Annotated in this window: 54 protein-coding genes and 2 pseudogenes (2 of these 56 running past the window's edge); 17 read left to right on the plus strand and 39 right to left on the minus strand. The window is 52.8% G+C overall.

Annotation, left to right across the window (positions count from 1 at the left end; all coding sequences use genetic code 11):
* The 5 genes from HC248_RS16730 to HC248_RS16750 all read right to left on the minus strand — a co-directional run.
* Positions 1-142, minus strand: the 5' portion of a protein-coding gene (locus HC248_RS16730) for a hypothetical protein (protein WP_168923462.1). 254 nt of this gene lie to the left of the window's left edge; 142 of the gene's 396 nt are visible here — the first part of the coding sequence; the start codon lies at positions 140-142; the stop codon falls past the left edge of the window.
* The gene (locus tag HC248_RS16735; protein WP_168923463.1) at positions 139-1,137 is read right to left on the minus strand and encodes a PulJ/GspJ family protein; all 999 of its coding nucleotides are present in this window, start codon (positions 1,135-1,137) and stop codon (positions 139-141) included. The genes HC248_RS16730 and HC248_RS16735 overlap by 4 nt, the downstream gene beginning before the upstream one ends.
* Positions 1,134-1,529 (minus strand): type II secretion system protein, encoded by a 396-nt coding sequence (locus tag HC248_RS16740; RefSeq protein ID WP_168923464.1) that lies wholly within the window; start codon positions 1,527-1,529, stop codon positions 1,134-1,136. Before HC248_RS16740 ends, HC248_RS16735 begins: the two co-directional genes overlap by 4 nt.
* Positions 1,522-2,004: a pilus assembly FimT family protein gene (locus tag HC248_RS16745; protein ID WP_168923470.1), complete on the minus strand. Its 483-nt coding sequence runs from the start codon at positions 2,002-2,004 to the stop codon at positions 1,522-1,524. Before HC248_RS16745 ends, HC248_RS16740 begins: the two co-directional genes overlap by 8 nt.
* 76 nt (positions 2,005-2,080) lie before the next feature.
* Positions 2,081-2,479, minus strand: coding sequence for a type II secretion system protein (locus HC248_RS16750; protein WP_168923471.1), 399 nt, complete (start codon positions 2,477-2,479; stop codon positions 2,081-2,083).
* Between the two features lie 801 nt (positions 2,480-3,280).
* Here HC248_RS16750 and HC248_RS18035 point away from each other — a divergent pair.
* Both HC248_RS18035 and HC248_RS18040 read left to right on the plus strand, forming a co-directional pair.
* Positions 3,281-3,430 (plus strand): annotated as a pseudogene (locus HC248_RS18035) (IS256 family transposase); the annotation flags it as partial.
* Between the two features lie 38 nt (positions 3,431-3,468).
* Positions 3,469-3,738 (plus strand): transposase, encoded by a 270-nt coding sequence (locus HC248_RS18040; protein WP_168923473.1) that lies wholly within the window; start codon positions 3,469-3,471, stop codon positions 3,736-3,738.
* 411 nt (positions 3,739-4,149) lie between these two features.
* Here HC248_RS18040 and HC248_RS16765 read toward each other — a convergent pair whose 3' ends face one another.
* The 7 genes from HC248_RS16765 to HC248_RS16795 all read right to left on the minus strand — a co-directional run bounded on the left by HC248_RS16765 (position 4,150) and on the right by HC248_RS16795 (position 13,062).
* Positions 4,150-5,388 (minus strand): type II secretion system F family protein, encoded by a 1,239-nt coding sequence (locus HC248_RS16765; protein ID WP_168923474.1) that lies wholly within the window; start codon positions 5,386-5,388, stop codon positions 4,150-4,152.
* 3 nt (positions 5,389-5,391) lie between these two features.
* A complete protein-coding gene (locus HC248_RS16770) occupies positions 5,392-7,164 on the minus strand; it encodes a GspE/PulE family protein (RefSeq protein ID WP_168923475.1) in 1,773 nt (590 codons plus the stop codon).
* Between the two features lie 31 nt (positions 7,165-7,195).
* Complete coding sequence (locus tag HC248_RS16775) at positions 7,196-9,355, minus strand: putative bifunctional diguanylate cyclase/phosphodiesterase (protein ID WP_168923476.1); 2,160 nt, start codon at positions 9,353-9,355, stop codon at positions 7,196-7,198.
* Positions 9,356-10,543: 1,188 nt separating this feature from the next.
* Complete coding sequence (locus tag HC248_RS16780; protein WP_168923477.1) at positions 10,544-11,305, minus strand: hypothetical protein; 762 nt, start codon at positions 11,303-11,305, stop codon at positions 10,544-10,546.
* Positions 11,289-12,269 carry an IS30 family transposase gene (locus HC248_RS16785; RefSeq protein WP_168920864.1) on the minus strand — a complete coding sequence of 327 codons (981 nt, stop codon included), beginning with the start codon at positions 12,267-12,269 and terminating at the stop codon, positions 11,289-11,291. The genes HC248_RS16780 and HC248_RS16785 overlap by 17 nt, the downstream gene beginning before the upstream one ends.
* Positions 12,270-12,340: 71 nt before the next feature.
* Complete coding sequence (locus HC248_RS16790) at positions 12,341-12,568, minus strand: hypothetical protein (protein WP_168923478.1); 228 nt, start codon at positions 12,566-12,568, stop codon at positions 12,341-12,343.
* 80 nt (positions 12,569-12,648) lie between these two features.
* Positions 12,649-13,062 (minus strand): type III secretion system chaperone, encoded by a 414-nt coding sequence (locus HC248_RS16795; protein ID WP_168923479.1) that lies wholly within the window; start codon positions 13,060-13,062, stop codon positions 12,649-12,651.
* A gap of 32 nt (positions 13,063-13,094) precedes the next feature.
* On the opposite strand from HC248_RS16795, the gene HC248_RS16800 reads away from it, so the two are divergent.
* Positions 13,095-14,075 (plus strand): IS30 family transposase, encoded by a 981-nt coding sequence (locus HC248_RS16800; protein ID WP_168921224.1) that lies wholly within the window; start codon positions 13,095-13,097, stop codon positions 14,073-14,075.
* Between the two features lie 150 nt (positions 14,076-14,225).
* On the opposite strand, the gene HC248_RS16805 is transcribed toward HC248_RS16800, so the two are convergent.
* Positions 14,226-14,681, minus strand: a complete 456-nt coding sequence (locus HC248_RS16805; RefSeq protein ID WP_168923480.1) for a type III secretion system chaperone — start codon at positions 14,679-14,681, stop codon at positions 14,226-14,228.
* A gap of 336 nt (positions 14,682-15,017) precedes the next feature.
* On the opposite strand from HC248_RS16805, the gene HC248_RS16810 reads away from it, so the two are divergent.
* Positions 15,018-15,428 (plus strand): ATP-binding protein, encoded by a 411-nt coding sequence (locus HC248_RS16810; RefSeq protein ID WP_168923481.1) that lies wholly within the window; start codon positions 15,018-15,020, stop codon positions 15,426-15,428.
* Between the two features lie 69 nt (positions 15,429-15,497).
* Here the strand turns inward: HC248_RS16810 and HC248_RS16815 are convergent, their stop codons facing one another.
* On the minus strand, positions 15,498-15,986 hold the full coding sequence (locus HC248_RS16815) for a type III secretion system chaperone (RefSeq protein WP_168923482.1): 489 nt from the start codon (positions 15,984-15,986) through the stop codon (positions 15,498-15,500).
* A gap of 355 nt (positions 15,987-16,341) precedes the next feature.
* Between HC248_RS16815 and HC248_RS16820 the strand changes: the two genes are divergently transcribed.
* A complete protein-coding gene (locus tag HC248_RS16820; protein ID WP_168923483.1) occupies positions 16,342-17,433 on the plus strand; it encodes a hypothetical protein in 1,092 nt (363 codons plus the stop codon).
* Positions 17,434-17,459: 26 nt separating this feature from the next.
* On the opposite strand, the gene ssb is transcribed toward HC248_RS16820, so the two are convergent.
* Both ssb and HC248_RS16830 read right to left on the minus strand, forming a co-directional pair.
* The gene (gene ssb, locus HC248_RS16825) at positions 17,460-17,966 is read right to left on the minus strand and encodes a single-stranded DNA-binding protein (RefSeq protein ID WP_168923484.1); all 507 of its coding nucleotides are present in this window, start codon (positions 17,964-17,966) and stop codon (positions 17,460-17,462) included.
* Positions 17,967-18,118: 152 nt separating this feature from the next.
* Complete coding sequence (locus HC248_RS16830) at positions 18,119-19,300, minus strand: MFS transporter (protein WP_168923485.1); 1,182 nt, start codon at positions 19,298-19,300, stop codon at positions 18,119-18,121.
* Between the two features lie 234 nt (positions 19,301-19,534).
* Here HC248_RS16830 and uvrA point away from each other — a divergent pair, with 234 nt between their 5' ends.
* The 3 genes and pseudogenes from uvrA (at position 19,535) to HC248_RS16845 (ending at position 23,729) form a co-directional block, all read left to right on the plus strand.
* A complete protein-coding gene (gene uvrA / locus HC248_RS16835; protein ID WP_168923913.1) occupies positions 19,535-22,510 on the plus strand; it encodes an excinuclease ABC subunit UvrA in 2,976 nt (991 codons plus the stop codon).
* 154 nt (positions 22,511-22,664) lie between these two features.
* Positions 22,665-22,763 (plus strand): annotated as a pseudogene (locus tag HC248_RS16840) (acyl-CoA thioesterase); the annotation flags it as partial.
* Positions 22,764-22,802: 39 nt separating this feature from the next.
* Positions 22,803-23,729 (plus strand): EamA family transporter, encoded by a 927-nt coding sequence (locus HC248_RS16845; RefSeq protein ID WP_168923486.1) that lies wholly within the window; start codon positions 22,803-22,805, stop codon positions 23,727-23,729.
* Between the two features lie 113 nt (positions 23,730-23,842).
* Here HC248_RS16845 and pyrF read toward each other — a convergent pair whose 3' ends face one another.
* From pyrF to tsaB, 4 genes are all read right to left on the minus strand, one after another.
* Positions 23,843-24,655 (minus strand): orotidine-5'-phosphate decarboxylase, encoded by an 813-nt coding sequence (gene pyrF, locus HC248_RS16850; RefSeq protein WP_168923914.1) that lies wholly within the window; start codon positions 24,653-24,655, stop codon positions 23,843-23,845.
* Between the two features lie 71 nt (positions 24,656-24,726).
* Positions 24,727-25,566: a uracil-DNA glycosylase family protein gene (locus HC248_RS16855; protein WP_168923487.1), complete on the minus strand. Its 840-nt coding sequence runs from the start codon at positions 25,564-25,566 to the stop codon at positions 24,727-24,729.
* Complete coding sequence (gene rimI / locus HC248_RS16860) at positions 25,563-26,063, minus strand: ribosomal protein S18-alanine N-acetyltransferase (protein WP_168923488.1); 501 nt, start codon at positions 26,061-26,063, stop codon at positions 25,563-25,565. Before rimI ends, HC248_RS16855 begins: the two co-directional genes overlap by 4 nt.
* Complete coding sequence (gene tsaB, locus HC248_RS16865; protein WP_168923489.1) at positions 26,060-26,821, minus strand: tRNA (adenosine(37)-N6)-threonylcarbamoyltransferase complex dimerization subunit type 1 TsaB; 762 nt, start codon at positions 26,819-26,821, stop codon at positions 26,060-26,062. Before tsaB ends, rimI begins: the two co-directional genes overlap by 4 nt.
* 140 nt (positions 26,822-26,961) lie before the next feature.
* On the opposite strand from tsaB, the gene dacB reads away from it, so the two are divergent.
* The 3 genes from dacB (at position 26,962) to HC248_RS16880 (ending at position 29,428) form a co-directional block, all read left to right on the plus strand.
* On the plus strand, positions 26,962-28,461 hold the full coding sequence (dacB, locus tag HC248_RS16870) for a D-alanyl-D-alanine carboxypeptidase/D-alanyl-D-alanine endopeptidase (protein WP_168923490.1): 1,500 nt from the start codon (positions 26,962-26,964) through the stop codon (positions 28,459-28,461).
* Positions 28,458-28,718, plus strand: coding sequence for a SemiSWEET transporter (locus HC248_RS16875; RefSeq protein ID WP_168923491.1), 261 nt, complete (start codon positions 28,458-28,460; stop codon positions 28,716-28,718). Before dacB ends, HC248_RS16875 begins: the two co-directional genes overlap by 4 nt.
* Positions 28,719-29,029: 311 nt before the next feature.
* Complete coding sequence (locus HC248_RS16880; RefSeq protein ID WP_168923492.1) at positions 29,030-29,428, plus strand: hypothetical protein; 399 nt, start codon at positions 29,030-29,032, stop codon at positions 29,426-29,428.
* 123 nt (positions 29,429-29,551) lie between these two features.
* Here the strand turns inward: HC248_RS16880 and HC248_RS16885 are convergent, their stop codons facing one another.
* Genes HC248_RS16885 through purE form a run of 4 tightly spaced genes read right to left on the minus strand, consistent with a single transcriptional unit; the run spans position 29,552 to position 32,524 of the window.
* Complete coding sequence (locus HC248_RS16885) at positions 29,552-29,773, minus strand: HNH endonuclease (protein WP_168923493.1); 222 nt, start codon at positions 29,771-29,773, stop codon at positions 29,552-29,554.
* A 35-nt stretch (positions 29,774-29,808) separates the two neighbouring features.
* Positions 29,809-30,783 carry an L-threonylcarbamoyladenylate synthase gene (locus tag HC248_RS16890; protein ID WP_168923494.1) on the minus strand — a complete coding sequence of 325 codons (975 nt, stop codon included), beginning with the start codon at positions 30,781-30,783 and terminating at the stop codon, positions 29,809-29,811.
* Positions 30,780-32,018 (minus strand): 5-(carboxyamino)imidazole ribonucleotide synthase, encoded by a 1,239-nt coding sequence (locus HC248_RS16895; protein ID WP_168923495.1) that lies wholly within the window; start codon positions 32,016-32,018, stop codon positions 30,780-30,782. The genes HC248_RS16890 and HC248_RS16895 overlap by 4 nt, the downstream gene beginning before the upstream one ends.
* Positions 32,015-32,524: a 5-(carboxyamino)imidazole ribonucleotide mutase gene (gene purE / locus HC248_RS16900; protein WP_168923496.1), complete on the minus strand. Its 510-nt coding sequence runs from the start codon at positions 32,522-32,524 to the stop codon at positions 32,015-32,017. The genes HC248_RS16895 and purE overlap by 4 nt, the downstream gene beginning before the upstream one ends.
* 154 nt (positions 32,525-32,678) lie before the next feature.
* On the opposite strand from purE, the gene HC248_RS16905 reads away from it, so the two are divergent.
* Complete coding sequence (locus HC248_RS16905; protein ID WP_168923497.1) at positions 32,679-33,614, plus strand: tetratricopeptide repeat protein; 936 nt, start codon at positions 32,679-32,681, stop codon at positions 33,612-33,614.
* 138 nt (positions 33,615-33,752) lie between these two features.
* Here HC248_RS16905 and HC248_RS16910 read toward each other — a convergent pair whose 3' ends face one another.
* Positions 33,753-34,658 (minus strand): phosphoribosylaminoimidazolesuccinocarboxamide synthase, encoded by a 906-nt coding sequence (locus HC248_RS16910; protein WP_168923498.1) that lies wholly within the window; start codon positions 34,656-34,658, stop codon positions 33,753-33,755.
* Positions 34,659-34,735: 77 nt separating this feature from the next.
* A complete protein-coding gene (fba, locus tag HC248_RS16915) occupies positions 34,736-35,800 on the minus strand; it encodes a class II fructose-bisphosphate aldolase (RefSeq protein ID WP_168923499.1) in 1,065 nt (354 codons plus the stop codon).
* Positions 35,801-36,404: 604 nt separating this feature from the next.
* Between fba and HC248_RS16920 the strand changes: the two genes are divergently transcribed.
* A complete protein-coding gene (locus HC248_RS16920) occupies positions 36,405-38,903 on the plus strand; it encodes a hybrid sensor histidine kinase/response regulator (protein ID WP_168923500.1) in 2,499 nt (832 codons plus the stop codon).
* A 25-nt stretch (positions 38,904-38,928) separates the two neighbouring features.
* A complete protein-coding gene (locus HC248_RS16925; protein WP_238342666.1) occupies positions 38,929-39,678 on the plus strand; it encodes a phosphatase PAP2 family protein in 750 nt (249 codons plus the stop codon).
* Here the strand turns inward: HC248_RS16925 and HC248_RS16930 are convergent.
* The 7 genes from HC248_RS16930 to def all read right to left on the minus strand — a co-directional run bounded on the left by HC248_RS16930 (position 39,635) and on the right by def (position 46,130).
* Positions 39,635-40,540 (minus strand): alpha/beta hydrolase, encoded by a 906-nt coding sequence (locus HC248_RS16930; RefSeq protein WP_168923501.1) that lies wholly within the window; start codon positions 40,538-40,540, stop codon positions 39,635-39,637. The two genes, HC248_RS16925 and HC248_RS16930, sit on opposite strands and share 44 nt — an antisense overlap.
* 165 nt (positions 40,541-40,705) lie before the next feature.
* Positions 40,706-42,139 (minus strand): pyruvate kinase, encoded by a 1,434-nt coding sequence (pyk, locus tag HC248_RS16935; RefSeq protein WP_168923502.1) that lies wholly within the window; start codon positions 42,137-42,139, stop codon positions 40,706-40,708.
* A 149-nt stretch (positions 42,140-42,288) separates the two neighbouring features.
* A complete protein-coding gene (locus tag HC248_RS16940) occupies positions 42,289-43,479 on the minus strand; it encodes a phosphoglycerate kinase (RefSeq protein ID WP_168923503.1) in 1,191 nt (396 codons plus the stop codon).
* A gap of 68 nt (positions 43,480-43,547) precedes the next feature.
* On the minus strand, positions 43,548-43,883 hold the full coding sequence (locus HC248_RS16945; protein ID WP_168923504.1) for an AzlD domain-containing protein: 336 nt from the start codon (positions 43,881-43,883) through the stop codon (positions 43,548-43,550).
* Positions 43,880-44,623 (minus strand): AzlC family ABC transporter permease, encoded by a 744-nt coding sequence (locus tag HC248_RS16950; protein WP_168923505.1) that lies wholly within the window; start codon positions 44,621-44,623, stop codon positions 43,880-43,882. Before HC248_RS16950 ends, HC248_RS16945 begins: the two co-directional genes overlap by 4 nt.
* A 10-nt stretch (positions 44,624-44,633) precedes the next feature.
* Positions 44,634-45,614, minus strand: coding sequence for a methionyl-tRNA formyltransferase (fmt, locus tag HC248_RS16955; RefSeq protein ID WP_168923506.1), 981 nt, complete (start codon positions 45,612-45,614; stop codon positions 44,634-44,636).
* Between the two features lie 6 nt (positions 45,615-45,620).
* Positions 45,621-46,130: a peptide deformylase gene (gene def / locus HC248_RS16960; RefSeq protein WP_168923507.1), complete on the minus strand. Its 510-nt coding sequence runs from the start codon at positions 46,128-46,130 to the stop codon at positions 45,621-45,623.
* A 208-nt stretch (positions 46,131-46,338) separates the two neighbouring features.
* On the opposite strand from def, the gene HC248_RS16965 reads away from it, so the two are divergent.
* From HC248_RS16965 to HC248_RS16975, 3 genes are all read left to right on the plus strand, one after another.
* Positions 46,339-47,553 (plus strand): LysM peptidoglycan-binding domain-containing protein, encoded by a 1,215-nt coding sequence (locus HC248_RS16965; RefSeq protein ID WP_168923508.1) that lies wholly within the window; start codon positions 46,339-46,341, stop codon positions 47,551-47,553.
* A gap of 28 nt (positions 47,554-47,581) precedes the next feature.
* Positions 47,582-48,694, plus strand: coding sequence for a DNA-processing protein DprA (dprA, locus tag HC248_RS16970; RefSeq protein WP_168923509.1), 1,113 nt, complete (start codon positions 47,582-47,584; stop codon positions 48,692-48,694).
* Positions 48,695-48,828: 134 nt separating this feature from the next.
* Positions 48,829-49,335 (plus strand): Smg family protein, encoded by a 507-nt coding sequence (locus HC248_RS16975; protein ID WP_168923510.1) that lies wholly within the window; start codon positions 48,829-48,831, stop codon positions 49,333-49,335.
* Positions 49,336-49,418: 83 nt separating this feature from the next.
* Here the strand turns inward: HC248_RS16975 and HC248_RS16980 are convergent, their stop codons facing one another.
* From HC248_RS16980 to HC248_RS17005, 6 genes are all read right to left on the minus strand, one after another.
* The gene (locus HC248_RS16980; protein ID WP_168923511.1) at positions 49,419-51,749 is read right to left on the minus strand and encodes a DUF1631 family protein; all 2,331 of its coding nucleotides are present in this window, start codon (positions 51,747-51,749) and stop codon (positions 49,419-49,421) included.
* A 27-nt stretch (positions 51,750-51,776) separates the two neighbouring features.
* A complete protein-coding gene (gene secF, locus HC248_RS16985; RefSeq protein WP_168923512.1) occupies positions 51,777-52,730 on the minus strand; it encodes a protein translocase subunit SecF in 954 nt (317 codons plus the stop codon).
* Between the two features lie 37 nt (positions 52,731-52,767).
* Positions 52,768-54,675 (minus strand): protein translocase subunit SecD, encoded by a 1,908-nt coding sequence (gene secD / locus HC248_RS16990; protein ID WP_168923513.1) that lies wholly within the window; start codon positions 54,673-54,675, stop codon positions 52,768-52,770.
* Positions 54,676-54,749: 74 nt separating this feature from the next.
* Positions 54,750-55,094, minus strand: a complete 345-nt coding sequence (gene yajC, locus HC248_RS16995) for a preprotein translocase subunit YajC (RefSeq protein ID WP_168923514.1) — start codon at positions 55,092-55,094, stop codon at positions 54,750-54,752.
* A gap of 193 nt (positions 55,095-55,287) precedes the next feature.
* Entirely contained in the window at positions 55,288-55,593 is a 306-nt protein-coding gene (locus tag HC248_RS17000; protein ID WP_168923515.1) for a hypothetical protein, read from the minus strand.
* 160 nt (positions 55,594-55,753) lie between these two features.
* Positions 55,754-57,463, minus strand: the end of a protein-coding gene (locus tag HC248_RS17005) for an indolepyruvate ferredoxin oxidoreductase family protein (protein ID WP_168923516.1). It continues 1,869 nt past the right edge of the window; the window shows 1,710 of its 3,579 coding nt (coding positions 1,870-3,579); its start codon lies beyond the right edge, outside the window; it ends in the stop codon at positions 55,754-55,756.

The following is a 57,463-nucleotide window of genomic DNA, read 5'->3' on the forward strand; positions in this document are numbered from 1 at the left end:
CTTGCAAGTCTTGTGCGCCGTTGATCTGCTGCGCGCTGGAGAACTGCAGCATATAGCCGCCCATCGCGCCGACCACGACGAGAAAAAAAACCGCAGCAAAGATAGCGAAACCACGCTGCTTTTTAGCCGGCATTAGCCTCATGGCAAATTCTCCACACCAGTCTGGGCACTCAGGCGCACGGTCTCATTGCTACGTGTCACACTCAGCGCCAAACGCACCAGGCCTAAATGGCCACTGGCGCTGTCGTAGTCAAAACGGCATTCACTGACATTGCTGGCCAACACGGCGGGCTTGTCAGTTACCGCATTAAGGTTGGTAAGTATGGCCGCACAGCTGGTGGGCGGGGGGTAGGCGGTTAGGCCCTGCGCATTACTCAGTGCGCTTCTTGCGTAGCGGTAAAGCGTGCCCTGCCCGTTGCCCGCCGCGTCTAGGCCGGCACCAGAGCAGACGTAGCTCACCACCTGCTCATCGCCGGGAATGATTTGAAAGCGTTTGCTCGCGGATGGCAGGGGAAAAGGCGTGCTGCGCCCGCTAATTTGAAGCTGTGTTTCAGGCCCGTAACTCACGCCGCTCAGCAGCCCGCCGGGTATGGCCAGCGTACTAGCGCTAATTTGAGCGACATTGTCGAGCCGGTAGGCATCAGAGCCCACACTGCCTAGGTTGTAGACCGCCACCAAGTCGCCCGTGCGAATGTGCTGATCTGAGGGCAACGCCGGGTTCTCGCCCAGCATATTAAAACTGCTCGCGACTAGGTTGAAGTCGAGCACATTTAAATTGGTCTGCGCCAGCGCTGCGCGGCTGTCTATCGCTTCTCGGTAGCGCCCACCGGTGCGGGTGGGGATGAACTCTAGGCACTGCGCATCGTTAGCGACTAAGCGCACGCTGTTGGGCAGCGCCTTGCGCAGGTCGCGGCTGACTCGGCGCAGCGCCGTGTCGGCCGAGTCACTTAAGTCGGCGCGGCGACTGCCGGCCAGATAGGTATCGATTGGCGTTTTCATGGCCACCACCACGACCACGCCCAGCGCGCCCATGAGGGTGATGACCAACACCATTTCAATCAGCGTAAAGCCTCTTTGCCGCCGGCGTAGTGAGCGTGGTGGGTATGCTGAGTCTGGTAGATAGCGCCGGTCTGTCATTTCCCTGCACCCGTCATATCGTAGTTAGAGCGGTAGCCAGTCAAGCTCAGACTTTGGTCGGCAAACTGCACCGTGACGGCAATTTTTTTAGTCTCTACAAGAGGGGTTGAGGCACTGCCGAGCGCGCCAGCGTCGCTGACCAGCACCGATGCCTGCAAGCCGTTCACGCTACTCTGGGCTGGCGGCGTCACAATTTCTGAGTAGTCTTTTTGCACCATCTCTTGCAGCAGTCCTTGGGCCATCTCAACCGCTTGTTTTCTCTGCAAAGGCAGGGCGCTAAATTTCACCGCCACCGCCATCACCTGCAGCAAGCCGGCCATGGCAACCGAGACCACGACCAAAAAAATAATCATCTCAATTAACGTAAAACCACGCTCAGAAGGCTTAGTCATGGACGTAGCCGGTAGAGTCTTCAATCACGATGCGGAGTGAGATAGGCACGCCGTCAACCGCCACTTGTATGGATTGAACACCCAAGGTGGGCTGACCCAAACCATCAAATGTCAGCACAGCAGGTGTAGCGCTGAAAGACACACCATTGCGCGCTTGAACACAGGCCTTAACGCCTACTGGTAAGCCTTGGCTACAGTTCTGCGCCGGGCCAGACAGGGCTGTATCACAGGCACCGCCCGCAGTAGAGGCAATAGAAAGCTGCGCCGACGTACCAGTGAAAGTCGCGCAAACATTGCGCCGCTGAGCGATCGCGGACTTTTGCGCGTATCGCAGCAAAGCGATGGTTTCATCATGGAAACCGCGGGCAAAAAAACTGCTGTTGTCCATCATGCGCGGAACAGCATAGACAGACAACACGCCTAGTATGACCACCACAGTGAGTAACTCCACCATGGTGATGCCGGACTGTCGCAAACGTTTTTGATTGTATTTAACCCACAAAGTCGCACAACTTTTCGAAGCGAAACATTGATACAAGATAAGATTAATCTCAGTTAACACCGATTATAACAAAATCTGCAGTTTTTTCGGATCCATCACTATCTTTACGCGTCAAAGTACATATGTTGTTGCCAGAGATCATGCTACTAGCACCAGAAGCCTTAAAACCATCCGGCAAAACTTTAGAATCAAAAAGATTTGGCGTAAAGTCACTACAACTTTGTTTAATTGAAGCAAAACCTGCGGTAGGTGTGACACTGCGCGTAGCGTAATTAGCGTTCCCAGCCGTGGTAAGAGTATCCGCAATACCCTTGACGGAAGCCTGCGCCGAATCGCCCTTTAAATCGATGAACTTAGGGATAGCCACAGCCGCCAAGACCCCTAAAATGACTGTAGTAGCGACTAATTCGACCAATGTAAAACCACGCTGTTTTTTTAGTAACTTCATATATAAACCCCTATTTGTTAAAAATATTTCATAAATGATTGGTTTTTAAAACAATTAAAATTTATAAAAATTATCTATTGTTAAAGAAAATTACTTAATTACTTACTTTTAATTACTTTTTGATTTAAAAAGAAACATAAATTTTGATAAAAACAAGATTTATGTGCTACTCACAAATAAATTGAAACTAAAGATCATTTTTTAACAGAGCGGACGTAAGGCTAGATTGATTTGCGTTAGGTGATGCCACGTGAAGTATGTGTGTGAGTCAGCTACTAAGTAATAGCCAAAGGCGTGCAAGTAAAACCGTGTTCGCACAGTACGACCGACCTGGGCAGTTAACGACACGGTGGTATCCTAAGTTTTTTGTAAAGGATCAAATGTAAGGAAATTGCCAAGCATCAAGTAAGGTGAACTATTCCCGTCAGCAACGAATTGATAGCCCGTTTACTCGCAGACTACAAAAAGTCTGCTTACTCAATTTGACCAAGCATTTAGTCAAACGAGCCTTGCAGTCCGAAATGGCGGAATACCTTGGCCTTGCGAAAACCGTAAACCTAGCTAACGCTTGGTAGCACTCGAACTGGCAAGAGCAACAAAACTCTCAAGGGTGAATTTGTCGAACTGCTTATCGACAATTCCTGCGATCGCCATGGCAGTTTTGAACCTCAAATTGCGCCCAAGCACTAATCACGCTGGACGGACTTTGACGACAAGATATTATTTTTATACGCCAGCGACATGACAGTGCTCAAGGCTCAACCCCACCTGCTAGTGATCTAAAGGACCGAAGTTTCAACGACCTCAACTTCGTCAGTCACAGTCGCTGTGATGGATGAGGCCAAAGCTCAGCAACCTCGTCCACTAGGCACGCTGTACCCCATCGTTTATCTTGACTACATCCAGGTCAAAACACGCAATTCAAGCATTATTCGAGTCAAGGCTATGTAGTAATGCTTAAGTGTGAATGTGGCCGGTGAAAAAAGCTATTGGAACGGTGGATAGCTCCGAACGAAGAGGCCCTATTCTGGCTGCAGATGGTCACTGAACTTAAAAATCGGAGTGTGAAAGACTTCTTGCTTTCCTTTGATGATGGTCTTAAAGGATTTACTGAGGCCAGTATGACTGGTCTACCCACAAACGGTGGGGCAGCTTTGCTAAGTGAATATTGTGCGCAACTGTCTAAACTTTGTGAGCTTGAAGATGCGCAAGGTGGTAGCTGCCGACTGAAAAGACAACTACAGCGCTGCGAACGTTGACGAGGCTTGGCTGCGGCTGGATGAATTCGAAACCCCACGAGGAAATAACTATCCGACTATCGTGAAGTCTTGGCGCATCAATTGATGCACGCTTGCGTCTTTCTTTAAATCTCCACCAGAGATCTACCGGGCCATTTAAACGACCAACGCCATTAAGTCGGTAAATATGAGCTTACGCGAGGTCACCTAGAGTAGGGGGCTACTACCAAGTTGCGAGGCGTTGCTAAAGCTGTTTAACCTGGCGCTGAGCAACACGGCTAAAAAATAGACAGTGCTGCTTAGACATTAGTAAACCGCATTGACTAGATCTACCATTCAGTTCAAAAGTCGTATGCCCACCGTCAGAGATACACATTTTTTATAGCAAATTTTGCGCACGCTCAACTTATAGGCAATAAACGATCGACTTCTCTAACCACCACCCCGCCCCATAGCAGCCTGACCCATATTCCACATCGGGGTATAAATTCCCAGCGCTAGCATCAGCACAAGCACCGAAATCACACCCAGCAACAACGGCTCTATCGCGGTAGACAAGCCCTTGATGCTATAGCTAGTTTCCCGTTCATACATTCCGGCAATTTCAAACAGCAGGCTGTCTAGCTCGCCGGTCTCTTCACCCACATCAATCATCTGCAGCACCACAGGTGTGAAAACGCCGGCAACAGCGGCGCAGCGCACAATACTTTCACCGCGTTCTATGCCGTCACGCATGAGCAAAATACGCTCGCTCACATAAGCGTTATCCGCCGTCATGGCAACAATAGTCAGAGATTGCAAAAGCGGCACGCCGCTTTGGCTGGCTAGTGCAAAACTACGTGCAAAACGCGCCAATGTAGCTTTAAGGACAATATCGCCAACAATCGGTAATCGCAGTTTGAGCCGATCCCACTGATGACGCCCGACCACGCTGGCCACATAGCGTTTAATCGCAAAAATCGATATACCCAAACCGGCGAGTAGCAGCGGCCACCAAGCCAGCATCCATGCAGAAAAACCCAGTAATCCGCGCGTGATCAGCGGTAGTTCCGTGTTATAGCCAGCAAAAACTTTGGCAAATACAGGAATTACAAAAATATTCACCAGCACCAGCGCGATGGCCAGTGAAATCACCACAAACGACGGGTAGCGCATGGCTTGGCGTATACGCTCTCGAATCTCGCGCTCGAACTCTAGGTGCTCATTTAAGCGTAGAAAAATCTCACTCAAACGACCGGTCATCTCGCCGACCTTACACATAGCCACGTAGTAGGGGTCAAAAATTTTGGGGTGTTGGGCCAGCGCGGCCGACAATTCCTGACCTTGGTCTAAGCTGGCGCGCAAGTCTCTCAACAAATCAGCCATGGCCGGCTTGGTAGCTGAAGCCTGTAAACCAGAAAGTGCACGAAACAGCGGCACACCGGCTTTGTTCAAGGTGTACATCTGACGCGAAAACAGCAAAATATCCTCTCTGACCACCGGCTTTAGATTCATCCTGATGATCCAACGGTTGAGCTCGCTGGCAATCGGTGGAGACGTCAACACGATGTCAATCGGCGTGATGCCAATTGTCATCAATTGGTCCGCCACATCCTTGTGACTTTGTCCTAGCAATAGACCATCAACCGCTTCACCTCGCGTATTGCGCCCACGCCAACTGTAATTAGACATGCGTTAAACCTCTTGCCCATCTTCGACTACCAGCTCGGCATCCAGCCCTATGCGCAACGCCTCAGCAATTGACGTACGGCCTTGTCGTACTAGCTCGAACACATGGTGAGCCAGTGTTTTGCCTTGCATGCGCTCACGCGCAGCTTGTAGAAATGCAGCCGGTTCGGCTTGAGACGCGGCCTGAGTCAGCACCGCATCCATCTCCAGTAACTCATAAACGCCTTGGCGGCCAGAATAGCCAGTACCGTGACAAGCTGCGCAACCTGTGCCGCGATAGGTTGTCAGTAGCGGACCGGGTTCAATAGCGGTCAGCCAGGATTTTTCACGCCCACTAGGTCGATGCTCTTGAGCGCATTCGACGCAATTGAGTCGTACCAGCCGCTGGGCGATAACCGCCTGCAGCGAGGTGGCGACCATAAAGGGCGGCACGCCCATGTCGAGTAGACGAAACGGTGTACTAATCGCGTCTTTGCTGTGCAAGGTCGAAAGCACTAAGTGGCCAGTCAGAGCTGCACGCAACCCGATCTCGGCGGTCTCGGCGTCGCGCATCTCACCGACTAAAATAACGTCTGGGTCTTGCCGCAACGTGGCGCGCAGCACACGGCCAAAACTCAGGTCTATCTTGTCATTGACCTGAACTTGAGTAATACCGTCCATGCGGTATTCCACCGGGTCTTCCACCGTGATGACCTTGAGCTCATCGGCATTGATCTCGGCCAGCGCGGCGTATAGCGTGGTGGTTTTTCCTGAGCCGGTCGGCCCTGTCACTAACACCAGCCCTGAGCTACGCGAAATCAGTTCGCGAAAGCGCAGCAGCATGGGCTCGGGCATGCCTATGGAGTCCAGCCGCCGCCGCAGCACGCCTTGGCTGAGCAAGCGCAGACTAATGGCTTCGCCAAAACTGGTCGGCAAGGTAGACAGCCGCACATCCAATGTCTGGTCTTGCAAACGCAGGCTAAAGCGCCCGTCTTGGGGCAAGCGTTTTTCTGAGATATCCAGCCCAGCCATTAGCTTGAGGCGTTGCGCGATGGCTCCGGCAATGCGTTTGTCGACCATTTTTTGTACTTGCAGCAAACCGTCCACGCGCAACCGGATTTGCAACTCATTGGCCTGCGGCTCAATGTGAACGTCGGATGCGCCCACCTGAACAGCGTCTTCAAAGAGTGATTGCAACAGCAAAACCACAGGCGCGCCATCAAGGCCCGCGTTGGCGCTGAGTTCGCCGAAATCGAGAGCCTCACCCAATTCCATCTGCAGCGCACGTGCGTGGCTGTTGATTTCTTCGCTACGTCTATAAAGCCTATCAAAGGCCTGCGTTAACTGGCTTTCAGCAACAGCAGCAATCACAATTTTGCGTTTGAGCAGCCGACCCAGTTCATCAAAAGCAAATAGATCGAGGGGATCGGACAGCGCCACCAGCAATGCATCGCCTTGATCTTCCAACACCAACGCGCCATAGCGCCGCGCAGCCCAGACCGGTAACAGTTGCACGACAGTGGCGACAGCCGGAAAAGTGTTCAGATTGACGAAAGGTATCTGCAATTGCAGTGACAGCGCTTTGGCTAAGGCTGTCTCGGTGAGAATACCCGCGTCTATCAGCAAACGACCGAATTTTTTCCCCGACTGGCGCTGCAGTGCCAAGGTCTGCGCCAGCTGCGTAGCGCTGATAAGGCCTTGCAGCACCAACACATCGCCAAGCCTTAACTTTTGCGGATCAATAGGTCTTTCTGGCTTAACCGACGGATTTAATTGAGCGGAAACGATGTCAGTTGGCATCCAGGGATTTCTTTCCTAAGTAAGCGCCTATCTATGCTTGCCAGATCGCTGACTGCTGCCAAGTCTCAAGCCAGTTGGGGAAACTGTCTGCTGGCATGGAACGGGCAATGCCAAAGCCCTGTCCTTGCAAACAACCTAGCTCAATGAGTAAAGACGCATGGGCATACGTCTCAACACCTTCAGCGATGACGTCGCGGCAAAAGGCCGCGGATAAACCGATGATACCTTTGACAATCGCTAAATCGTCTGGATCTTCGAGCATGTCGCGCACAAAGTGCCTATCTATCTTGATGACTTCTGACGGCAAACGCTTTAAATGTGCCAAAGAAGAGTAGCCGGTACCAAAATCATCCAGCGCCGAGCGCACACCCATGGCAGCACAGGCATTGAGCACACTAGAGACCTTGACAATATCTTGCAAGGCGCTGGTCTCTAGCAATTCAAGCTCTAAAAAATCGCGCTGATAAAGCGGGTAGCGCGCCAACAGCTCTTGAAGCTGCGGCACAAATAGATCGTGCTGTAAATGACGTGCGCTCACATTCACGCTAATTGGGATGTTCTGGCCCAGCGCCTGCCACTGACTCATTTGCGCCAGCGCCGTATCAATTACCCAGTAACCCAGCGTCACGCTTAAAGCATGGTTTTCTATCTGGGGCAAAAATTCTACTGGCAGCAACAGACCACGCTCGGGATGCTGCCAACGTATCAACGCCTCAACACCAATGAGTTGCTGCGTACGCATATTAATTTTAGGTTGGTAAAACAACACCAACTCATGATTTTTCAGTGCGCGCTCAATCTGCTCTAGACTGAGCTGGCGGGTTTGAATTTCGACATCTTCCGCAACGTCAAACAGGTGAAAACGATTACGCCCCAACTGTTTGGCCTGGTACATAGACTGATCGGCGTGACGCATCAACAAATCAGGATCGGACCGATCAGCGGGATACAAGGTCACACCAATGCTGGCGGAAACATGCAGCAACTGCGGGCCAATCTGCACGGGCGCGCTGACAGCCTGAAGCAAGCGCTCCATAACCACTTGATAGTCCTGCTCTAGCGTCATGTCTACCAAGACCACCACAAACTCATCACCGCCTATGCGCGCCAACGTATCACCTTCGCGCAGCACAGCCTTCATGCGAAGGGCGAGCACGCTCAGCAAGGCATCTCCAGTACTGTGACCCCAAGCGTCGTTAATAGCTTTAAACCCGTCAAGGTCGATAAAACCGACTGCTACGGAGCGCTGGAATCGGTTGCTCTGAATGATGGCTTGCTGCAACCGGTCAGCCAGCAACACGCGGTTAGGCAGACCAGTCAAGTCGTCGTAGTGGGCTATATATTTAAGTTGCAACGCGTGACGTGTGGACTCGGTAACGTCAGAAAACATAGCGACGTAATTAACCGTCTGCCCAGCGGCATCAAATACCGAACTAACAGTCATTTTTGAAGTGAAGTCAGTGCCATTTTTATGCCGGTTGCAAATCTCGCCAGACCACTGCCCATTGGCTGCCAAGGTTTCATACATCAGCGGAAAAAGCTCAGCCGCCTGGTTAGGCGAGCGCAACATTCGCGGCGTATTTCCTAGCGCGTCCAGCATGTCAAAGCCTGTAATACTGGTGAAAGTCTTGTTGACTTTTAATATCGCACCATTGACATCTGTAATCATGATGCCTTCATGGGTGTGATCAAAAACAGATGAGGCCAACCGCAATTCTGTCTCAGCCATTTTTTTCTCAATGACTATAGCGGCGAGACTAGCTCCATATTTCATGAACTCAAGCGCTGTCGCATCAGGCTGTCCAACCTGTGCGCTAGAGATAACGAAAATGCCCAGCACCTGACCTTTAATGGAAACTATGGATTCCCATAGACAAGGAGTTGTCGGCCAATCGTAGACCTGAGACGCATTCACATCAGCCAACCGTATGCTGCAGATTAACGAGGAATTAGCGGTCTCCACATAGGCAACAATGGCTTGCAAAACGCTATCAAGACCAGCATTATCCGACAACATTTTGAGGATACGGTAATGGTTCTGCAGTCGAATTTGCGCAAGTTTTCGACCAGCTTTGTCCGGTAGCAACTGCGAGACAGCCGATTGATTTTGAGCCACTATTTCAAGTGCAACCGGTACTGAGGCGGTCACCCCGCTATCGGAAGTCGTTGACAGTGCGTTAATTTTGATCATCGGAAATACCTGAGCGCAAGCAGACAATTGAATAGATAAATCATAAACACCGGTAGCAGAAACCGACATATAAAATCTTTTTGTTACACCTTGATAGTAAATCATTGCTATGAACAATGATTTCAAGCGGGAAAGAAAATCTATAAAAATGGAAATGGAAATGGAAATGGAAATGGAAATGAAAATGAAAATGAAAATGAAAATGAAAATAGTTTTATGTCCTCGACATGATACGAAAAGCTAATAGCACGTCAGTTGTGCATGCCAATATTTAATATCTTACGCACTATGGAGTTTTGTCAATTCGAGAAAACTGCTGTTAGCCCAGCGCAATTAGGCAATTGCGCAGCTATGCAGTTACGCGAGGCTCTTTGCTTGCTTGCGATCACATATGATGCAAAACAAAACACTGCAACCTTAAATTTCAGCATGACAGGCTACAAACTACATTGCCGAACTTTTAATTGCAAAACCTAGACCACAAGCTCATTTACAGAGCAGCACCCAGGCTCAAACGAAACCGGCCATAAATAGAACAGATTGCACCACAAGGTATAAAGGCTCAACAGTATTAGCGTGATGTTTACAGGGCGACCGCGCAGTGTTCACACAGCATCCATTTCGTGAGTCACTATTTAATAACGAAACTATTAGAAAATAAAAAAGTGTGGCTAGCAATGGCTAAAAATAAAGCGCTTAATGCCTCGGCGATTTATAGTGAATCGCTAGCCGTGAAATAGTCGTTCAGAAAATCAGCGGAAATTAACGACTTAAAAATTTACAAATCAATAGATTTGGATTGGCGTCGGCACCGTCTGGTGGAATGCTAGTGAATCAAAAGTCATTTGAGTTAGCGTGCAATTTAGGCAGCTGCGATGACGGTCACTAACAGCCGCTTCGAACTTATGTGCACCGATTGATGGCTATTGAGCACTAAGCCTCAGATGCCGAGAGCGCACAACTTTGAGAGCGCGTTAAATACGTTATTTATCGGCGGTAGTTAAAAAAATTGAGCAGCAACACACGGTTTAAATAACTGCTCGGTCAGCTCAAAAAGGATTAGAAAATAGTTTAGCCAGTAGTCAACAGCTAAACTATTTAGGTACTGATCAAAATACGAATAAATTGGTCATATCGCATTTGAAAACACGGGTTTTATTGTGAGTGAATAGTCAATGATTAAGAGTTTTATTTGGTTTCAGTATGCACGGTAACTGGGCTAGAAAGCGTCTCAGCATCAACACTATTTTTAACATAAGTACTAGAAAGAAAAGTTGGTTCTGAATCTGAAGATAGAGATGGTACAGGAGGCGGAGCCAAGTCATCTGATAAATCTACTGGAGGTGGGGGCGGAGAATTACTAGCTACTCTTCTGCTGGCAGTAGGCTCTCTTTCGATTTCAGGATATAGATTACCTACTGCTAGTAAATCGTCTTTTAACATTCCAACTACTTCACCAGCAGCTTTTGTAAAATAATTTATCATTAAATCTAAAGGTGATGTCTCACTTTTTCTTGGATTTGATTCTTTACTTTCGCTTGGATTTGATTCTTTACTTTCGATTGAAATTAACTTATTTTCTATAAGACATTCTTTAATTTTAGAATTTAAAGCATCGCCTATATTAATAATATCAATTTCTGAATTACCTTTATCCATAAAATTAAGGTAAATATTTTTTGCAACCTCAAGTGATGGCGTTTTCTGAAATTCATAAAATTTCAGCAAGAAATTAGTATTTTCATCAACCCGTCTGTGAACAATTGAATCTTTAAATGCTACGGCACATTTATCATCATTCTTAGTTGTCAAAAAGTATTTAATCAATGCTGCAGGATCATTTTTACTAGGCCTAGTGAAGGCCGCAACATTAGGTGTTGATGATAGGGCTGATGGTAGTGGTGCAACTTTTACATTTCTTTGTGCGGCGGATTCAAGCTTGAAGTGCAACCGTATGCTGATAGGACTCTAACTGTTCCATAAAAACCTGATGCGGCGTTCGATACCCTAAACATTTTCTAGGACGATGATTGAGCCTGTGCATCGCTAAAGCAATGTCATCGTCGGTTATGCAATTAAAGCGCATCCCCTTTGGGAAAAACTGGCGAATCAAACCGTTCATATTCTCGTTCGCCCCACGCTCCCACGAGGCGTATGGATGGGCGAAAAAGAAATCTGCACTCAGCGCAGAAGCTATTCGTTCATGCTGGGCAAATTCCTTGCCGTTATCAGTCGTGAGAGTGTGCACGCAATGAGCGAACGGTTTGAGTAAAGTGATTAACGCGTCCCCTACGGCTTGCGCTGTTTTGAATGGCACGTGGAAAATTATTGAATAGCGAGAGACACGCTCATTAATCGTCACTAGTGCTTGCTTCTGCCCGGCACCAATCACCAGATCAGCCTCCCAGTCGCCAAAGCGCGCACGCTCAAGCACGATGTCGGGTCGCAGTTCTATTGAGACCTGGTGAGAGATGGTGCCGCGCCGTTCACGGCCACTGCTGCGTTTTTTTCGCGTCTTCTGGCAACGCAGTGTTTTATGCAAGGTGCCGCCCGCGCGTTTGTCAGCGTAGATGTACTGGTAAATGCTCTCATAGCTAACACCGGGTTGGTGGCTAGCTTCGAGGTGGCCGCTGATTTGCTCGGGGCTCCAAGCCTCAGCCAACTTTTCCTCCACTACAGCCCATGTCGAGTCAGCAACTCTAGGACTATTGGCGCAGGCAAGTCTACGTTCTTGGGCTTTGTCATTTGCCTGCTTAGGGCGATAGCCTCGTAGACCGCGGTTACGACGCAACTCACGGCTGATGCTCGATTTATCACGGTCCATCATTTTTGCAATTTCACTTTGATTGAAGTTTGCTTTGACGAGGATTGCAATCTGGTAACGTTCGTCACGGGTGAGGTGTGTGTAAATCATTCTGGGCAACTTTGACTTGGTAGTCGGGAAGCTTGGATGCTCTCACATCTCACCCACCCGTACGGTTAATTTCAAAGTTGCACTTCAGACTTGAATCCGCGTGCCAATAAACTCAGGCCGTTTCCCATAACTTTTAAAGCACCAAAAACAACATCAACTGTAAAAGCCAACGCGAAAATTGGAATTGCCACGATGGCAGATAAAGCAACAGGAATGCAATTTTTTCCAGTTACTTTATTATCAAAAAAATCTGCTCCTATTTTTGTTAATCCCTTTGTCATTGAAAAAAAACCGAGCATTATCAGCATTGTTATTTGTGTTCATATAACCATCTTGAAATTAATTTTTTGTTACTAAAACTACTGAAATCAGCACCAATTTAAACGACTAAAAAACTTTCTGAAGCTAGCGTTTCACACCACTTATTTTGCTGTTCACATAAGTTCATAACGTCTGCAGTTACACCTTCTAATGTGTGTGCAGATTCAATAATAGTGCCGCACAAAACAACTTCTGTAGCGGCTAAATTAAGAGCAAAATAATTTTTTCCAAGGTCTAAATTTTTTACATTTTCAAAAAGTATTTTCTTGTAAAGCGATAGTTTTGAACTGCTAATTAATGCGCCAATCGCTGTGGCCATACGTAAAGATTTATCTTCTTCTTTGTAATAAAAATCTATCTGTACGCCATTTTTAAACTGGATAGCGCAGGTATTTTTATCTAGCGCGGATTCAAGTCTGAAGTGCAACTTTGAAATTAACCGTACGGGTGGGTGAGATGTGAGAGCATCCAAGCTTCCCGACTACCAAGTCAAAGTTGCCCAGAATGATTTACACACACCTCACCCGTGACGAACGTTACCAGATTGCAATCCTCGTCAAAGCAAACTTCAATCAAAGTGAAATTGCAAAAATGATGGACCGTGATAAATCGAGCATCAGCCGTGAGTTGCGTCGTAACCGCGGTCTACGAGGCTATCGCCCTAAGCAGGCAAATGACAAAGCCCAAGAACGTAGACTTGCCTGCGCCAATAGTCCTAGAGTTGCTGACTCGACATGGGCTGTAGTGGAGGAAAAGTTGGCTGAGGCTTGGAGCCCCGAGCAAATCAGCGGCCACCTCGAAGCTAGCCACCAACCCGGTGTTAGCTATGAGAGCATTTACCAGTACATCTACGCTGACAAACGCGCGGGCGGCACCTTGCATAAAACACTGCGTTGCCAGAAGACGCGAAAAAAACGCAGCAGTGGCCGTGAACGGCGCGGCACCATCTCTCGCCAGGTCTCAATAGAACTGCGACCCGACATCGTGCTTGAGCGTGCGCGCTTTGGCGACTGGGAGGCTGATCTGGTGATTGGTGCCGGGCAGAAGCAAGCACTAGTGACGATTAATGAGCGTGTCTCTCGCTATTCAATAATTTTCCACGTGCCATTCAAAACAGCGCAAGCCGTAGGGGACGCGTTAATCACTTTACTCAAACCGTTCGCTCATTGCGTGCACACTCTCACGACTGATAACGGCAAGGAATTTGCCCAGCATGAACGAATAGCTTCTGCGCTGAGTGCAGATTTCTTTTTCGCCCATCCATACGCCTCGTGGGAGCGTGGGGCGAACGAGAATATGAACGGTTTGATTCGCCAGTTTTTCCCAAAGGGGATGCGCTTTAATTGCATCACCGACGATGACATTGCTTTAGCGATGCACAGGCTCAATCATCGTCCTAGAAAATGTTTAGGGTATCGAACGCCGCATCAGGTTTTTATGGAACAGTTAGAGTCCTATCAGCATACGGTTGCACTTCAAGCTTGAATCCGCCTAGCGTTAGTTCTGGAATATTAAAGTTTTGACCCAGCTCTTTGATCAAAGTGTTTATCGTCATAAGTGGCTTTCTTTGTTTTTGTTTTTTGTTTTTTGTTTTTTGTTTTTTGTTTTTTGTTTTTTGTTTTTGCTACTGTGTCCTTAGGCGCGCATCGTGTCGAAGGCATTCAAAGAATTTATTTCTGACTCCTTGGATTGCATTTTTTCTAATTGATTTTTCCAGTGCTCAACGTGAGAGACAAAGTTTTCCAAAAGATCACCAAACATTGAAAATGATGTGTTTTGTAGCGGCCAATTAGCCATTAAACTGATTTCCCCAGACGCGTTAACGCCTAAGTAAGCGCATGCAGTTCCATGCCCTAAAAGATTGGCGCAAAGCAACTCTTCGTAGTAAATAATGGCTTGACCCTCATCATCAGGTAGCTGACCCAGCACCGCACTGACCTTTATATTTTCTTCGCCAGTCTCGACTAGTTCGGGGCTGAACAGCAAGTACATTTCATCAAATAGGAGGGCGAAACGTTGCAACTCGTCCGTCACTATTTCAGGTAATTGAAGATGGGAACTTAAGTCTTTAATTAGCTCTAGATACTGCATTTTTCTACCCTTTTGACAACCTGTCTTAATTCTCTATTGGTAAAAAATTAAATGGGTTCACGCGGATATGCGCATTACTTTTTGACAGGTCAGTTGACAATTTGACTTATTTATTAGTAACTGAAAAGTATTTTTCGTTGCATTTTCATACATATTTTTAAGTAGCCGATCTTTAATAATTGCGTTAAATCCGAAAAAAAATAAGCAAAATAAAGCTTTCTTTCAATACAATTTTTGGCCATGCTGCGAGCAGCTGCCGGATTTAAAAACAGATGGATAAACAAGATGGCCGCAAAGCAAAAAAGTCTATTTGCATATCAGCTACTTAGCCAGTTAGTGAATATTGACGCCCTAAGATCGGCGTTTTCTCATTGGTGTGAAAGCGTGGCGATTCCGGGCAATGTGATTGCAGACCTTGTCCTCGTGCTGGACGAATTAGTCACCAATATTGTTGAGCATGCCTACCAAGGCAATGCCAATGGCTGCATAGAACTAATCGCTAGAGTGGAACATTGCTGCGTCATACTGACCCTAAGAGACTATGCGTTCGCATTTAATCCGTGTGAGGTTGCAGCAGCGAACATCGAAGAAAGTGTGGAAACGCGAAGTATTGGCGGACTTGGTCTTTACTTTGTGAGAGAGAAAACTAACAGCATGTCTTACCAGCGGGTGAGTGTTGGCGAGCACCAAGCAAATCAGCTCGAAATACGCAAATGTTGGGCTGCTGATGCGCCTTTAACAGCTTAGAAAAACGCAGCTGTGTATAAATATATAAGTCTATTTCCTCGCTAACACTGCTGACTGAAATGCAAAAACTCAAACGCGATGTTTGAGTCCAAAGTTGCGTCCATCAACACTTGCTTCGCGCTGGCTACTCGATGCTTGGGGCTGCTCACTGGGCGTGTATTTAGGCGGCACAGCCATCAATCGTTCTGACCAGTATTCGCCGCGGTTTAGTAAATGCTCCACCGCCGCTTGCAGTGAATTGAGATTGGTAACCACCAAAGGCAAGCGCATTTGTAAATAAGCCCGTTGGTCTGGCCCTACGGCTAAGGTTGCATCGCTGCCCGCCATAAAGTTTTCTTGCAGTATGTCGAGCAACATAGTGCTGGGCAAGCGCCGTACAAGTTCCGGCATTGCTACGGGACAATTAAAATAGAAGTAGTCAAACGCACACACGATAGAAACCAACAGTTGCCGATCAAACAGCAATTGACAGCTAGCGTCGTCGTCCAAACAAAGTCCATCCATACCAAGACTCAGACCGAATTCGTTAATCAACTTATTTGCAGTTACCAAGCTCATAGATTTGTCTCTGTTAGCTCAAAAAAATAGGATTAGCAGCTCTTTCGATATTACGTGCAAAGCCCTAAAAAAAAGCGCTTTTATCGCCCCTATTTAACAGCTAGGATTTAGCTCAAACCGCAAGAAAAAAAGTAATGTATGGCTAATATTTTTTGGATTTTGCAACGCTTAATGTGTCGCTGACAAGCGCCTTTTCGGCATATAAGGCGCATTGAGTATTTATCTACCCCGTGCAATGGGAACTCTAGCTAAGGCTTAGTAACTCATTAAATACATTTTAAAAAAATGTATCGAAATCAGAAATATCAAAAAAATATCGAATTTTGCAGCCGTTAAACTATGGGGTAAATTAGTCATGTCCTATCTAGAACGTAGACCGCCAACTACGAATGCAAATACGCCACTCGCATCTAATACGGCGACAAAAGGCCAACTAGCGGGCGTTGTAGTCACAATATTAAAGTCTCTTCCAAAGCGCAGTGAACAAGCTATAAAAACATTTATAACTGATACAAAACTGCTGCTTGAGCGATCTGTCAAAAACGTTGCTAATGGGGCCAATCGCATAGGTCAAGACATCAAAGACAAGCTGCAGTATGCCCGCCACAATCTCGTCACTTTTGCGCACACACCAGCAGCGACTAGTTCTCAAACCACTCTCGTCCATGCCAGCGGAGACAAGTTAACGGATGCTGATACGGCATTGGTTAATCAAAAATTAAAAGAGGCAGATGACGCGTTGAATAGATCCATATCTACGCAGCCAACTATCAGCGTAGAACCCGGTCAAGCCTCCGCAATCCAAGCCACGCCTGCAAAACAAAGCGACGCTATCGGATTAAAAGATGGCTTCACACGCGACTTTGTGACCGACCTGCCACGGGCTCAATATTTTTGGCAATCAGATTCCGAAGAACCGACGCCGATTCTTAACCATGCAGCTTATGCACAAGGAGATGAATCCACAAAATTAGAACTACTCGAATTAGCAAAGAAAGAAATTAAAGAAATCACCGTTAAAACGGGCGTTGATGAAGCCACGTTGTTACGCGCGTCTCATCAAGCACACCAAGGTATTTTTGGCATCCTTGGCAGCGTCCTGCAAGAAAGCGCAGCGTCGCCCTTAACGCTAAGCCGCGAGATACGCGGAATTAACTCTGATGATGTGGAAGATACGTTGCCCGCTGCCAGCAAAGGCCAGTTAATGGGCGGAAAAACAAGTAACGCATTTATTCTTTCCAGCGATGGTGCTGGCGGTATAAAAGTTGTCGCTACATCAACAAAAACGAACTGCAACTTTTTCGCAGTGCCAGGGTTTGAGCCGTTTCAGCTTGAACCAGAAAAAAGTTCGACCACATTAAAAGTGGAGTTTGTCATTCCCAAAAATGGCTCGCCGTTACTTACAAAAGCGTCTTACGATTTCAATTTAGACTTCGTACAGCAATAAGCTAAAGGCAAGCCAGCCAGCACCGTTTAAAACGGAATATCGTCATCCATGTCATCAAAACCGCTGGCCGTCTTTGCCGCTGGCGCGGGCGCTTGGCGCGGTGCAGCGGCCATCGCTGGGCGTGCTGCTGGTGCGGCGCGGGCTGCAGGCTCATAACCACCACCACCTTCGTCACCTGTTTGAGCACCACCCATGCCTTGGCGACTGCCCAGCATTTGCATGGAGTCTGCACGAATTTCTGTGGTGTATTTTTCAATACCGTCTTTGTCAGTCCACTTGCGCGTACGCAGTGAGCCTTCGACATAAACCTGTGAGCCTTTGCGCAGATATTGGCCAGCGATTTCAGCAAGCCGCCCAAAAAAACTGACTCGGTGCCATTCGGTAATTTCTTTGGCTTCGCCGCTGGTCTTATCCTTGTAGCGGTCAGTCGTGGCGATGGTGATGTTAGTGACTTGATCGCCGTTGGGGAAGCTACGGGTTTCGGGGTCGCGGCCTAGATTGCCGACGATGATGACTTTATTGACGGATGCCATATTTGGATTCTCCTGATTTTTTATGAGTTTAACTGGGCTGACTGCGGCAGAACAAGTCGCGAAACAGCCGGCTCAGAGACGATGTAAATACGGTTTAAATTGCTCAAGACTCACTGAATGATTTACGGCTTAAATGTCGTCTTAAACATTTGTCAGTCACTTCCATGCTTGGCTGGCGCTTGCATAGCCCAAGCAAATAACAACCAAACTAGCATCAAACCACCACTGACAGTGAACAAACCCGGCGCGCCGTATTGCTTAACTAACCAGCCACCGGCCGCACCGCCAGCAAAAAAGCCTAATGACTGTAGCGTGTTGTAGACGCCTAACGCTGCGCCGCGCGAATGATCCGGTGCGATGCGGGACGCCAAGCTGGGCTGACTGGCTTCAAGCACATTAAAGCCGCAGAAAAACAAAAATAATACCAAACCCAGCATCAGCAAACTAGGCGCAGTAGTTAGCGAGAGTGCCCAAAAACCCAGTTGGACCAGTAACAGCAAACCTATGGCACCAAGAAACACGGCGCGCAAATAGCCGCGCTTTTCCAGCGGAAACAGCGTCGTGCCCATGACCACAAACGACGCCAGCACCGCTGGCAGATAAATTTCCCAGTGCAGCGATTTATTCAGTCCCGCCAGCACCAGCATGCCGGGCACAGCCACCCACATGGACAATTGCACCGCGTGCAATACAAACACGCCAAGGTTTAGGCGCAGCAAGGCTGGGTTTTTTAACACCGCTAAAAAGCCGCCGCGCGGGCGCACCACATGCATGACGGGCTCGGCCGGTACCCACCAGATCACGGAGACTATGCCGGCCAAGGCGAGCGAGCCCGTCAGCGCAAACAGACCGTGCAGACCAATACGGCTAGCCAGCAAGGGCGAAAGCACTAGCGAGACGGCAAACATCAGGCCAATACTCGCCCCCACCAAGGCCATGGCTTTGGTACGCACAGCATCCCGAGTGCAGTCAGCCAACATCGCAGTCACGGCCGCCGAGATGGCGCCTGCGCCTTGAATCGCGCGGCCGGCGATCAACCAATTTAAATCCGCCGCGGCCGAAGCGATAAAACTGCCCAAAGCGAACATCAACAAGCCGGCAATCATCACGCGCTTGCGGCCCCAGTGGTCAGAGGCTATGCCAAAGGGAATTTGCAGCAAACCTTGACTCAAGCCGTAAATACCCATGGCCAAGCCAATTCGCGCCGGATCACCACCACCGGGGTATTTGGCCGCTTCAAGTGCGAACACCGGCAATACAAGAAACAGACCCAGCATGCGCAGGGCAAAAATAGACGCCAGCGAAGCGCTAGCGCGCCGCTCAGTGGCAGTCATAGCAAAGGTCTGGGTTGAGGCGGGCGCGGTCAAGGCAATTGAAATCTGGTGAGAGTGCGGCAAAAATACCGAAAAAATAGACGGGGCAGGCGACAAAATGACGCGATCAGCCTTACAACAGGGGCCTATTGTGCGTCAAACCCAAATCTCCAGTCATGCGCCTATGATGGAGAGTTTTGCGGCGCCATCATTCCTGTGAACTCACCAGACGATAGTAAATACCTAGCCAGAGCTATGGCTGCACAGCGCATCAGCATTCGCGGCGCGCGCACCCACAACCTCAAAAACATAGATCTGGACATTCCCCGTAACCAGCTGGTGGTCATCACCGGTTTGAGCGGATCGGGAAAATCTTCACTGGCTTTTGACACCTTGTACGCCGAGGGCCAACGCCGCTATGTCGAGAGTTTATCGACCTACGCACGGCAGTTTTTGCAGCTCATGGACAAGCCCGATGTGGACTTAATAGAGGGCTTGTCGCCAGCTATTTCTATCGAGCAAAAAGCCACCAGTCACAATCCGCGCTCCACCGTCGGTACCGTGACCGAGATTCACGACTATCTGCGTTTATTGTTCGCGCGTGCCGGCACACCTTACTGCCCGGACCACGATTTACCGCTACAGGCGCAAAGCGTCAGCCAGATGGTTGACGCCGTGCTGGCCTTGCCAGAAGACACCAAGTTGATGATTCTCGCGCCGGTAGCGCGTGAGAAAAAAGGCGAATTCCTCGATTTATTTGCCGAAATGCAAGCCCAAGGCTATGTGCGCTTTAGAGTCGATGGTCAGGCCTATGAGTTTGACAACCTGCCCAAGTTAAAGAAAACCGAAAAACACGACATCGATGTAGTCATAGACCGCCTCAAGGTGCGGCCCGACATGCAGCAGCGCTTGGCCGAGAGTTTTGAAGCCGCACTGCGCTTAGCCGAGAGCCGCGCGATTGCCTTAGAAATGGACAGCGGCAAAGAGCATTTGTTTAGCGCCAAGTTTTCCTGCCCGGTTTGCAACTACTCGCTGAGCGAGATGGAGCCGCGGCTGTTTTCGTTTAACTCCCCGATTGGCGCTTGCCCCAGCTGTGATGGCCTAGGGCACCGCGAGCATTTTGACGCGGCGCGCATTGTGGCCTTTCCTTCGCTTAGCTTGGCCAGCGGCGCGGTCAAGGGCTGGGACAGGCGTAATGCCTATTATTTTTCCATGTTGGAAAGCCTGGCGCGTCACTATGCGTTTGATATAGAAGCGGCATTTGAAAGCCTGCCTGAGAACGTGCAGCAGATCATTTTGCACGGCTCGGGAGAGGAAGAAATCAAGTTCTCTTACCTGTCCGAATCAGGCGCGAACACGGGCAAAAAAGTCGTCAAAAAACACCCCTTTGAAGGCGTGATCACCAACTTTGAGCGCCGCTACCTTGAGACCGATTCTTCTGTCGTGCGCGACGAGCTAGCCCGTTACCGCAGCGTGCAAAGCTGCGCCGACTGCAGCGGCACGCGGCTTAAGCGCGAAGCGCGCCATGTATTTTTGGTCAGTGCACCAGACGAGCACGGTGTGAGCCAGCGCAAAGCCATCTACCAAATCAGCGGCCTTACGCTGCGCGAAAGCTTTGCCTATTTCAACGGCTTGAATATGCTGGGCGCAAAAGCCGAGATTGCCGGCAAAGTCGTGCGTGAAGTCGGCTTGCGGCTGAAGTTTCTCAACGATGTGGGTCTTAATTATTTGAGTCTTGACCGCAGCGCAGAGACACTCTCGGGCGGCGAATCTCAGCGCATACGGCTGGCCTCGCAAATTGGTTCGGGTCTGACCGGTGTGATGTATGTGCTCGATGAACCCAGCATTGGCCTGCACCAGCGCGATAACGACAGACTGATAGACACCCTCAAACATTTGCGCGACATCGGCAACAGCGTGTTGGTAGTCGAGCATGACGAAGACATGATTCGCGCCGCCGACCATGTGATTGACATGGGTCCGGGCGCCGGAGTGCATGGCGGTCAGGTGATGGCGGAAGGCACTTATGAAGAGGTCAAAGCCAACCCCAATTCTCTGACCGGAAAATACCTCTCAGGCGCACTCAAAATCGCCGTACCAACCCAGCGCACGGCTTGGCTGCCAACGCTTAAATCAAGCCAGTTTCAGGAAGCCAGAAAACCCTCGCGCTTTCCGCCCAGCCCAGCGGCCAGTCGGCGCGCCGAGCGCGAAGCCCAGCACCAAGCCACCTTGGGTGATATGCAGGCGCTGCGGGTGATTAAAGCCAGCGGCCACAACCTCAAAGGCGTGAGTGTGGAGTTTCCGGTCGGGCTACTGACCTGTGTCACGGGCGTATCAGGCTCGGGCAAATCCTCCTTGGTGAACGACACCCTTTACGCGGCTGTGGCCCGCACGCTATACCGCGCCCATGATGAGCCAGCGGCGCACGAAAGCATTGAAGGCATAGAGCATTTCGACAAAGTCATCAACGTCGACCAGTCACCGATTGGCCGCACGCCGCGCAGCAATCCGGCCACTTATACCGGCTTGTTCACACCGATACGCGAGTTGCTCGCCGAAATGAACACTGCGCGCGAGCGCGGCTACGGTGCAGGCCGCTTTAGCTTTAACGTCGCCGGTGGTCGCTGCGAAGCCTGTCAGGGCGACGGCATGGTCAAAGTCGAGATGCACTTTTTGCCGGACATCTATGTGCCCTGCGATGTCTGCAAAGGCATGCGCTACAACCGCGAAACGCTAGAGGTGCAGTACCGCGGTAAAAACATCGCCCAGATTTTGGACTTAACGGTGGAGGCGGCGAGCGAATTCTTCAAAGCCGTGCCAATCATTGCGCGCAAGTTGCACACCTTGCTCGATGTCGGTCTGAGCTACGTCAAGCTAGGCCAAGCCGCGACTACCCTATCGGGCGGCGAGGCGCAGCGCGTCAAGCTGGCGCTGGAGTTATCCAAACGCGATACCGGTCGCACGCTCTACATCCTCGACGAGCCGACCACTGGCCTGCATTTTGCCGACATCGATTTATTGCTCAAAGTGCTGCATCAACTGCGTGATGCGGGCAACACGATTGTGGTGATTGAGCACAACCTAGACGTGATTAAAACCGCCGACTGGGTGATTGACATGGGCCCAGAAGGCGGCGCTGGCGGTGGCTTAGTCGTCGGTATTGGCACGCCCGAAGACATTGCGGCAAACCCAGACAGTCATACCGGACGCTACTTGGCACGACTGCTTTAAAAGCAGTGCTGTTGGGCCGATTTCAGTCAATTAACCAACACTAAAGGACTGTTTTTTGTTCCCTGTGCAAACAGCCAAAGCAGCTCGGTGATGCGCGACAATGCGCTTTCTGCATCACGTTCAGTTTTTAAATTCACCTAAAAAGACAGCGCCCATGTCATCCATTACCCTGCGTTTTCTGGCCGATCCAAGCACTGTCAACTTCGGCGCAAAAGCCTACAGCGGCTCTGTGATGCCGGGGATTGACGAAGCCTGCACAGACCTCTCTTGCAGTCTTCAGGCGTGCAACTAAATGCCCAATAACAACCGCCAAGCATTGAGCGGCTCAGACCTGTTCGCCGCACTCGCTGTGGTAGTGATTTGGGGCGTGAATTTTGTGGTGATGAAGTTTGCGTTGCGCGATTTCACACCGTTTCAGCTGGGCGCGGCGCGCTATATTTTTGTGGTGTTGCCGCTGCTGCTGTTTATCAAGCCACCCCGGATTGCTTGGAAATGGCTGCTGCTGTATGGCTTGTTCCAGGGCGTGGGTCAGTTTGGCATTTTATTTCTGGCACTCAAAGTTGGTATGACTGCGGCGCTGGCGTCAGTGCTACTGCAAACACAAGTTTTTTTTACCGCACTGTTTGGCTTTGTGCTGCTCAATGAGCGAGCCAGCCGCCAGTTGCAGATCGGCATGCTGCTGGCTGCATTAGGCTTGGCCTGCTTCGGGCTGAACTATGCGCTGGCAGACTCGATCAAAGTCGCCGGCGTCTCGGCGACCACGCTGGTAGGTTTTGCGCTCACGCTGTGCGCGGCAGCTATGTGGGCTATGTCAAACATTGTGGCGCGGCGCTTGCAGCAACTGCACAAAGGCTATTCACCCTTGGCATTTGTAGTCTGGAGTGGGCTGGTGGCCATCATTCCTTTTATGCTGCTGTCACTGGCGTTTGACGATCCCGCGCTGCGCTGGCGCTGGCTAGAGGCGCGACCTTCCAGCTGGTTAGGCGTGGCCTATCTGGGCTGGATCGCTTCGGTGTTGGGCTACAGCTTGTGGACTGGCTTGCTGCAACGTCATCCGGCTAACCGTGTCGCGCCATTTAGCTTGGGCGTGCCGATTGTTGGCTTGGCCGCTGGCATGTTGGTGCTGGGCGAATCGGTCACCGGCTGGCAATGGGTAGGCACAGGCTTTGTTGTACTGGCTTTGCTCTGCGTGATGTTTGGCGGACGGCGGCGCGGTTAAGGCTTGGACCAGTCTAGTTGGGGGTTGCCGCACGCCAGCATCAGCTGAAGCAGCAGCTCCAGAGACAACTGTTAGCGAGAATAATTGCAGACTCGCTTAGACCACATTTAGCGCTATTGAGTCGCCGCCGCTTGCAAAATAGCGCGCGTTTTCAAAGCCTCTTGCCTAGCCGCCACGGCAAAGTCTTGGTCCGCTGAAGCGTACAAAATCGCCCGCGAAGAATTCACAATAATCGAGCCGCCTGCGCGCAATCCGGCACGCACAGTAGCCGCCGCATCGCCGCCTTGGGCGCCAACGCCGGGAATGAGTAGCGGCAGTGTGGGTGCGAGTTCGCGCACGCGCTCAATTTCAGCCGGATAGGTGGCTCCCACGACCAAGCCGAGTTGGCCGTTGAGATTCCACGGGCCTTGTGCCAAACGGGCGATGTGCTCGTACAGCAAAGGCTGGCCGTCGACCGAAGCCAAGCGCTGGTTTTGAAAATCATCGCCGCCGGGGTTGGACGTGCGGCAAAGCAAAAATGCGCCCTTGCCGTGACGCTTTAGGTAGGGCGAGACCGAGTCAAAACCCATAAAAGGAGAAAGCGTCACGGCATCCGCACCATAGCGCTCAAAAGCCTCAATCGCGTACTGCTCGGCAGTGCTGCCAATGTCACCGCGTTTGGCATCCAAAATCACCGGCACCTGCGGCGCTACGCTGCGCATATGCGCCATAAGCCTTTCAAGCTGGTCTTCAGCGCGGTGCGCGGCGAAGTAGGCAATTTGCGGCTTAAAAGCCATGGCTAAGTCGGCGGTGGCGTCGACTATTGCGGCGCAAAAATCAAAAATCTTGCTCGGGTCGTTTTTAAAATTGCCCGGAAACCGGGTTGGCTCAGGATCAAGTCCAACGCAAAGCATGGACTGGTTTTGCTGCTGTGCTTTTGCCAGCATGGCGGTGAAGGTAGCGGGGTTCTGGTTCTGCATCATGCGGATATTGTAAGAAGCTGAAGCCCTGTGAATACTCAGAGCGGCACAGTTCCAGCGGCAACCTGCATGGCCAGACATAAATCCTCCCAAGCGCGGTCTTTTGCCTCTGGTTTGCGCAGTAAATAAGCCGCCTCTTGGGTCACTACCAAGGGCCTATCTTGCAAGTTGTGCGGCTGTCCGCGTAGCCGGCCAAAGGCTTGGCCAGAAGGCAGCAAGGCTTGCGTCAGTAAGCGCCCCATGACCAGTACTAGGCCGGGCTGCGCCTGTGCCAGCAGCGGTGCGAGCTCAGTTTGCAGCGCGGCGCTGCTAGTGGCGCTATCGCTATGGCGAGACAAGGCCAGCAGTTGCGTGCTGGCCGCTTGGTGCAGGCCGGCGGCGCGCAGCATGTTGTCGAGTAGTTTGCCGGCATCACCCTCGAACGGGTTGAACGAGTTCGCCGCGCTAGCGTCTAGCGCGGCAGCATTGGTTTCAATCAGCACCAACCAGCGCGCGCCGCTAGGCTTAGCGCTGGCGGCGTAAAGCGTCTGGGTTTGACCTATCTGCCAGCCAGAAGCGCTAAGCGCAGCAGAGTTTTCTACGGGGCTAGACCGCTCGGAGGGGTTCTGGATTGCCGCCCGCGGCGCAGTGTAGGGCATTGGCTTAACTGGCTGACTCGAAGGGCGCGGTGCGCGTTCAGGCGCACCAACTGGAGCCGGTGTGAGCGGCATTGATACCGCTCTAGCCGTTGCGGCGGCTGGTGCAATTTCAACCGCTACAGCGGCTGGTGCAGCTTCAGTCCTTGCGGCGAGCGCTGTAGCTTGCAGGGTTGGCTGCCAAACCTTCACACCCATCTCGCGCAGCATGGCGCGCTGACGTTTGTCGAGTTGCAAGGTCATAGTGGAAAACTCATTAAAACGGCATCTTCGCGGCCTGCGGCGCCGCCTGATGCCTCGGGGTAGTAGCTGCGGCGTAAACCGACTTGGGTAAAACCGTAATGCAGATAAATCGCCTTGGCTTTGGTGTTGCTCACCCTCACTTCTAGCCACAGCCACTGCGCGTCTTGGGCACGCGCCCAAAGGCATAGCGCGTCCAACATTAAGCGCGACCAGCCATTGCCTTGGTGCTGAGGCGCGACGGCGATGTTGAGCAGATGTACCTCATCTACGCCCTGCATAGCGATGAAGTAACCCAGTAGTTCGGCCTGTTTACCGCTGCCGCCGGTAATTAACTGGGCTTGATAGCCTGATTGCAGCGAGTCCTGAAAATTACCGCGCGTCCAGGGATGCTCGTAGACGCTGTTCTCCATTAGCAGAACTTGGTCTAGCCAGTCTGAAGTCATGGCTTGAAACCCGGCTTCGGGTGCGCTTTCTGGTACTGGACTGTTGGCGTTCATGGGGTGGGCGAGCTCAGTGCTGCATTGGCTTTGTCAAACTTTACCTGCTCTCGCTCGGCAGTTGTGAGTGCCACTTTATCGCGAATATATTGGGGCAAAGCCTGATCGGCAGGCACGCAATGACCGGCAGCGGCGAGTCCCGGGGCTAGTCGCAGCAAAGCTGTAGCGCTGGGCAGGGCCGACACGCAACGCAACTGAGCCAGCGCTGAGGGCAGGCGATCGGCATAGACTTCAAAGACATTGCCGGCAAGCCAATCGCAAGCCGGATCTATCAACAAATTTTCTGGTCTGACTAAGCGGCAAGCGTTAACCGGTCGGCACAGGCCAGCGCTGAACTCAAAACCTTGGTAATACATCTCGTCCATGCGGGCATCGAGTAAAGCGTCTATGCGCAATCGCAAGCCGGACTCTGGCACCTGTTCAAAGCGGGCTTGCTCGGCCAGCGCCATCAAACTATCGACGGGCAGAACCGGTATACCGCGACCTTGGCCAGCCCCGAAAGCCAGACCTTGGGCCACCGCACAGGCGGTACGCAGGCCGGAAAAAGAACCGGGCCCACGGCCAAAGACAATCGCCCGCAGCTCGGCTAGCGACATATCGGCTTGGGCTAGCAAGGCCAGCACAGCGGGAATTAAGGTAATCGACGATTGGGCGCCGCCTACGCCCTCGTGCTGCCAGAGCCGCTGGCCATCGGTCAGCGCGATGGACATGCGGTCGGTGCTGGTGTCAAAAGCCAAGAATTTGAGGTTTTCTGACATTGCTTAAAGCCCTCCGCCGTGTTGGGCGCACAGGCGCGGCGAAGGATGAGAAGGACGGCAGCTATGAGTCAGAGAAAAAATCCACATGGGAGGATTATCCGGCCTGAATTTGTAGCGAGACCTGCGACTGATAATTGGCCATGCTTTTTAATTCCTGCAACCGCCAGCGCATGCTGCGCCACCTCACTTTAGGCTTGCTCACTTGCGGCATCAGCGCCGCCGCTCTGGCCCAATCCCAAACCAGTTTGCCAGCTGAAGTGCGCGCTGCACTAGAGCGCGCCCGACTGCCGCAAAACGCTATGGCGGCGCTGGTGCTAGAAGCAACGCCGACAACACAGGGCAGTAAAACCAGCCCAACTCAACCGCTACTGAGTTGGCGCGCAGACGCATCTATGAACCCCGCATCCGTGATGAAACTGGTCACCACTTATGCCTCACTGGAGTTACTCGGGCCAAGTTACAGCTGGAAAACCCCGGTCTATCTGGACGGGAGTATCAGCAACGGCGTACTGCACGGCAACTTAGTCATACAAGGTAGGGGCGACCCCAAGCTGGTGATGGAGCGCCTATGGCTGTTGCTGCACCGCGTCCAAAGTCTGGGCGTGCAGCGCATTAGCGGCGATATTGTGCTGGACCGCAGCGCCTTTGCGCCCAACGCACAAGACCCTGGCGACTTCGACGGTGAGCCCTTGCGGCCTTATAACGCCAGCCCAGATGCGCTGTTAATCAACTACAAATCCGTGTTGATGACGTTCACGCCGCAGCCAAGCCGAGGACTGGCGAGTATCAGCATGGACCCGCCGTTGGCTAATCTGACACTGCAAACCAGCGTGCCCTTGGCCACTGGCAAGGACGCCAGCGCCTGCGGCAACTACCGCGCCACGCTGGCGCCAGACTTTAGCTCGCCAGACCGGATACGCTTTTTAGGCAGCTACCCGCCAGCCTGCGGCGAGAAAGTCTGGCCACTGGCTTACGCTGACCCGGACAGCTTTGCCGCTCGCGCAGTGCTTGGCCTGTGGCAGGACATGGGCGGCAAGCTAGATGGGCGAGTGCGGGACGGTCAAGCCAGCGCTGGCTTGATGCCGGCGTTTGAAATGACCTCTCCCAGCCTTGCAGAAGTCATACAAAACATCAATAAGTACAGCAACAATGTGATGGCGCAGCAGTTGTTTTTGACGCTGAGCTTGGCACCGATTACAACGCAGGTCAGCCTGCCGGCTAGTATTTCCGCCTCGCGCGAGGTGCTCGCTGCATGGTGGCGTGCGCGCTTTGGCGAACAAGACTTGCCGCTAATGGACAACGGCTCTGGACTGTCGCGACAAGCCCGCATCACACCGCAAGCGCTAGGCCGAATGTTGCAAGCCGCTTATGCCTCGACGAGCATGCCAGAACTAATGGCGTCCCTGCCGATTGCCGGCGTTGACGGCACGCTCAAACGCAATCTAGGCCAACCAAGCGAAGGCTTGGCGCATCTAAAAACCGGCAGTTTGCGCGATGTCACCGCACTGGCCGGCTATGTGCACTTGGCCAATGGTCGGCGCTTGGTGGTGGTGGCCATGATTAACCATGCCAATGCGGGCGCCGGCAAACCGGCGCTGGACGCGCTGGTCGAATGGGCTTTGCGCGAAGGTAAACGATGAATGCAGATTTGATTGGCACGCTCGCGGCCTGCTTAACCACCGCCAGTTTTGTGCCGCAGGTCTGGCACACCTTGCGCACGCGCGACGTCAGCGGCATCTCGCTAGGTATGTACTTGGTGTTCACTGTGGGCGTGGCCTTATGGCTTGTTTACGGCCTGCTGCTGGGCGCTTGGCCGGTGGTGGTTGCCAATGCTGTCACGCTAATTTTGGCACTGACGATACTGGTTATGAAGCTGCGATTTGGATCTAAAAATTAAACCAATTTCGACTTTACCGGCTTAGGTTTAGAAATAAATTGCAATCAAAATATAGAAATAATGTCTCTTATTGAGACAAATTAAACTATTATTTGTGCTCTGGAAGTCTTTTTGTAGCGGTTTTTGGCTAGCTACTATCTGACGCAAGCCTGTAGTCACGCAGGCTTTGGTATTTGTCCACAGCCCGATAAACTCCCTGCAAAATCATGCCTTTATTTCACGATTTTTTTGTTGCCCCAAAGTACTTAAAAGGCGATCCATCAGAAACCGCTAAAGCCAAATTAAATGGGCCAGAAACACGGCCTATTCAAATGAATTTGGAAGAGCGCATGGCGTATCGCCGTGACATGCTTTTTAACATCGTCCGCGCCAGCTTGACGCAATTCCAAGTTGACCCACACGACTACCATTTCAAAATTGTTCGGATAGACAGACGCGGTCACTGCTTTGTGGTGATGATGGACATGTTGTCAGCTTTTATGCAAAGCCAGCACGGCAAACACGCGCACTTGAGCAGCATTGCCAACTACCTCACGCAAAACGCCATGGACCGCTACGGCTTGGTGGTCAGCGGCGTCTACTGGCGCATAGACGAGGGAATGCATTCCAGTGACTATGAAGCGCTGGCGGAGTCCCCAAGCAGCGATGCGGGACTACTCGAATCAGACCGCACAGACGCGGTAGCTAAGCGCTCTTTGAGCCGGTGCTGAAGTAGTACTTAGCCGTCATCAGACGTGACGCCAGTGACATGACACAAGAGAGCCAGTCAAACTTTAAAAACTAAGGCCTAGTCGCTGGTATTGACTCAAAACTTTTAGCCTTAGGTTTTGGACTTAAAGCCCTGTCTGCGCATGACGCTGGTGATTGCAAATGCCGTGGCTAATGGCCAAGTTTTCAGCATGACTGTTACCACCATCGCTGAGCGCTTGGATGTGCTCGAGTGTGGCATCGGCTGGCAGCACATGTTCGCCGCACAACCAGCAAGGAACGCGGCCATGAAGTTGGCGTGCAACGGTTTTGTAAATTTTGTCGCGGGTGTGACCTAGCTTGCTCATTGCTTTATGGCTTTATGGCTTGATGACTTCAGGGCTTAGGCCGCAGCGCGTTGCAGTCTATCCCGCACGCCATCCCAGTCAGCACTCATAGGCGGGGTTTCTATCCAAATGAGCTCAACGCCTTGGCCATCGAACTCGCGTAGAACCGCGAATAACTCTTGCGCCGCAGCTTGTGCGGCGTCGGGCATGCGCCGCATTCGCAAGTCAGGGGCTGTACTTAATAAGCTGCTACGGGCGTAAACCGCAATCGACGCACTCTCTGAACCCAATAAATCAAGCGCAGTTTGCAAGGCCTTAGCGCTCATTAACCGCACTTTAGCGTTTGGCGCGTAATGCGAGTCCAGTGTGCCGGAGGCGCGCGGCGCAGTTTGTTGAATATCTTCTGGATTCAATAATGTCTGCCCGCAGGCCAATTCCAGCTCAGCGCGGGTGAGCAAGCCCGGCCTGAGTAAGACAGGCCTGCCACGTGTGCAATCGACAATGGCGGACTCAATACCGACGGCACAAGGCCCACCGTCGAGCACCAATAAATCGTCGCCCAACTCTTGCGCCACATGCGCAGCGGTAGTCGGACTGACACGGCCAAAGCGGTTGGCGCTTGGGCCGGCTACACCCGTTGCACAGGCCTTTAAAAAAGCCTGCGCTACCGGATGGGCTGGGCAGCGCAAGCCTACAGAGTCTTGACCACCCGCCGCGGCCGCGGCCACACCAGTCTTGCGCGGCAGTATCAGGGTAAGCGGACCAGGCCAAAAGGCCTCGATCAAGCGCTGCGCAAAGTCTGGCACAGCGCTGGCGTAGTCATGCACTTGAGCCGGATCAGCTACATGGACGATTAAGGGGTGATCGGCTGGTCTGCCCTTGGCAGCAAAAATACCAGCCACAGCTTGGTCACTCGACGCGTCAGCGCCCAAGCCATAAACCGTCTCAGTCGGAAAACCAACCAAACCACCGGCCTGAATCTGGCGCGCAGCGCTAGCAATGGCGGCGGCATCACGGCCAGACAGGATCATGGCTGCTCCAAGCCTGGCAGGCCGAGTAACTCGGCGACTTGCCGCGTCGTTGCCAGCAGACTAGGAATATCCCCGGCGGTAATGTTGAGATGGCCCATCTTTCGGCCCGGCCGTGCGGCCAGCTTGCCGTAGAGATGTAAGTGGGTGCCCGGTAATGCCAACACCGCTTGCCAGTCGGGCGTGCGCGGCTTGCCTGCTGCATCCTGCCAAACGTCGCCCAGCAAGTTAAGCATGATGGCCGGCGAGTGTTGCCGCAGCTCGGGCAGCGCCAGCCCGGCGAGGCTGTAGACCTGTAGGTCAAACTGTGAGTGCGAGCAGGCATCCATGGTGTAGTGGCCGCTGTTGTGCGGTCTAGGGGCGATTTCGTTGACGATTAAGTCACCCTCAGGGCTGCCATCATCAACCACAAAAAACTCTACACAGAGCACGCCCACATAGTCAATTTGCCGGGCGATGGACTGGGCCGCTGCTAAAGCGCGCGCGGCCAGAGCGGCAGGTAAATTGCCAACATAGGCATGGGTGACGGCCAAAATACCGTCCACATGCACATTGCGCTGCGCTGGGTAGGCGACGATTTGTCCGTCCCAGCCACGCGCTAGTAGCACCGAGCATTCGGCTTTCAGCGGCAGCATTTTCTCCAGCACACAAGGCACGCGTTTAAGATCCTCCCAAGCAGCGGCCAACTCAGCCGCGTTGGCAACCCTGACTTGGCCCTTGCCGTCATAACCCATGCGCGCAGTTTTGAGAATGCCGGGCAGTAGCGCCGTATCTAAGGTGGCGAGATGCTCGGCATTCTCAATCACCGCATACGGTGCGCAAAGCACACCACTGGCAACAAAATGGGATTTTTCTTCAATCCGGTTTTGCGCCACCGCCACCGCCTGTGCGCCGGGCGCAACCGGTCGCTGGGCGGCAAGGGTTTGCAGCGATAGCGCGGGTACGTTTTCAAATTCGGTAGTGATGGCGTCGCACAACTGGGATAGATGCGCTAGGCCAGTCGCATCGTCATAAGCCGTCTGCACATGGTGGTGACTGACCCGACCGGCCGGACTTTGCGGATCTGGATCCAACACGGCGGTGAAAAAACCCATGCGTTGAGCGGCATGCACAAACATGCGGCCTAACTGGCCCCCGCCCATCACGCCCAAAGTCGCCACTTGAGTAGAACCCGTGCCGACGGTGCCGGGCAGCACTGGTAGATCAATCGTGCGCAACGGTAACTGACTGGTGCTCATGATTGCGGCAAGGCCATATTGCGGGCAGCTAAGGTTTGCTCGGCACGAAACAAGTGCAAACGCGTGGCCAGATCTGAGTCATGCAGCGCCAACATAGCAACGGCAAACAGCGCCGCATTGGCAGCGCCCGCAACGCCAATCGCAAACGTAGCCACCGGCACGCCCTTGGGCATTTGCACAATGCTGTAGAGCGAATCCAGACCCGCCAATTGCTTGCTCGCGACCGGCACGCCCAGCACCGGCACAGTAGTTTTAGCCGCCAGCATGCCCGGCAAATGCGCCGCGCCGCCAGCCCCAGCGATGATGGCTTGCAGGCCGCGGCCGCTGGCTTCTTCGGCATACGCAAACATGTCGTCAGGCATGCGGTGTGCAGACAGCACGCGCGATTCATTAGCTATGCCGAAATGTTTGAGGATTTGCACCGCATGCTGCATAGTTTCCCAGTCACTGCTGGAGCCCATCACCACACCGATTAATGGACGGGCTGTATCGCTAGTTGTTGTCATGGCTTGAGAAAAGTGAAGAATTTAAAAAAAGGTAGCCGCGGCAAGCGCTGCTGAAAAAAGCAAAAACCCAAGCCAGCGTGTCGTTAAGCGATTTTAAGGGCTGGGCTAGCCGTGCTACGCTAGTCAGGCTAAAACCAATCCGCACTAAAACCACATGATAAACGTCACCGTTGCCAACTTTGAAACTGAAGTGATCACCGCTTCCAACAGCATCCCGGTGCTGATCGATTTTTCGGCGCCCTCGTCTAACCCATCCCAGTTACAAAGCCCGATTCTCGAAAAACTAGAAATCGCCTACGAAGGCCGCTTTAAGCTGGCCAAGATTGACACCGAGCAAGAGCCACGACTGGCCACTGCCTTTGGTATTCGCAGCATTCCAACCAGTGTCCTGATGTTGAACGGTCAGCCCGCAGATGGCTTTACCGGCGCGCTGACAGAGGACCTGATCAAAGAGTTTCTTGACAAACAATTGCCGCCAGCTCCAGCCGCCGCAGAAGAGCCCGCCGCGCTAAGCCCCGACGCAGCGTTTGAGAAAATCAAACAAACCGTCGCTGACGAGCCGAGCAATGACGACGCCCGCTTTGAATTTATCCGGCTGCTTCTGCAGCGCGACCAGCTCGATGACGCCAAAGTTGCTTTCGCACCAGTGATTGCACAAACCCTTAGCGTGCGGCGTTTTGACTCATTAGAGCGCTGGATGAACGCGATAGATTTTGCCGATGCGCATGCAGATACGCATGCCAATAACGACGAGAACGCGCACGAAAGTGCTTATAAAAATTCCCAAGAACAAGGCCCAATCGCCGTTTTTGACGCCAAGCTAGCGCTTAACAAGCGCGATTTCGAAACCCGTTTTGACAAAGCCCGTTGGCTCATGAGCCGCCAGCAGTGGAGCGCGGCGCTAGACGAGTTGCTAGAAATACTGATGCGCGACAAAAGCTGGAGCGAAGACTCGGCACGCAAAACTTACATTGCGATTCTTGACGTGATGGAAGCGCCCAAGCTCAAGGTCGCTGACGGCCAGATTCCACTGGAAGACCCACAAGTGGCGACTTATCGCCGGCGCTTAAGCAGTGTGATTTTGAGCTGAAAAACGGTTGCTAAAACAGTACGGCAGCATGGCAGCAAGAACTTTTCAGCGCTTCGCCGGTTCAATCTAGCGTAAGTCAGGTAGTTAATTAAGCGGCTAAATAAGCCGCTTAATCAGCCGCGCGAATCAAACCGCGAATTAAGCGGTTAAGCGCGCCAAGGCTTCTTGGTATTTAGCTGCGGTCTTGGCGATCACCTCAGGCGGCAAATGCGGCGCTGGCGGCGTTTTATCCCAAGGCTTGCCGTTGATGCGCACGGCTTCTAGCCAGTCGCGCACAAACTGCTTGTCGTAGCTAGGTGGGTTCAGGCCTGCGGCGAATGCGGCTTCATAGCCTTCTACCGGCCAGTAGCGGGATGAGTCCGGTGTCAGCACCTCGTCCATCAGGGTCAGCGTGCCATCCTCGTCCAAACCAAACTCGAACTTAGTGTCTGCAATGATGATGCCCTTGGTCAGCGCAAAAGCCGCCGCCTCGTTATAAATTGCCAGACTCAAGGTCTTGATCTGCTCGGCCAACACGGGGCCAACTACCTTAACCATCTGCTCGTAGCTGATGTTTTCATCGTGCTCACCGACATCGGCCTTGGCCGCAGGGGTGAAGATGGGCTCGGGCAATTTGCTGGCGTTCTTCAGACCAGCAATTAGCGGCACCCCGCAAACCGCTTGGTTTTGCTGGTATTCCTGCCAGCCGCTGCCGGCCAAGTAACCGCGCACTACTGCCTCGACCGGTATCGGTTTAAGGCGCTTGACCAGCATAGAGCGGCCCACAACCTGCATCACTTCATCGGCACTGACCACGCTCTCGGGCGACTCCCCGGTCAGGTGGTTTGGACACAGATGGCCAAGCTTATCAAACCAAAACAAAGCCATCTGCGTAAGCAGTGCACCCTTGCCGGTAATCGGTTCGCCCAAAATCACATCAAAAGCGCTTAAGCGATCACTCGCCACCATCAAGAGGCGGTTGTCACCCACCGCATAGTTGTCGCGCACCTTGCCGCGCGCGAGCAAAGGAAGGCTGGTGATGGAGGAAGTGTGAAGAGTGGTCATGGGGCTAAAGACGCGAGTTAATTAAATAGCAAATACGAAAAATAGCCCGCCGAAACAACGGCAGGCTGGACGCGCTTTTATTGAACGACTTGCGCCAGCTCGCCCTTGGCGTAGCGTGCTGCAACGATGGACAGGCTATCGCCCTTGATCTTGCTGGCCTGACCTTCGCAGCCGAATTCGAGGTAACGCTGTTTGCAAATTGCCTTGGCCGCTGCAGTCGCGGGCTTGAGCCAGTCGCGCGGGTCGAATTTGCTTGGATTTTGGGCCATGTACTGGCGTACAGCAGCAGTCATAGCTAAGCGAATGTCGGTATCAATATTGATCTTGCGCACGCCGAACTTGATGGCTTTTTGTATCTCTTCGACCGGCACGCCATAAGTCTCCTTCATGTCGCCGCCAAACTCGCGAATGATGGCCAGCAGGTCTTGCGGCACGCTAGACGAGCCGTGCATCACCAAGTGGGTATTGGGAATACGGCGATGGATTTCTTTAACCCGCTCTATCGCCAAGATGTCGCCCGTGGGTTTGCGCGTGAACTTGTAAGCACCGTGGCTGGTGCCAATGGCTATGGCCAATGCATCGAGCTGAGTGCGCTTGACAAAGTCAGCGGCTTGCTCGGGGTCGGTCAGCAGTTGGTCATGGGTCATGATGGCATCCGTGCCGTGACCGTCTTCCTTCTCGCCTTGCATGGTCTCTAGGCTGCCTAGGCAACCGAGTTCGCCTTCAACGGAGACGCCGGTAGCATGCGCCATGGCCACGACTTGGCGCGTGACTTCGACGTTGTACTCATAATCAGCAATCGTTTTGCCATCGGCCAGCAGTGAGCCGTCCATCATCACCGAGCTAAAGCCTAGATTGATTGCGCCTTGGCAAACCTCTGGGTTTTGGCCATGGTCTTGGTGCATCACGACGGGGATGTGCGGGTAGCTCTCGACGGCAGCTTGTATCAAGTGCTTGAGAAAAGACTCGCCAGCATATTTGCGAGCGCCAGCACTGGCTTGCATGATGACCGGTGCATTCACTTCATGGGCGGCTTGCATGATGGCCGTGACCTGCTCGAGGTTGTTAACGTTGAAAGCTGGAATGCCATAGCCATTGACGGCTGCATGGTCCAGCAGCTCGCGCATAGAAACGAGTGCCATGATGAATGTGTCCCCGGGTGATATTGATAAAGAGTGGTGACTTCCCTTGCGCCGCGTCAAAGTAACGAGTAGCCCTGAACAGGTCGGAAGTAAAACACGGAGTTGATTCTACCTTTTGCGTAATCTTAGGAACTGCATCAGATAGAGCGCTGACTGCTATAGATTTAGCAAGGGAGACACACCCAAAGTGAACACTTGGTGCAAATGCATCGCTGAGATCACGCCATTTTTAGTGAAAAGTCTATTTTGCAGCTGGCAAAAATAAAACGACTGTGGCAAATAAAGTCTCAACTTATGTCAGTAAAAAAACATAAATAACCATTTTTTTTTATTTTTTTCAAAAACAGTAAAAATACAAGTTGATTCAAAAAGTAATGCTTAATTAAGTAATCCTCAGCTTAAAAGTGATCTGCAAAAATATTTGCTATGAAAAAAAAGATTGTTTCGATCAACAACGATAACGTTGTGCAACATCTGACATACCTGTCACATGGGTTGGATGGGCAAAAAGTCACTCAAGCCTGTGATGCTGTGGGCGCGCGCCTAAGGCGCGAAAAACCAAAACACAAATCGACCCAACTTAGTAGAGCGTGAGTTGTTTTCAATGAACAACACTAACCGCCGACTGCGCTGGATAACCTCCTTGGCGGTGATGACAGTGCTGGTGGGCGTCTGGATAACCGCCGCATTAATTTTACAAAATCTACTGCGCACCACGGTGCATGATGAAGATCTACGAAACGCCGGTCAGGCCCAAGCATTTGCTGAGTATTCGTCATCGTCCATCAAACGTATCGATGAATTCATGCTCGATACACGCGAGGTGTATGACGGTAACGCGGAAAAGTTTGCGTCTCTGGTCAAGCGCCGCCAGGCCAACATCGCAGACATAGCCTTTCAAGTTGGGGTGATAGACAAAGACGGACTCCTAGCATTCACCAACCTGAGCAAACCCAAGCAGCGTTCAGATCTGAGTGACAGGGAGCATTTTCAGGTTCACAAACAAGCCCCATTTGCAGACAAGCTGTTTATCAGCACTCCTTTAAAGGGCAGGGTATCCGGCCTGTGGTCAATACAGTTGACTCGACCAATTTTTAAAGAAGGACTATTTGACGGCGTTTTAGTCGTCTCCATCAGCCCCAGTTTGCTGGCCGCGTTCAACGCCAAAATTGGTGGCGACATCAAACGTTCGGTCGGCATCATCAACGCCAAAGGCGTTGTTTTGGCGCGCTACCCAGAGTCGGCTACGGCAATTGGCCAAGTCGTCAAGGACAGCCCTTTTTTGACAGCCAGTGCGCCAATCTCTGGCACCTACAGGCGCATCGGCAGCATCAACAAACAAGACAGTTTGTTTGGTTATTACAAAACGCCAGAATACGGTCTGAATTTTGTGATCGGCGTGCCCATGGACACTGTAATGGCACCCTACCGCCAGAGCCGCCAACAAATCATCGCCGTGACCGTGAGCATCAGTTTGTTGCTACTGGCATTTTGGCTAATGGCTTTTCGCGCCTTTTCTAAGCTGGAGAAAACGCAGCGCGATCTCGAACAGGCGAGAGACAGCGCCCACTCGGCCAGCATCGCCAAAAGCGAATTTCTGGCCAATATGAGCCATGAAATACGTACGCCCATGAATGCTATTTTGGGCATGTTGCACCTGCTGCACACTACTGAACTAACAACTCGCCAGACTGACTACACCAAAAAAACCGAAAAGGCAGCGCGCTCGCTGCTAAGACTAGTTGATGACATCCTAAATATTTCAAAAATAGAAGCGCGCAAGATAGAACTAGACCTGAGACCGTTTGAGCTCCAAAGTATGCTGGATGACCTCTCAGTCATTTTGTCAGCCAACCTGAACGACAAAGCACTTGCGCTACGTTTTATGGTCGATCCAGACGTACCGCCAGTTCTTCGCGGCGATGACATGCGGCTGCAGCAAGTGCTGATCAATATCGGTGGCAATGCGATTAAATTCAGTCAGGAAGGCGAGATTCTTATCCGCGTCCAACTAATCGAGAAGAGCGCTAACGACGCATTGCTGGAGTTCTCTGTGCGCGACAACGGCATTGGCGTCGCCAAAGAAAATCATATTCACATTTTCGACAGCTTCTCTCAAGCCGATACGTCAACCACACGCCGCTATGGCGGTACCGGCCTAGGTCTGAGTATTTCAAGCCGCATCGTAGCGCTGCTGGGCGGCGAGCTAAAGATTGACAGTGCGCTCGGACTGGGTAGCAGGTTTTACTTTCAAATTCGCTTACCGCTGTCTGAGATGCCGGCTAAAGCAGTGGTCATTCCAGTTAGCGTGCCCGCTGATATCAAGCCGCCCGGCAGGCTGGCAGGCTTACGCTTGCTGGTGGTGGAAGACAATGAAATCAACCAGTTAGTAGCCCATGGTCTACTCAGCCTAGAGGGTGCAAACATCACGCTAGCGGGCAACGGCCAGCTAGGGCTGGACGCCATCGCCAGTAAGGCACCGTTTGATGCGGTGTTAATGGACATGCAGATGCCGGTAATGGATGGCTGTGCAGCAACCCGTGTCATTCGCCAAGAGCTAGGCCTGAGCCATTTACCAATCATTGCCATGACCGCCAATGCCATGTCTGCGGACCGCCAAGCTTGTGTTGAGGCTGGTATGAATGACCATATTGGCAAGCCTTTTAAGCTCGACGAGCTGGTGGCCACACTGCAACGTTGGACAGGACACGCTCGTGAAGCGACAGCGGTATTGGCAACCGCATCGACTACTCACGGCATCGATATCGTTGCCGCACTGGGTCGCCTCGACGGCAACGAAAACTTGTTTGCCAGCAAACTACATAGCTTTGCCACCAGCTTGAAGGGCTTACCCAGCCAAATCAACGCGCAGTTGCGCAGCGATGCCGACCCGCAGGCGGCGAGCCGAACGCTGCACACCCTCAAGGGACTGGCCGCTACCGTGGGCGCAGAGCAGCTTGCCCAAGTCGCCGCAAAACTAGAGTCGCGTGCGCAAAATGGCATGCAGACCAACGACTACGAGCCTATGCTGGCGCAGTTACAACAGGCCATCGACACCACCCTTTTGGCGCTCAAACCGGTGCTAGCGCGTTATCAGGTTTAACGCAGACCGAGTCAAGGTGAACAGATTGACTCGGTCTGGGGCCGCGCTGCGCGACAATCGATTGATGACGCCTCCTGCACCCATCACACCATTGAGCTTGCGCTCACCGCTTCTACGAGGATCTGCCCTTTGCCTAACACTGATACTGCTGTGGGATTTCTCTGGCTTTGACCTGTGGATGGCGCAACTCTTTGGCAGCCCGCAAGGCTTTTCCCAAACCAATAGTTGGCTGTGGGCCGGCCTTTTGCACGACGACTTACGGCCTTATCCTTGGTTGTTGGAGATCGCGCTGATTATTGCGGTTTGGTGGCCCCTAGGCTCGCTGCGATTAATTAGCCGCGCCCGACGCGCTCAGTTTGCCTTAACCACACTGCTGGCCTTGCTGCTGGTCTCCAGCATCAAAATGCACAGCAGCACCAGCTGCCCTTGGGATTTAGAACAGTTTGGCGGCGTAGCGCATCATGTATCGCACTGGACTTGGGGCGTGAAAGATGGCGGCAGTGGCGGTTGTTTCCCGGCCGGCCATGCCTCGGCGGGCTTTGCCTTTTTAGGCGGGTTTTTTGCCTTGCGCCATGGCACACCTAGCAGTGCTAAACGCTGGCTGATAGGCGCCATGATGGCTGGACTGATTCTGGGACTAGCCCAGCAGATACGCGGCGCGCATTACATGAGCCACACCTTGTGGACGGCTTGGTTTTGCTGGTCTGCCGCCGCCGCTGTAGACGCGGTGTTTAGCTTATGGATTGCGAAGCGGCAGCGTTCACAAAAGACGTAACCCGCTCCAGCACCGGCGCTTGTGCCCTGAGCACCGCCGCCATAGAGGCGATTAGCGTGACATGACTGACACCACTAAAGAGTTCTACCTCTACCTCAACGCCGCGGCTTTTGAGCATGTTGGCTAAGGCCACCGTGCTGCGCTGGGGGTCAACCACATTGTCAAGTCGCGCCGCTAGCAACAATGCCGGCGGCGACTGAGGCGAGGCTTGGGCGGCATGCATCAAGGGTTGGGTATCTGCTGCGGTGTCTGGCCAGCTAAACGCGACCCGCGTCTGGCTGTCACCAATGGGTAAAAAGTCGTACGGTCCAGCTAAGCCGATCCAGCCCGCTAGCCGCGTGGGGATTAAGCCGACTTCGACTAACCAGCGCGTGTCTAGAGCCAACATAGCCGCGTTGTAAGCACCGGCGCTGTGGCCCATGACAAAAATTCGATCTGGATTTGCACCGTAGTCAGCCGCATGGTCAAACGCCCAGCGCACCGCGTGAGCACAGTCTTCAACAAAACCGGGATAAAGCGTCTGCGGACTGAGCCGGTAATCGGCCACCACCACGACTATGCCCTGAGAAGCCAGTGCCTCGCCCACAAAGCGGTAATCAGCGCGCTCGCCCGAGGACCAGCTGCCGCCATAGAAGAACACCACCATAGAGGTCTGTTTGGCATTTGCCGGCGACAAGTTTTTGGGCTGATAAATGTCTAGCCGCTGGCGCGGATCTGGCCCGTAAGCCCGACCTTTGACGCGCAAATAAGTGTCGTCCGGTACGGTAGCGTTGAGCAAATCCACAGCCGAGCAGGCTGACAGAACAGCGGGCAACATGGCGAGCAGGGATCTTCTTGGCAAGGTCGAGTCAATCAAGTTCATAGAAAATATACGATGGTCTTAGCAAACTAGATTCAAGCCGGTGACAAAGCGACTCAAAATAATATGTGTACATATCGTAGCGCGAATCCACAAAATCTTGGCGCTTGCCTCGATCAACAGTAAAACCACTAGCACCTCAAGCGCGCTATAGCTTTAGTTTTAGCTTTAGGCCACGCGGCAAATCTTGAGCATATTCGTGCCGCCTGGCGCGCCCATGGGCTCACCACAGGTGATGGCATAGACATCGCCACTCTGCACGATGCGTCGGCTCAAGAGCTGAGTTTCAGCATCCTTCAGCGCAGTGTCACGGTCGGCGCTGGTATCCATCAACAGCGGCTTGACATTGCGGTATAGCGCCATCTTGCGCTGGGTCGTTAAGCGCGGTGTGAGCGCGTAAATCGGCACGCGTAAGTCATGTCGGCTCATCCAAAGTGGCGTAGAACCGCTGTCGGTCAACGCCACAATCGCCTTAGCACCCATGTGGCTGGCACTGAACAGCGCGCCCATGGCAATCGCTTGGTCTATGCGTGCATAGACTTTTCCAGTGATGTCCGACTCAATGCCTTTGTACTCGGCTTTCTCAGCTTCCAAGCAAATTTTGGCGACTTCTTGCACTGTCTCTAGCGGATAACGACCGGCGGCGGTCTCGGCGCTCAGCATGACGGCGTCGGTGCCGTCGAGAACGGCGTTGGCCACATCGCTGACTTCTGCGCGGGTCGGCACTGGGTTGAGAATCATGCTCTCCATCATCTGGGTCGCGGTAATCACCAGTTTGTCGTTGGCTCGGGCTAGCTTAATCATGCGTTTTTGCAGCGCTGGCACGGCCGCATTGCCGACTTCAACCGCAAGATCTCCACGCGCCACCATGATGCCGTCGCTGACGCGCAAAATTTCCTCTAGATTAGGAATCGCCTCGGCGCGTTCAATCTTGGCGATCAGTCCGGGCTTGTGCTTGTACTGGGCGGCTGCCACGTTGCACAGCTGACGCGCCATTTCCATATCCGTCGCATTTTTGGGAAAGCTCACCGCCACATAGTCAGCCTGAAAACTCATGGCGGTCTTGATGTCTTCCATGTCCTTGGCCGTGAGCGCCGGCGCGGTCAGCCCGCCGCCTTGCTTGTTAATGCCTTTGTTGTTCGATAGCTCACCGCCGAGTTTGACGGTGGTGATGACTTCCTCGCCCAGCACCGCGTTCACGGTCAGCACGATCAAACCATCGTTAAGTAGCAGCACATCACCGGGCCGGACATCGCGCGGCAATTCTTTGTAATCCAGACCTACGCCGCGTATGTCGCCGGGCTCGCTGCGCGAAGCGTCAAGCACGAACTTTTCACCGGGGACCAATAAAACTTTACCCTCGGCAAACTTACCGACTCGGATTTTCGGCCCCTGAAGGTCAGCCATGATGGCCACTTCACGACCAGCGCGTAGCGAAACCTCACGCACCACTTGGGCGAGCCGAATATGGTCCTCAGCTTTTCCGTGGCTAAAGTTAAGGCGCACGACGTTAACGCCAGCGCGAATCATTTGCTCTAACAACACTGGGTCGCTTGAGGCGGGGCCTAGAGTGGCAACAATCTTGGTGGCGCGACGGGTCATGGCTTGTCTCCTTGTAATTTAGTTTCTTATTTTGCATGAAATAAGTTACCAACCGATTACCAAAGAGATCGCACAGACGCTGAAGTTTTACGCAAGCTGACGCCGTAGCTCAGTCTGAAAAATAGCCAGACCGAACTAAACGCAAGGTTTTAAGCGGCGCGTTGCTGCAAGACCTCGAATGCGGGCAAGGTCTTGCCTTCGAGAATTTCCAGAAAAGCACCGCCGCCAGTCGATATGTAATCCACTTGTTTTTCAATGCCGTACTTGGCAATAGCAGCCAAAGTGTCGCCGCCGCCGGCGAGTGAAAAAGCGCTGCTCTGCGCAATCGCCTTAGCGATGCCTTCTGTGCCATGCGAGAAGGCTTCGAACTCAAACACCCCAACCGGGCCGTTCCAGACCACCGTGCCGGCAGCCATTAACTGCTCGGCCAGCAAGGCCGTCGTTTGCGGGCCAATATCAAGAATCAAATCATCGTCTTCCACCGCATTCGCGGCCTTAACCGTGGCCACCGCATCGACAGAAAAACTTTTCGCCGTCACCACATCCACAGGGATGGGCACGGCCGCGCCGCGCGCGCGCATGGCTTCTATCACGGCTTTGGCTTGAGGTAGCAAGTCTGCCTCGGCCAAGCTTTTTCCTATATTTAGGCCAGCCGCGAGCATAAAGGTGTTGGCGATACCGCCGCCGACAATTAACTGATCAACTTTGCCTGCTAAGGCCTTGAGTATGGTCAGCTTGGTCGAGACCTTGCTGCCCGCCACTATCGCTACCAACGGCCGACGTGGCTCGCTCAAAGCGTGCGAGATCGCGTCCATTTCTGCCGCTAACAGTGGGCCAGCGCAGGCCACCGGTGCAAACTGGGCGATGCCGTAGGTCGACGCTTCGGCGCGGTGCGAAGTACCAAACGCGTCGTGCACAAATACATCGCAAAGTGCGGCGAGTTGCTTGGCCAATACCGGATCATTTTTCTTTTCGCCCGGGTTGAGCCGGCAATTCTCTAGCAGCACCAGCTCGCCCGGTGCAACGCTAACGCCGGTGACCCAGTCGCTGCGCAAAGAAACCGTACGGCCCATTAGTTCAGACAGGCGCTTAGCAACCGGTGCCAGCGAATCGGCAGGCTTGAAATGGCCTTCCACGGGACGACCCAAATGCGAAGTCACCATCACCGCAGCGCCGGCGTCCAGCGCCATTTGTATGCAGGGGATGGAAGCGCGAATACGTGTGTCTTCGGTAATATTGCCGGCATCGTCTTGGGGAACGTTGAGGTCAGCGCGGATAAAAACACGTTTACCAGCCAGCTGGCCACCCGTGCACAAATCAGAAAAGCGAATGAATTTCATGGGACTTCAAGTTGGGGACAAGGCCAGCAAAGGCTGCCGACGCCAACGATTGTAAACATCGCCGCCCGTTACCAACCCAGCCCCACATGCAATGGTAAATACACCGCCATGCCCGCCACTATCGTGCCGAGCAAGCTGCTGCGCCAATAAAACCAGCCAACACCGCAAAGCGCAGCATAAATACGTGCATCTTTAAAGGTGGCAATGAGGTGGCCTTGGCTCATGACAATCTCTGGGATGATGACCGCAGCCAACGCCGCAATCGGTGCATAGTGCAGACCGCGCTGTGCCCACGCGGGCAACGTCCAGGGCTTGTCAGACAGAAAGAAAAATGACCGGGTAAGTATGGTCACCAACACCATGCCTATGATGGTGATGACAGTTCCTAAATCGGTCTGATTCATTCTGCGCCCTTGTCTTTGGCTGGCTCAGCAAGCGCATGCCGAGTGGGCCGCTCTAGCAGCAAACACAGCGCCACCCCAGCAGCAATACCGACCAAAATATTCAGCTTGAACGGCAGCGCAAACACCGCCACCGCAGCCATACCGGCGACCCCTGCGGACACCACGCGTAAGCGGGTGCTGGCGAGCGAACACAAAATGCCCACTAAAGCCAAAATACCGGCAAAACCCAGACCCCAAGAAACAGGAATTACATTGGCCAGCGCTATACCTATCAAAGTAGGAATTACCCAACTAAACCAGCCTAAGCCAGCATTACCCAACCAATAAGCGTCTTGAGCTTGAACACCAGCTGCGTCCTGAGCGGGAAGGGCAAAGCGGCGGGTGAACATGACGTAATTCAGGTCGGCCATTAGATAGCCGCTGAACAACCTGCGCCGCAGCGACTGGTGCATCACATAAGGCCGTAAATGCGCACTGAACACAACAAAGCGCAAATTCACACAAAAGGCGGTGGCGAGCACCACCCACATCGGCGCGCCAGCCAGAATCAAGGGGGTAGCCGCGAGCTGAGAGCTACCGGCAAAGACAAAAATACCCATGAGCAAAGACTCGACAAGACTCAGACCAGACTTGGACATGGCCACTCCTGTCATCAAGCCCCATGCCGCAATGCCCGGTGCCACCGTAGAGATTTCGCGCATGCCGCGTTTAAATTCCGGGTGTTTAAACAACTCGCGCATGCCGTGCCTTTTATGGGTTGCCGGATTGGTTAGTGCCAAAAATCATACCGGCCTGAATGTCAAAGCCGCGTAAAAAATCTGCAGCGGCCAGCGCCTTGCCGCCGGCTTTTTGCAGCTGAGTTGCGCGCAGCACGCCATCAGCCGTGCAAATGTCCACACCAGCAGCGCCCACAACCAACACTTGGCCGGGTACGGCCGCAGTGGGTCGAAGATCAGCTAGCAAATTAGCTTGGCGAAACTTAATAACCTCTGCGCCCAAGTTACTTGACGCCACCGGGAAGGGATTAAAGGCGCGAATGCGTCTTTCGATCTGCACCGCGCTTTGTGACCAGTCAATCAAGGCCTCGTGCTTTTCGATTTTGTGAGCGTAAGTCACTCCCTCTGTCGGCTGGACTTGGGGTTTTAGTGCGCCGCTAGCAGAAAGTGCCAGGGCCTCGACTATCAATTCGCCGCCCATGCTGGCGAGCCGATCGTGCAGGGATTCTGTGCTGTCGTCCGGCGCAATAGTCGTATCGACGCGCAGCAGCATGGCGCCGGTGTCTAAGCCCGCGTCCATTTGCATGATGGTCACACCCGTTTGCAAGTCGCCGGCCTCAATAGCGCGATGTATCGGTGCAGCACCGCGCCAGCGCGGCAGCAATGAGGCATGAATATTGAGGCAACCGAGCGGCGGCAAATCCAGTACCCACTGCGGCAGTATCAAGCCGTAAGCGGCCACCACCATGGCGTCGGCACGGGCAGCGAGCATTAGCTCGCGGGCGGCTAAGGCATCGTCAGGATATTTGCCATCAAGGCGCAGACTGCGCGGCTGAGCGACGGCAGTTTGGTGCTCTAACGCCCACTGTTTGACACTTGACGCCTGCAGCTTCATGCCGCGACCGGCCGGTCTATCTGGCTGGCTTAGCACCAGGGCAATCTCAAAGCCGGCAGCGTGCAAGCGCTCTAGCGCGACGCGGGCAAACTCGGGTGTACCCGCAAAAATCAAACGCATAAGGCTTTAGTCGTCCTGATTTTTAATCTGTTTAACCATCTTGGTCTTGATGCGATTGCGTTTGAGTGGCGAGAGATACTCAACGAACACCTTGCCTAGCAAATGGTCCATCTCATGCTGCATGCAAACGGCTAGCAAGCCCTCAGCCTCGTAGGTTTGCTGCTGGCCTTGCAAGTCTAGCGCTTGGACGCGCACCGAACTAAAACGCTCGACACCGTCGTAAATGCCGGGCACCGACAGGCAACCTTCGTCATTGACCTCAGTTTTCTCGCTGGTCCAGACGATTTCGGGGTTGATCAGTACCAGTGGCTGATCGCGGTCCTCGCTGACATCCATGACCACCAGGCGTTCATGTACATCGACTTGGCTGGCGGCTAGGCCAACACCTTCGGCGGCATACATGGTCTCAAGCATGTCGCCAGCCAGAGTTTTGATGCGCGCGTCAACAACGGCGATGGGTTTTGCAACGGTGTGCAGGCGGGGATCGGGGTAGCGAAGAATAGTGAGTTGTGTCATGCGCGGGCTTAAAAGGGCCAAAAATGCCAAATAGTATGTCTCTATTTTCGCTATGTTTTTAAACTTCTGATCGCCAAGGGCTTGTCGGTCAGCATTTTGATTGCTAAATCAATGCCATGGGCACAAAATAATATGTGTTTTCTGCCGATAAAAACGGGCCGGGTAGCCGCTCCGACACCTGAACACGAAAGCCTGAGGAGCCTTAAAGATGCAAATTAATTTTGGCCGTTTAAGCCGTATTTCAATCGCTCTGGCCTTGACCAGTACCGCTTTGGGCCTACAGGCTCAAAATTTTCCCATCACCGCGCAGCAAAAATCTATGGCGAATCAAGTCGCCCAAGTCGGTTTGGCGCTGGGCGAGCTCAACGCCAATGCGCCCGATAGCTACCGTGTCAAGCGCGGCGACACGCTCTGGGCTATCTCAGCCATGTTTCTTAAAAGCCCTTGGCTCTGGCCAGAACTGTGGGGCATGAATTTGCAGGAAATTGAAAACCCGCACCGCATTTATCCCGGCCAACAACTCTATCTTGACAAATCCAGCGGCCGCGCCTTGCTGCGCACCGCTCAAGCAGGCGTTGGCGAGGGCAACGACACAGTGCGGCTATCGCCACGCACTCGCTACGAAACACTTGCTGACAACGCGATCACCAGCCTCGCACCGGGCGTGATTGAGCCTTTTTTAGCGGAACCACTGATTGTTGATGAAGCGACTTTTGCCAACGCGCCGCGCATAGTCGCCACCCAAGAAGGCCGCGTACTACTGAGCCGCGGCGACCGCGCCTATGCACGTGGCCTGTCTCAGGGCGGAACAGCAGGCAAAGCCTTGAGTGATGCAAAGGGTGAGCCTCTTGACTACCGCGTCTTTCGCAATGCCACACCACTCAAAGACCCGGCTAGTGGCGAAGTGCTGGGTTACGAGGCGCAATTTGTGGGGCGTGCCGAACTGGTGCGCGGCGAAGGTCAAAGCAGCATGGCAACGACCGATGGCAAAGCCAAAAATGACATAGTGCCGGCCACCATAGACATCGTTCAGGCCAAAGAGGAAATGCGTGTTGGCGACCGACTGTTACCCGAGCCGCCACGCGAGTTGCTCACCTATCTCCCACATGCACCGGCCATACCAGTCGAGGGACAGATAGTGTCAGTCTACGGTAGCGCCGTCACTTATGCCTCTGAAAACCAGGTGGTAGTCATCAATCGCGGCAGCAAAGATGGCGTAGAACGCGGCCATATCGTGGTGGTGCGTAAAAACGGCCAACGTCTGGCCGACAACACAGAAATAGGCAAACCCGGGCTCAAACTGCCCAATGAACGCAACGGTTTGATGATGGTGTTTCGCACCTTTGACAAGCTCTCTTATGCGTTGGTGCTGCAAATTTCCGATGGCGTGAAAGTCGGCGACCGCTTTAACAACCCTAACTGAGCTAGCCGCGCCGATCTGACTCACCGACATGGATACGCACGAACTAAAAGCTTGGCTTAGGTTGCTATTGCTGCCAGGCATTGGCAACCATGCCGCCCGGGTTTTACTCAGCGCCTTTGGCTCGCCGCAGGCAGTGTTCGAGCAAAGCGTTTCGGCACTCATGCAGCTGATGCCGGCCAAGCTGGTGACGGTGATTCAGACCGAACCTGCGCGCCTTGGTGCGCTGCTGCAAACCACGCAGGAATGGTTGGCGCGATCAGATGACCGGCGTTTGCTCGCACTGGGCGACGCCGATTATCCGGTCAGCCTGCTGCAGACCGAAGACCCACCACTGCTGCTGCACTTACTCGGCTTACCCTTGGACGCTAGCTGCGCTGCCAGCTTAGCCATGGTGGGCAGCCGTAACCCGACACCTCAGGGAGCACTCGATGCCAAGCAATTTGCCCAGGAATTCGCCAGCGCCGGCCTATGCATAGTCTCAGGCTTGGCGCTAGGCATAGACGGTGCGGCGCATGCGGGCGCAATCGCCGGTGGCGGTAAGACAGTGGCGGTGGTTGGCACTGGACTGGATCAAGTCTATCCTCGGCAACACCAAGCCTTGGCGCGCCAAATTGCCCAGCAAGGCACTTTGATCAGCGAGTACTGTCTGGGGACACCACCACTGAGTGCAAACTTCCCCAGACGCAACCGTATCATTTCCGGTTTGTCACAAGGCGTTCTGGTGGTCGAAGCGGCTCTCAAGTCGGGCTCACTCATCACCGCAGGCCAGGCCTTGGAGCAAGGCCGAGAAGTATTCGCGATACCGGGCTCGATCCATTCGCCGCAGTCGCGTGGCTGTCATGCGCTGATCAAACAAGGCGCTAAGCTAGTGGAGACTGCCAAAGATGTACTGGAAGAATTAAAGCTTCCCCAGCGTTCAAAATCTACACAAAGCAACACCATCACAAACCAAACACCACCCAACCCACTAGGACAAACCTTGCTAACCGCGCTGGGTATGGAGGTTTTAAGCCTAGACCAGCTACAAGCGCGTACCGGTCTGGCCACAGCGGTGCTACAAGCTGGCCTGCTGGACTTAGAGATAGACGAGCATCTAGCAAGACTGGCGGGTGGGCGCTTTCAGCGCCTAGTCAGGACATGAAGACCACCCAGTGAGAGCTCGAACATTCAGACCTCAGCCAGCGCCAGCAGACCCAAGGCGAAATAAATCGAAAGGGATAATGGTTAAGCGAGAAATCAACCCGAACAGCTTGCGTAACTGCGTTATATTGAAATATGTTTGAAGTGCTTGTGTACGTTTATGAGAATTACTGGCAAGGCGATGCCTGTCCGGAATTGCCGCAACTAGGCCGAAAACTAACGGCTGTCGGCTTTGAAGTCGAAGAAATTCAAGCCGCACTGATTTGGCTAGATGGTTTGAATTTGGCCGCTCAAAGCACACAAATTTATGTCCCAGACAGCAGTGACGAACTGGCGTTGACGGCAAATCAGTCCTTAGGCATTCAGTCCAGTCACAGTCTTCGGGCGTACTCGGTACAAGAACAAGACTATTTGGGCGCCGAAGCGCTAGGCTATGTACATTTTCTTGAAACCGCTGGTGTTTTACCGCCGCATATGCGAGAAATTGTGCTGGATCGTGCCATGGCAGCGTCGGGAGAGCCGGTCGGCTTGGATGATCTGAAAATCATCATCCTGATGGTTTACTGGAGTTTTGGCGAGGAACCTGACGCCTTAATCCTAGACGAGCTGTGCGATGACGCGCAGGTTAGAACCGCACACTAACGCTTGGTTCTAGATAGCTTTTAGCCGCTAGCTACGCCTTCACGCGCAGTTAGAAACATTCGCCGCACTTGATTTAGCTTAGGTCAGTTCAATAAACGCTCAGGATTAGCGTCAAGTTTGCCCAAGGCTTCGCGGGTAGCGCGCATGGTCAAGGTCTCGTCCTCAGTCGGCACTAGCAAACCGGCATGCAAATAGGCACTCAGGCGACGCAGTTGAATCAAAAAATTTCGACCATCAGACGCAGCAAACAAATACAACTGCTTGCGCTCGCTGCGCCAAGCAAACTGAACTCGGCTGATACGTCCGTTGTGGTCCAGACTAAACCATGATCCAATTTCTAGTTCTAAAGCCCACGCGCGCATAGCATCTTTAAACTGTCCGCCGCCATCGGTGATGATCTCCAAATCGGACGCGTCAATCCCCATCAGCGTGAACAAACTGTCAGCATCTAGCGGCAAGTCACCCACATCCTCATCACTCAGATAGTCCTCAAGATTGATCAGACGCTTGGCAAGCTGTCCAATTCGTTCGGGAGAAATAAAGTCTGTTTTGGACATGAAAGCGTCTGCCAAGATATCGCTAATTGTCTTGATATACGCATCTTGCGATTCGGCCGACATGCTGAGTAGACCCATGCCATGTCTCAGCAGTTGCAATAGCATGGGCAATTCAGCAATTACCTTGGCGCGGTCATTACGGTCTGGCTTGGCACTCGCGGCCCAGACCAAGTCCACGGCGGCCTGCTTAAAGCGTATCGTTTCATCGTGTTGCGGGCCTTTTTGCATGGCGGAAATTGCCATTGTCTCGGCCCAAACTTTGAAAAGAAATCCCTGAATTTCATCGTGCACAGGCATGTCATTGAGCATGTTGCGTAACTCAATCGTGTACAAGATGACCATGATCTCCTTCTGCTCGATTTGCTGGGCAACGCTTATCACCCGCGCAGCGCGGCCCTTTACGGACAGGAATTTAGACAAAAATAATTCAAACTCCTGAAACACCTGCTCAAATACCTGCCGGCCAACATCCGGGTATTGCTCTATGACCTGAACCACGCGGCGTATCTCGCACTCCATGGCACCACCGGCTACCGCTACATCAAAACCGAGCACACAAGAGCCTATGCGATCAATCAGCCGCCGCGCGGGATGCTGCAGCGAATCGAAAAATTCAACATCAGCAATCGCCACCCGCAGCACTGGCATCTGCAAACGTGCAAACCAAACCCGTATGACTGGGGGAATACGCTCCTCAGACAAAATACTTTGGAACATCAAGGCGACGATTTCAATCGTGGCTTTTTCAGTCGCATTTGAAGCCGCTTTTTTAAGTCTGTTACTGGTCTTACGCAAACGACCCGCGACCTGTTCGAGCTGGGCTGTGCCGCACGCGGTGATGTAACTGTCAGCATAGATAAGCTGGGTCTGCTCAAGACTGAGGGTAGACGGCATGATTGCGACAGCCATGGCCTGCTTAAGTCCTGGCGAGAGAACTGTCTCACTGGTTTTAATCTCTACGTCGAGACGCGCGCCTACCAAGCGCCGCAAATGACCCATCACACCCAAAGCCCGCATACGTGCCCGCTTCAGCGGTGTGCTCGTGACCTGCAAAGCATCTTCCCCGTCAAGCCTACGCTGACCCGTTTGATTACTACGTAAAACACGTTGGGTAAAAACTGAGACTTCGCCCTCAAGTCCTAAACCCGCCTGATTGGTATGCGCCGTGCTACTGCCTGCATGACTTGACGGAGTACGCCTTACCAGCGGGCGCAGGTCAATATCGGGCATCACGCCTTGCGCAATCAAAAACGCATTACTGGCGTGATAAGCATTGAGCAAATCGTGGGAAAAATAGTCTTGCAGAAGGTCTTGCAGCCTGACCCATAATTCGCGCGGCAATCTAGCCGCAAGCCACTGTGTCACCAGATGTTGGCTGATTACCTCGGGACGCAAAATATCGTTGCTTTGCAGATCTGTCGAGCCCTCGAGCTCACGTATGCGCAGGCGTAAGTCGTTGAGTTCCCAACTCGCCAAATCCATCACACGCAAGGCTAAACGGGAAGCGAGGATTTTGTTTTCCACCACAGCGTCGTCCATCAACTCCAATTGAGTGCCGCCTGTCTTAAACACTGAAGACGCAAAAGATGACGGAGATGGGACAACCACTGAGTTGGCACAAGCTTTTTGCCAAGCCAGCGAGACACCGTTAAACCATGTTTGATGATGGGCGCGAAAAGCCAGAAGACCATCGCGATAAAGTTGTATCTCAAACGGCGGTGCTGCTTGCTCGGACAGCAGCTGCAACTGATCGCTAATAGCTTGTGCGAGTTCGGGAAATGCTCGCCCAGCTTGTTCAATGAAAAGCTCGCGAGCACTGAGTGCTAAATGACTTTTTTTGGCGTTATGTTGTGACACAGCCGAATTAAAGAGTTACCTTTAAGCTTACACCGTTGCGCCCGAATTAGGGTCATTTGGATCTTCATCTTTTTTCGCCCCCGGTTTGACCAAGTCCTCACGCCGTATACCTAGCCACATCGCGATCGCGGCAGCCACGAAGACCGAGGAGTAAATACCGAACAAAATACCGATAGTCAGCGCTAACGCAAAGTAAAACAAGGTTGGGCCACCAAAGAGCAACATGGACAACACCATTATCTGAGTAGACCCGTGAGTGATGATGGTCCGGCTGATCGTAGAGGTGATAGCGTTATCAATGATTTGCGGTGTATCAAGTTTGCGGTAGCGCCTGAAATTCTCGCGAATACGGTCAAAAATCACCACCGATTCGTTGACCGAGTAGCCCAGCACCGCCAGCACCGCAGCGAGCACCGAAAGCGAGAACTCCCACTGGAAGAAAGCAAAAAAGCCCAAAATAATAATCACATCGTGCAAATTGGCAATGATGGCCGCCACCGCATATTTCCACTCGAAGCGAAAAGCCAAATAAATCATGATGCCCAGCACCACCATACCAAGGGCTTTCAGTCCGTCTTGGGCGAGTTCTTGACCGACTTGCGGGCCGACAAACTCGGTGCGCTTCATCACAACATTGGGAGAATCGGTTCTAAGCGCGCCCATGACACGCTCACTTTGCTGGGCTGTCGAGACGCCTTGCTGAGACGGCAGGCGAATCATGACGTCGCGGGCAGTGCCAAAGTTTTGCACCTGCACATCACTAAAGCCTAGCTCGGTGACCAGTTTGCGAATTTTCTCCACCTCAGCAGGCTGGCTGTAGCTGACCTCCATGACCGTGCCGCCGGTGAACTCCACCGATAAGTGGAGGCCACGCGAGAACAGAAAAAATACCGCCATCGCAAAAGTGACGAAAGAGATAACGTTAAACACAAGCGCATGCCGCATAAACGGTATGTCTTTTTTGATTTTGAAAAATTCCATGTCTGGTTTCCAGTAACTGTCTAGGCGCTGAAGGCGCTTACTTGAGCGATGCGGATTTTTTGCCGGTGGAGGCTGAAACTGACTTTCCAGTCACAGGCGGACGCCAGATCGTACCGATCGAGATGGACTTGAGTTTTTTCTGTCGTCCATACCAAAGATTGACCAAGCCGCGCGAGAAAAATACCGCCGAGAACATGCTGGTCAAAATACCAATGCAGTGCACTACAGCAAAGCCGCGCACTGGACCAGAACCGAAAGCCAACAAAGCTAAACCGGCGATCAACGTACTGATGTTGGAGTCCAAAATCGTCGCCCAAGCGCGCTCATAGCCCGAGTGAATCGCCGCTTGCGGTGAGGCGCCGTTGCGCAACTCCTCTCGTACCCGCTCGTTAATCAACACGTTGGAGTCAATCGCCATACCCAGCGCCAGCGCCATCGCAGCCATACCCGGTAGCGTCAGGGTCGCTTGCAGCATGGACAGTACCGCCACTAACAACATCAAATTCACCGCCAACGCGATGCCCGAAAACATGCCAAACAGCATGTAGTAGCAGCCCATGAACAAAATGATGACCAAAAAGCCCCAAGCGACGCTCTGAAAGCCCTTGGCGATATTTTCTGCACCCAGCGTAGGGCCAATAGTGCGCTCTTCAATGATTTCCATAGGAGCGGCCAGCGAGCCGGCACGCAGTAGCAAGGCTAAGTCACTGGCTTCCGCAACGCTCATAGAGCCAGAAATTTGGAAGCGATTGCCTAACTCACCCTGAATCACAGGAGCAGTCAACACCTCGCCGCGACCTTTTTCGAACAACACAATAGCCATCCGCTTTCTCAAGTTTTCGCGGCTGGTATCGCGCATGATGCGGCCACCCTTGGCGTCTACCGTCAAATCGACCTTGGGTTGCTGACTTTGTGAGTCAAAACCGGGCTGAGCATCGGTCAAGCTCTCGCCAGTGATGATGACTTGGCGCTTGACAATCACAGGCCGGCCATCACGTTGCAAAAAGCGCTCGGAGCCAAAGGGCACGGGGCCTATGCCGCTTTCGGCGGCGCGACCTTCGCTGCTGTCGTCAACCAAGCGCATTTCCAGCGTTGCGGTGCGGCCTAGTATGTCTTTAGCCTTGGCAGTGTCTTGCACACCCGGCAGTTGCACCACGATACGGTCCAGACCTTGCTGCTGGATCACCGGCTCGGCAACGCCGAGCTCGTTAATCCGGTTATGCAAGGTGACAATATTTTGCTTTAGCGCTTGATCTTGTATCCGGCGTGCGGCTTCAGGCTTGATGTTGGCTTTAAGAACATAGTCAGTCCCCACAGCGGCGTCGGTGCTTTGCAGATCAGGAAACTGATCTGTCAGCAAATTTTTAGCCGCCGTTAAAGTCTGGCTATCGCGAAAGCGAATCTCTATGACTTGGTCATTTCGGCTAATACCAGAGTGACGAATATTCAAGTCGCGCATATACAGACGCAAGTCGCCCGCCAGCGATTCGGCTTTTTTACTCAATGCTGCTTGCATATCAACTTGCAGCATAAAGTGCACGCCGCCGCGCAAGTCCAGACCCAAATACATGGGGCCGGCATGAATCGCGGTCAGCCAAGCTGGTGAGCGTGAGAGCAAATTGAGCGCCACTATGTAAGAGGCGTCATTCGCATCTGGGCTGAGTGCCGTCTGAATCACATCCCGGGCTTTTAACTGGGTGTCGGTGTTGGTAAAGCGCGCCCGCACAGAAGTGCCGTCCAGCGTCACAGCTTCTGCTGTGAGACCGGCCGAGCTTAAGGCTTGCTGCACCCGGGCAACCGTGGTGGCATCGACCTTGACGATCGATTTGCTGCTCGACACCTGAACCGCAGGCGCCTCGCCAAAGAAATTAGGTAAGGTGTAGAGAATCGCTATCAGCAAAGCGAAAACTATGACCACGTATTTCCATACTGGATAACGATTCATGAGCGTGCTGTTCCTAGTGAACTAAAAAGGCAAAGGTGCTGTGCACGGCCGCCCCTAAGGGCAAGGCCAGTGACTTATTTGACGTTATTGATGGCGCCTTTTGGCAGTACTTGAACGATGGCGCTGCGCTGGAGTTGAACTTCAACACCGTCAGAAATTTCCATAGACAAATAGCCGTCTGAAATCTTGGTGACCTTGCCTAGCAAGCCGCCCGCTGTGGCGACTTCGTCACCCTTAGCCAGAGCCTCAATCATGGCCTTGTGCTCTTTTTGCTTTTTCATCTGTGGACGAATCATCACAAAGTAAAGCACAACGAACATCAAAACCAAAGGCAGCATGCCGGTAACGGAGGACATGATGCCACCACCGCCAACAGCGGCGGCCGGGGCGGTCTGGGCAAAAGCAGAAGAAATAAACACGGCAAACTCCACATCAGTTATTGGATAAAAAAAGCAGGCGCTGCCCATTCAGGCAGACCAGAAACCTAATGGCATTGTATGCGGCAAGAATGAAGCTACTCGCTAGCTATGGCCGCGACAGCGTGAGGTCATAGGCAGAGTCAAAAAGCCAGCGACTGCAAAAAAAGAGGTGTGCGGTAAAAAGAAGGGGGAATTAAAGAAAAGAGCGTCGCCGCGGCAAGCGGGTGGGCAGAGCCAAGGGCGCTTGATCCGGCGCAGCCAGACCCAACTCGGCATTAATATCGCGCTGCTCATCTTTGCTTAAACACTCAAAAGCTGTCAAACATTTTTGCGGATTAAAACCTTCGGCCAATAGTTCTTGCTCGAACACTTGGCGCTCTTTTTTCAAAATCTCAATTTGATGCATCAGGACTAACTGATGCTGTCTAAAGGCGGCGTTGTTAAATGGTCCTTCTAGGCTAGATAAAGTCGCATCGGATAAGTTGGCAGAAGAAGACATCGCCCACTCCTTTAAAAACAATCAAAGATATTTAACCACTTGGAGCCGCACAAAGCGGGCCGGCACTTTATGCATTCCACATCACTGTAGGCATTCGGGGGAAATGTTCAACTTGTTTTTTTAGCCTATGTCGAAAGTCTTTTGCATAGCGCTCGCCAACTTAGGCGGCGAGTTTTTCACCATCCCCAGCGGCGTGAAATGCCTGCATAGCCAACGGCCACTGAGTCCGCGCCAGCAGCAAATTGCGCGCCTTGACGTGGCCAAAGCCCTTGATCATTTCGGGTATGCGCGCCACCTCCATTGCGGCCTTGTGGTTGTTGGCATTGAGGCTTTCCAGCACGTCGTCCATGCTGGCCATGTAGTCGGCTATCAGCGCGCGCTCCTCGCGACGCTCTTGGGTGCGACCGAACGGATCAAAAGCCGTGCCGCGCAAAGCCTTGAGTTTGGCCAGCAGCTTAAAGCCGGTCAACATCCAAGGGCCAAACTTTTGCTTTTGTGCTTCGCCATTGGCATTTTTTTTGCCGATTAAGGGTGGGGCCAAGTGGTAGTTGATCTTGAAGTCTCCCTCAAACATGTTCTCCACTTTATCCAGAAATCTACGGTCGCAATGCAGGCGTGCAACTTCATACTCGTCCTTGTAAGCCATTAACTTAAACAGATAACGAGCCACGTTTTGCGCCAGCGTCGTACTGCCTAGCGCCGCTTCGACGTGCTCGACTTTGCGGATAAAAGCCGCGTAAGTCGCCGCATAAGACGCATCTTGATAAGCGGTCAAAAACTCGACTCGTCGGGCCACCAAATCAGGCAAAGCCTGGCGCGCTGTTGGCATAGCGATGACTTGGCTGGACGCAAACAGTTTTTCTAGCGCGGGCAAATCCACTGCAGCATGCCGGCCCCACGCAAACGCGGTTTTGTTATTTTCGACGGCGACGGCGTTGAGCTCAATCGCCCGCGTCAAGGCCTCAAAACTCAGTGGTATCCAACCCTTTTGCCAGGCATAGCCGAGCAGCATGGGGTTGGTGTAAATGCTGTCGCCCATGAGTTTGGTGGCAGCCGTATCGGCATCAAAAGCGCCGACGCTGGGTTGTCCCACCGCCTTGATAATTTCGGCTTGACAAGCACTGCCGGGGTTTTCCCAGCCGCCGTTGTGTACGAAGCTGGCGGTAGGCGCACTGTGCGCGTTCAGCACCACGCGGGTACGGCCTAACTGCATGCGGGCCATGGTTTCTTTGTTGGCCGAGACAATCGGGTCGCAGCCAATAATCAAGTCAGCACTGGCAGTGCCCACGCGGGTGGTGCAGATCTCACCAGACTGCTGGCTGATCAACACATGGCTCCACGTACTACCGCCTTTTTGCGCCAGCCCGGCAGCGTCTTGGGTGATGATGCCGCGGCCTTCCAGATGAGCGGCCATGCCCAACAACTGGCCTATGGTGATGACACCAGTGCCGCCAACGCCGGCCACCACAATGCCCCAGAGGGAATCTTTTTTGAGCAGCGGCAGCACTGGCTCAGGCAACGCGCCGAGCTCAGACGGACTGCGTTTGTTATCTTTTTTAGACTTGCTTTTCAACGTGCCACCTTCGACCGTCACAAAGCTGGGGCAAAAACCCTTGACGCAAGACATGTCCTTGTTGCAACTGCTCTGGTTGATTTGGCGTTTGCGGCCAAATTCGGTCTCTAGCGGCTCGACGCTCATGCAGTTGGACTGCACGCCGCAGTCACCGCAGCCTTCGCACACCAGCTCGTTGATGACCACGCGCTGGGCCGGATCGACCAGCGTGCCGCGCTTTCTGCGGCGGCGCTTTTCGGTGGCGCAGGTCTGGTCGTAAATAATGACTGTTGTGCCTTTGATCTCGCGAAACTGTTT

Source organism: Polaromonas vacuolata (genome assembly GCF_012584515.1).
Lineage (GTDB): Bacteria > Pseudomonadota > Gammaproteobacteria > Burkholderiales > Burkholderiaceae_C > Polaromonas > Polaromonas vacuolata.

Coding starts and splice junctions, on each gene's coding strand:
- HC248_RS16815 (WP_168923482.1), bottom strand. CDS start 15,986: ATGAGCTTGGTAACTGCAAATAAGTTGATTAACGAATTCGGTCTGAGT.
- tsaB (WP_168923489.1), bottom strand. CDS start 26,821: ATGTCAGAAAACCTCAAATTCTTGGCTTTTGACACCAGCACCGACCGC.
- HC248_RS16950 (WP_168923505.1), bottom strand. CDS start 44,623: ATGCGCGAGTTGTTTAAACACCCGGAATTTAAACGCGGCATGCGCGAA.
- HC248_RS16890 (WP_168923494.1), bottom strand. CDS start 30,783: ATGATCCTGTCTGGCCGTGATGCCGCCGCCATTGCTAGCGCTGCGCGC.
- rimI (WP_168923488.1), bottom strand. CDS start 26,063: ATGAACGCCAACAGTCCAGTACCAGAAAGCGCACCCGAAGCCGGGTTT.
- fmt (WP_168923506.1), bottom strand. CDS start 45,614: ATGCGTTTGATTTTTGCGGGTACACCCGAGTTTGCCCGCGTCGCGCTA.
- HC248_RS16910 (WP_168923498.1), bottom strand. CDS start 34,658: ATGACCACTCTTCACACTTCCTCCATCACCAGCCTTCCTTTGCTCGCG.
- secD (WP_168923513.1), bottom strand. CDS start 54,675: ATGAATCGTTATCCAGTATGGAAATACGTGGTCATAGTTTTCGCTTTG.
- HC248_RS16790 (WP_168923478.1), bottom strand. CDS start 12,568: ATGCTCGGTTTTTTTTCAATGACAAAGGGATTAACAAAAATAGGAGCA.
- HC248_RS16930 (WP_168923501.1), bottom strand. CDS start 40,540: ATGAACTTGATTGACTCGACCTTGCCAAGAAGATCCCTGCTCGCCATG.
- dprA (WP_168923509.1), top strand. CDS start 47,582: ATGGATACGCACGAACTAAAAGCTTGGCTTAGGTTGCTATTGCTGCCA.
- HC248_RS16920 (WP_168923500.1), top strand. CDS start 36,405: ATGAACAACACTAACCGCCGACTGCGCTGGATAACCTCCTTGGCGGTG.
- HC248_RS16975 (WP_168923510.1), top strand. CDS start 48,829: ATGTTTGAAGTGCTTGTGTACGTTTATGAGAATTACTGGCAAGGCGAT.
- HC248_RS16940 (WP_168923503.1), bottom strand. CDS start 43,479: ATGAAATTCATTCGCTTTTCTGATTTGTGCACGGGTGGCCAGCTGGCT.
- HC248_RS16750 (WP_168923471.1), bottom strand. CDS start 2,479: ATGAAGTTACTAAAAAAACAGCGTGGTTTTACATTGGTCGAATTAGTC.
- purE (WP_168923496.1), bottom strand. CDS start 32,524: ATGACAACAACTAGCGATACAGCCCGTCCATTAATCGGTGTGGTGATG.
- HC248_RS16770 (WP_168923475.1), bottom strand. CDS start 7,164: ATGCCAACTGACATCGTTTCCGCTCAATTAAATCCGTCGGTTAAGCCA.
- HC248_RS16830 (WP_168923485.1), bottom strand. CDS start 19,300: ATGACTGCCACTGAGCGGCGCGCTAGCGCTTCGCTGGCGTCTATTTTT.
- def (WP_168923507.1), bottom strand. CDS start 46,130: ATGACACAACTCACTATTCTTCGCTACCCCGATCCCCGCCTGCACACC.
- HC248_RS16895 (WP_168923495.1), bottom strand. CDS start 32,018: ATGAGCACCAGTCAGTTACCGTTGCGCACGATTGATCTACCAGTGCTG.
- HC248_RS16880 (WP_168923492.1), top strand. CDS start 29,030: ATGAATTTGGAAGAGCGCATGGCGTATCGCCGTGACATGCTTTTTAAC.
- HC248_RS16740 (WP_168923464.1), bottom strand. CDS start 1,529: ATGACTAAGCCTTCTGAGCGTGGTTTTACGTTAATTGAGATGATTATT.
- HC248_RS16945 (WP_168923504.1), bottom strand. CDS start 43,883: ATGAATCAGACCGATTTAGGAACTGTCATCACCATCATAGGCATGGTG.
- HC248_RS16845 (WP_168923486.1), top strand. CDS start 22,803: ATGCCCAATAACAACCGCCAAGCATTGAGCGGCTCAGACCTGTTCGCC.
- HC248_RS16820 (WP_168923483.1), top strand. CDS start 16,342: ATGTCCTATCTAGAACGTAGACCGCCAACTACGAATGCAAATACGCCA.
- HC248_RS16875 (WP_168923491.1), top strand. CDS start 28,458: ATGAATGCAGATTTGATTGGCACGCTCGCGGCCTGCTTAACCACCGCC.
- pyrF (WP_168923914.1), bottom strand. CDS start 24,655: ATGCTGGCAAAAGCACAGCAGCAAAACCAGTCCATGCTTTGCGTTGGA.
- uvrA (WP_168923913.1), top strand. CDS start 19,535: ATGGCTGCACAGCGCATCAGCATTCGCGGCGCGCGCACCCACAACCTC.
- HC248_RS16965 (WP_168923508.1), top strand. CDS start 46,339: ATGCAAATTAATTTTGGCCGTTTAAGCCGTATTTCAATCGCTCTGGCC.
- HC248_RS16765 (WP_168923474.1), bottom strand. CDS start 5,388: ATGTCTAATTACAGTTGGCGTGGGCGCAATACGCGAGGTGAAGCGGTT.
- HC248_RS17000 (WP_168923515.1), bottom strand. CDS start 55,593: ATGTCTTCTTCTGCCAACTTATCCGATGCGACTTTATCTAGCCTAGAA.
- HC248_RS16805 (WP_168923480.1), bottom strand. CDS start 14,681: ATGCAGTATCTAGAGCTAATTAAAGACTTAAGTTCCCATCTTCAATTA.
- HC248_RS16775 (WP_168923476.1), bottom strand. CDS start 9,355: ATGATCAAAATTAACGCACTGTCAACGACTTCCGATAGCGGGGTGACC.
- HC248_RS16855 (WP_168923487.1), bottom strand. CDS start 25,566: ATGACCTTGCAACTCGACAAACGTCAGCGCGCCATGCTGCGCGAGATG.
- pyk (WP_168923502.1), bottom strand. CDS start 42,139: ATGACCCGTCGCGCCACCAAGATTGTTGCCACTCTAGGCCCCGCCTCA.
- dacB (WP_168923490.1), top strand. CDS start 26,962: ATGCTTTTTAATTCCTGCAACCGCCAGCGCATGCTGCGCCACCTCACT.
- HC248_RS16905 (WP_168923497.1), top strand. CDS start 32,679: ATGATAAACGTCACCGTTGCCAACTTTGAAACTGAAGTGATCACCGCT.
- HC248_RS16885 (WP_168923493.1), bottom strand. CDS start 29,773: ATGAGCAAGCTAGGTCACACCCGCGACAAAATTTACAAAACCGTTGCA.
- secF (WP_168923512.1), bottom strand. CDS start 52,730: ATGGAATTTTTCAAAATCAAAAAAGACATACCGTTTATGCGGCATGCG.
- ssb (WP_168923484.1), bottom strand. CDS start 17,966: ATGGCATCCGTCAATAAAGTCATCATCGTCGGCAATCTAGGCCGCGAC.
- HC248_RS16785 (WP_168920864.1), bottom strand. CDS start 12,269: ATGATTTACACACACCTCACCCGTGACGAACGTTACCAGATTGCAATC.
- fba (WP_168923499.1), bottom strand. CDS start 35,800: ATGGCACTCGTTTCTATGCGCGAGCTGCTGGACCATGCAGCCGTCAAT.
- HC248_RS16735 (WP_168923463.1), bottom strand. CDS start 1,137: ATGACAGACCGGCGCTATCTACCAGACTCAGCATACCCACCACGCTCA.
- HC248_RS16800 (WP_168921224.1), top strand. CDS start 13,095: ATGATTTACACACACCTCACCCGTGACGAACGTTACCAGATTGCAATC.